This window comes from Pseudomonas sp. E1BtOHC1 (genome assembly GCF_058744285.1).
In genome coordinates this window covers 616,946-674,030 of sequence record NZ_CP196023.1, presented here as the reverse complement: position 1 = coordinate 674,030, position 57,085 = coordinate 616,946, and the positions used below count along the sequence as shown (strand labels likewise).

At 64.7% G+C, this 57,085-nt stretch carries 50 protein-coding genes (2 of these 50 cut by a window edge); 30 read left to right on the top strand and 20 right to left on the bottom strand.

Going from position 1 to position 57,085, the window contains the following annotated elements:
- The 7 genes from pstA to ACSSVC_RS03130 form a co-directional block, all read left to right on the top strand.
- A protein-coding gene (gene pstA / locus ACSSVC_RS03160) for a phosphate ABC transporter permease PstA (protein WP_346634780.1) crosses the window boundary here: on the top strand, positions 1-1,078 show its 3' portion. It extends 593 nt beyond the left edge of the window; 1,078 of the gene's 1,671 nt are visible here — the last part of the coding sequence; its start codon lies off the left edge, out of view; it ends in the stop codon at positions 1,076-1,078.
- A gap of 169 nt (positions 1,079-1,247) precedes the next feature.
- Positions 1,248-2,081: a phosphate ABC transporter ATP-binding protein PstB gene (pstB, locus tag ACSSVC_RS03155; RefSeq protein WP_092317750.1), complete on the top strand. Its 834-nt coding sequence runs from the start codon at positions 1,248-1,250 to the stop codon at positions 2,079-2,081.
- 107 nt (positions 2,082-2,188) lie between these two features.
- Complete coding sequence (gene phoU / locus ACSSVC_RS03150) at positions 2,189-2,950, top strand: phosphate signaling complex protein PhoU (RefSeq protein ID WP_025130765.1); 762 nt, start codon at positions 2,189-2,191, stop codon at positions 2,948-2,950.
- A gap of 166 nt (positions 2,951-3,116) precedes the next feature.
- On the top strand, positions 3,117-4,073 hold the full coding sequence (locus ACSSVC_RS03145) for a response regulator (protein WP_346634781.1): 957 nt from the start codon (positions 3,117-3,119) through the stop codon (positions 4,071-4,073).
- Between the two features lie 676 nt (positions 4,074-4,749).
- Complete coding sequence (locus ACSSVC_RS03140; RefSeq protein WP_404937919.1) at positions 4,750-5,085, top strand: type II toxin-antitoxin system RelE/ParE family toxin; 336 nt, start codon at positions 4,750-4,752, stop codon at positions 5,083-5,085.
- On the top strand, positions 5,078-5,392 hold the full coding sequence (locus ACSSVC_RS03135) for a helix-turn-helix domain-containing protein (protein WP_346634783.1): 315 nt from the start codon (positions 5,078-5,080) through the stop codon (positions 5,390-5,392). The genes ACSSVC_RS03140 and ACSSVC_RS03135 overlap by 8 nt, the downstream gene beginning before the upstream one ends.
- 61 nt (positions 5,393-5,453) lie before the next feature.
- Positions 5,454-6,350 carry a peptidoglycan DD-metalloendopeptidase family protein gene (locus tag ACSSVC_RS03130; protein ID WP_346634784.1) on the top strand — a complete coding sequence of 299 codons (897 nt, stop codon included), beginning with the start codon at positions 5,454-5,456 and terminating at the stop codon, positions 6,348-6,350.
- Between the two features lie 146 nt (positions 6,351-6,496).
- Here ACSSVC_RS03130 and ACSSVC_RS03125 read toward each other — a convergent pair whose 3' ends face one another.
- From ACSSVC_RS03125 to phoB, 3 genes are all read right to left on the bottom strand, one after another.
- Positions 6,497-7,837, bottom strand: a complete 1,341-nt coding sequence (locus tag ACSSVC_RS03125) for a hemolysin family protein (RefSeq protein WP_102862311.1) — start codon at positions 7,835-7,837, stop codon at positions 6,497-6,499.
- A 117-nt stretch (positions 7,838-7,954) separates the two neighbouring features.
- On the bottom strand, positions 7,955-9,283 hold the full coding sequence (gene phoR, locus ACSSVC_RS03120) for a phosphate regulon sensor histidine kinase PhoR (protein ID WP_346634785.1): 1,329 nt from the start codon (positions 9,281-9,283) through the stop codon (positions 7,955-7,957).
- Positions 9,284-9,374: 91 nt separating this feature from the next.
- Complete coding sequence (gene phoB, locus ACSSVC_RS03115; protein WP_003177195.1) at positions 9,375-10,064, bottom strand: phosphate regulon transcriptional regulator PhoB; 690 nt, start codon at positions 10,062-10,064, stop codon at positions 9,375-9,377.
- Between the two features lie 151 nt (positions 10,065-10,215).
- On the opposite strand from phoB, the gene ACSSVC_RS03110 reads away from it, so the two are divergent.
- The gene (locus ACSSVC_RS03110) at positions 10,216-10,599 is read left to right on the top strand and encodes a COG4315 family predicted lipoprotein (protein ID WP_123728036.1); all 384 of its coding nucleotides are present in this window, start codon (positions 10,216-10,218) and stop codon (positions 10,597-10,599) included.
- 55 nt (positions 10,600-10,654) lie between these two features.
- On the opposite strand, the gene ubiA is transcribed toward ACSSVC_RS03110, so the two are convergent.
- Both ubiA and ACSSVC_RS03100 read right to left on the bottom strand, forming a co-directional pair.
- Complete coding sequence (ubiA, locus tag ACSSVC_RS03105) at positions 10,655-11,545, bottom strand: 4-hydroxybenzoate octaprenyltransferase (protein WP_404937918.1); 891 nt, start codon at positions 11,543-11,545, stop codon at positions 10,655-10,657.
- Positions 11,545-12,108 (bottom strand): chorismate--pyruvate lyase family protein, encoded by a 564-nt coding sequence (locus ACSSVC_RS03100; RefSeq protein ID WP_492611979.1) that lies wholly within the window; start codon positions 12,106-12,108, stop codon positions 11,545-11,547. The genes ubiA and ACSSVC_RS03100 overlap by 1 nt, the downstream gene beginning before the upstream one ends.
- Before the next feature lie 202 nt (positions 12,109-12,310).
- On the opposite strand from ACSSVC_RS03100, the gene ACSSVC_RS03095 reads away from it, so the two are divergent.
- The 9 genes from ACSSVC_RS03095 (at position 12,311) to ACSSVC_RS03055 (ending at position 17,617) form a co-directional block, all read left to right on the top strand.
- The gene (locus ACSSVC_RS03095) at positions 12,311-12,478 is read left to right on the top strand and encodes a rubredoxin (protein WP_025130776.1); all 168 of its coding nucleotides are present in this window, start codon (positions 12,311-12,313) and stop codon (positions 12,476-12,478) included.
- A 42-nt stretch (positions 12,479-12,520) separates the two neighbouring features.
- Positions 12,521-13,669, top strand: a complete 1,149-nt coding sequence (locus ACSSVC_RS03090) for an NAD(P)/FAD-dependent oxidoreductase (protein ID WP_492611978.1) — start codon at positions 12,521-12,523, stop codon at positions 13,667-13,669.
- A gap of 189 nt (positions 13,670-13,858) precedes the next feature.
- Positions 13,859-14,134 carry an HU family DNA-binding protein gene (locus tag ACSSVC_RS03085; RefSeq protein WP_011064269.1) on the top strand — a complete coding sequence of 92 codons (276 nt, stop codon included), beginning with the start codon at positions 13,859-13,861 and terminating at the stop codon, positions 14,132-14,134.
- 166 nt (positions 14,135-14,300) lie between these two features.
- Positions 14,301-14,825 carry a hypothetical protein gene (locus tag ACSSVC_RS03080; protein WP_492611977.1) on the top strand — a complete coding sequence of 175 codons (525 nt, stop codon included), beginning with the start codon at positions 14,301-14,303 and terminating at the stop codon, positions 14,823-14,825.
- The gene (locus ACSSVC_RS03075) at positions 14,813-15,184 is read left to right on the top strand and encodes a hypothetical protein (RefSeq protein WP_346634790.1); all 372 of its coding nucleotides are present in this window, start codon (positions 14,813-14,815) and stop codon (positions 15,182-15,184) included. Before ACSSVC_RS03080 ends, ACSSVC_RS03075 begins: the two co-directional genes overlap by 13 nt.
- A 129-nt stretch (positions 15,185-15,313) precedes the next feature.
- Positions 15,314-15,748, top strand: coding sequence for a DcrB-related protein (locus tag ACSSVC_RS03070; RefSeq protein WP_123728030.1), 435 nt, complete (start codon positions 15,314-15,316; stop codon positions 15,746-15,748).
- Positions 15,749-15,771: 23 nt separating this feature from the next.
- Positions 15,772-17,064 (top strand): polymorphic toxin type 46 domain-containing protein, encoded by a 1,293-nt coding sequence (locus ACSSVC_RS03065; RefSeq protein ID WP_123728029.1) that lies wholly within the window; start codon positions 15,772-15,774, stop codon positions 17,062-17,064.
- Positions 17,061-17,345, top strand: coding sequence for an immunity protein Tsi6 family protein (locus ACSSVC_RS03060; protein WP_123728028.1), 285 nt, complete (start codon positions 17,061-17,063; stop codon positions 17,343-17,345). Before ACSSVC_RS03065 ends, ACSSVC_RS03060 begins: the two co-directional genes overlap by 4 nt.
- Positions 17,346-17,353: 8 nt before the next feature.
- Complete coding sequence (locus ACSSVC_RS03055) at positions 17,354-17,617, top strand: hypothetical protein (RefSeq protein ID WP_346634791.1); 264 nt, start codon at positions 17,354-17,356, stop codon at positions 17,615-17,617.
- 18 nt (positions 17,618-17,635) lie between these two features.
- Here the strand turns inward: ACSSVC_RS03055 and ACSSVC_RS03050 are convergent, their stop codons facing one another.
- The 12 genes from ACSSVC_RS03050 to tssA all read right to left on the bottom strand — a co-directional run bounded on the left by ACSSVC_RS03050 (position 17,636) and on the right by tssA (position 35,141).
- On the bottom strand, positions 17,636-18,241 hold the full coding sequence (locus ACSSVC_RS03050; RefSeq protein ID WP_148059794.1) for an imm11 family protein: 606 nt from the start codon (positions 18,239-18,241) through the stop codon (positions 17,636-17,638).
- Between the two features lie 15 nt (positions 18,242-18,256).
- The gene (locus ACSSVC_RS03045) at positions 18,257-22,696 is read right to left on the bottom strand and encodes an RHS repeat-associated core domain-containing protein (RefSeq protein WP_492611976.1); all 4,440 of its coding nucleotides are present in this window, start codon (positions 22,694-22,696) and stop codon (positions 18,257-18,259) included.
- A 9-nt stretch (positions 22,697-22,705) separates the two neighbouring features.
- Positions 22,706-23,131, bottom strand: coding sequence for a DcrB-related protein (locus tag ACSSVC_RS03040; RefSeq protein ID WP_123728024.1), 426 nt, complete (start codon positions 23,129-23,131; stop codon positions 22,706-22,708).
- Positions 23,132-23,146: 15 nt separating this feature from the next.
- A complete protein-coding gene (locus ACSSVC_RS03035) occupies positions 23,147-25,087 on the bottom strand; it encodes a type VI secretion system Vgr family protein (protein WP_346634793.1) in 1,941 nt (646 codons plus the stop codon).
- A gap of 135 nt (positions 25,088-25,222) precedes the next feature.
- Complete coding sequence (tssH, locus tag ACSSVC_RS03030) at positions 25,223-27,898, bottom strand: type VI secretion system ATPase TssH (protein WP_404937914.1); 2,676 nt, start codon at positions 27,896-27,898, stop codon at positions 25,223-25,225.
- On the bottom strand, positions 27,891-28,943 hold the full coding sequence (gene tssG, locus ACSSVC_RS03025) for a type VI secretion system baseplate subunit TssG (protein ID WP_404937913.1): 1,053 nt from the start codon (positions 28,941-28,943) through the stop codon (positions 27,891-27,893). The genes tssH and tssG overlap by 8 nt, the downstream gene beginning before the upstream one ends.
- Positions 28,907-30,766 (bottom strand): type VI secretion system baseplate subunit TssF, encoded by a 1,860-nt coding sequence (gene tssF / locus ACSSVC_RS03020; RefSeq protein ID WP_346634795.1) that lies wholly within the window; start codon positions 30,764-30,766, stop codon positions 28,907-28,909. The genes tssG and tssF overlap by 37 nt, the downstream gene beginning before the upstream one ends.
- Positions 30,763-31,278: a type VI secretion system baseplate subunit TssE gene (tssE, locus tag ACSSVC_RS03015; protein WP_011064258.1), complete on the bottom strand. Its 516-nt coding sequence runs from the start codon at positions 31,276-31,278 to the stop codon at positions 30,763-30,765. Before tssE ends, tssF begins: the two co-directional genes overlap by 4 nt.
- 160 nt (positions 31,279-31,438) lie before the next feature.
- Positions 31,439-31,927 carry an Hcp family type VI secretion system effector gene (locus ACSSVC_RS03010; protein ID WP_011064257.1) on the bottom strand — a complete coding sequence of 163 codons (489 nt, stop codon included), beginning with the start codon at positions 31,925-31,927 and terminating at the stop codon, positions 31,439-31,441.
- A gap of 88 nt (positions 31,928-32,015) precedes the next feature.
- A complete protein-coding gene (gene tssC, locus ACSSVC_RS03005) occupies positions 32,016-33,509 on the bottom strand; it encodes a type VI secretion system contractile sheath large subunit (RefSeq protein ID WP_123728018.1) in 1,494 nt (497 codons plus the stop codon).
- A gap of 15 nt (positions 33,510-33,524) precedes the next feature.
- Complete coding sequence (gene tssB / locus ACSSVC_RS03000) at positions 33,525-34,040, bottom strand: type VI secretion system contractile sheath small subunit (RefSeq protein ID WP_102881305.1); 516 nt, start codon at positions 34,038-34,040, stop codon at positions 33,525-33,527.
- Between the two features lie 81 nt (positions 34,041-34,121).
- Positions 34,122-35,141, bottom strand: coding sequence for a type VI secretion system protein TssA (tssA, locus tag ACSSVC_RS02995; protein WP_346634796.1), 1,020 nt, complete (start codon positions 35,139-35,141; stop codon positions 34,122-34,124).
- A 392-nt stretch (positions 35,142-35,533) separates the two neighbouring features.
- On the opposite strand from tssA, the gene tagH reads away from it, so the two are divergent.
- The 13 genes from tagH (at position 35,534) to ACSSVC_RS02930 (ending at position 53,408) form a co-directional block, all read left to right on the top strand.
- Positions 35,534-37,018: a type VI secretion system-associated FHA domain protein TagH gene (gene tagH / locus ACSSVC_RS02990; protein ID WP_492611975.1), complete on the top strand. Its 1,485-nt coding sequence runs from the start codon at positions 35,534-35,536 to the stop codon at positions 37,016-37,018.
- Positions 37,019-37,082: 64 nt separating this feature from the next.
- Positions 37,083-37,589 carry a type VI secretion system lipoprotein TssJ gene (gene tssJ / locus ACSSVC_RS02985; RefSeq protein ID WP_346634798.1) on the top strand — a complete coding sequence of 169 codons (507 nt, stop codon included), beginning with the start codon at positions 37,083-37,085 and terminating at the stop codon, positions 37,587-37,589.
- A 15-nt stretch (positions 37,590-37,604) separates the two neighbouring features.
- Complete coding sequence (gene tssK / locus ACSSVC_RS02980) at positions 37,605-38,939, top strand: type VI secretion system baseplate subunit TssK (protein ID WP_346634799.1); 1,335 nt, start codon at positions 37,605-37,607, stop codon at positions 38,937-38,939.
- Positions 38,940-38,945: 6 nt separating this feature from the next.
- Positions 38,946-40,271, top strand: coding sequence for a DotU family type VI secretion system protein (locus ACSSVC_RS02975; protein WP_346634800.1), 1,326 nt, complete (start codon positions 38,946-38,948; stop codon positions 40,269-40,271).
- Complete coding sequence (gene tssM, locus ACSSVC_RS02970; protein WP_446439396.1) at positions 40,268-43,774, top strand: type VI secretion system membrane subunit TssM; 3,507 nt, start codon at positions 40,268-40,270, stop codon at positions 43,772-43,774. The genes ACSSVC_RS02975 and tssM overlap by 4 nt, the downstream gene beginning before the upstream one ends.
- Positions 43,771-44,424: a type VI secretion system-associated protein TagF gene (gene tagF / locus ACSSVC_RS02965; protein WP_041120396.1), complete on the top strand. Its 654-nt coding sequence runs from the start codon at positions 43,771-43,773 to the stop codon at positions 44,422-44,424. The genes tssM and tagF overlap by 4 nt, the downstream gene beginning before the upstream one ends.
- Complete coding sequence (locus ACSSVC_RS02960; RefSeq protein WP_041120394.1) at positions 44,425-45,159, top strand: PP2C family protein-serine/threonine phosphatase; 735 nt, start codon at positions 44,425-44,427, stop codon at positions 45,157-45,159.
- A 2-nt stretch (positions 45,160-45,161) separates the two neighbouring features.
- The gene (locus ACSSVC_RS02955; RefSeq protein WP_492611974.1) at positions 45,162-48,239 is read left to right on the top strand and encodes a serine/threonine-protein kinase; all 3,078 of its coding nucleotides are present in this window, start codon (positions 45,162-45,164) and stop codon (positions 48,237-48,239) included.
- Positions 48,239-48,955: an ABC transporter ATP-binding protein gene (locus ACSSVC_RS02950; protein WP_492612550.1), complete on the top strand. Its 717-nt coding sequence runs from the start codon at positions 48,239-48,241 to the stop codon at positions 48,953-48,955. The genes ACSSVC_RS02955 and ACSSVC_RS02950 overlap by 1 nt, the downstream gene beginning before the upstream one ends.
- A complete protein-coding gene (locus tag ACSSVC_RS02945) occupies positions 48,955-50,157 on the top strand; it encodes an ABC transporter permease (protein WP_346634803.1) in 1,203 nt (400 codons plus the stop codon). Before ACSSVC_RS02950 ends, ACSSVC_RS02945 begins: the two co-directional genes overlap by 1 nt.
- Before the next feature lie 22 nt (positions 50,158-50,179).
- On the top strand, positions 50,180-51,862 hold the full coding sequence (locus ACSSVC_RS02940) for a formylglycine-generating enzyme family protein (RefSeq protein WP_404940120.1): 1,683 nt from the start codon (positions 50,180-50,182) through the stop codon (positions 51,860-51,862).
- A gap of 83 nt (positions 51,863-51,945) precedes the next feature.
- Positions 51,946-52,884 carry a type VI secretion system-associated lipoprotein TagQ gene (gene tagQ / locus ACSSVC_RS02935; RefSeq protein WP_346634804.1) on the top strand — a complete coding sequence of 313 codons (939 nt, stop codon included), beginning with the start codon at positions 51,946-51,948 and terminating at the stop codon, positions 52,882-52,884.
- A gap of 140 nt (positions 52,885-53,024) precedes the next feature.
- Positions 53,025-53,408 (top strand): helicase, encoded by a 384-nt coding sequence (locus tag ACSSVC_RS02930; protein ID WP_102862277.1) that lies wholly within the window; start codon positions 53,025-53,027, stop codon positions 53,406-53,408.
- A 69-nt stretch (positions 53,409-53,477) separates the two neighbouring features.
- Here ACSSVC_RS02930 and ACSSVC_RS02925 read toward each other — a convergent pair whose 3' ends face one another.
- The 3 genes from ACSSVC_RS02925 to ACSSVC_RS02915 all read right to left on the bottom strand — a co-directional run.
- Complete coding sequence (locus ACSSVC_RS02925) at positions 53,478-54,878, bottom strand: aminoacyl-tRNA deacylase and HDOD domain-containing protein (protein ID WP_346633427.1); 1,401 nt, start codon at positions 54,876-54,878, stop codon at positions 53,478-53,480.
- Between the two features lie 79 nt (positions 54,879-54,957).
- Positions 54,958-57,033 (bottom strand): ATP-dependent DNA helicase RecG, encoded by a 2,076-nt coding sequence (gene recG, locus ACSSVC_RS02920; RefSeq protein WP_346633426.1) that lies wholly within the window; start codon positions 57,031-57,033, stop codon positions 54,958-54,960.
- Between the two features lie 9 nt (positions 57,034-57,042).
- Positions 57,043-57,085 carry the end of a hydrogen peroxide-inducible genes activator gene (locus ACSSVC_RS02915; protein WP_102881293.1) on the bottom strand. It continues 878 nt past the right edge of the window, so the window shows 43 of its 921 coding nt (coding positions 879-921); its start codon lies beyond the right edge, outside the window — the gene reads right to left on this strand; it ends in the stop codon at positions 57,043-57,045.

Sequence of the window (57,085 nt, the reverse complement as noted above, 5' to 3'; positions counted from 1 at the left end):
CCTGCACGGTCGCAAGCTGGAGCTGGATGGCCAGATGAGCGCCGCGGCCCAGGCCGACATGGACGCCGAGCGTGCCGAACTCAATGCCCGTTACCAGGACATCGAGGCGCGCCTGAGTGACCTGCACGCCCAGTTCAACCGCGACAGCCTGACCGCTCGTGATGCCAACGGTAAGGAAGTCGAGATCGGCCTGGGCAAGGTGGTACACGCCTACCAGCCGAACGCCATGGGCACTTTCACCAAGATCGGCTTCTACTTCAGCAAGGTCTGGGAATTCCTCAGCGACGACCCGCGTGAAGCCAACACTGAAGGCGGCATCTTCCCGGCGATTTTCGGCACGGTGATGATGACCCTGATCATGGCCATGATCGTCACCCCGTTCGGCGTGCTGGCGGCGGTGTACCTGCGCGAATACGCCAAGCAGAACGCCCTGACCCGGGTGATCCGCATCGCGGTGAACAACCTGGCGGGGGTTCCGGCCATCGTCTACGGCGTGTTCGGCCTGGGGTTCTTCGTCTACGTGCTGGGCGGTTCGGTTGACCGTCTGTTCTTCCCGGAAGCCCTGCCGGCGCCGACCTTCGGCACCCCGGGCCTGCTCTGGGCCTCCCTGACCCTGGCGCTGCTGGCGGTGCCGGTGGTGATCGTGGCCACCGAGGAAGGCCTGGCGCGGATTCCCCGTACCGTGCGTGAAGGTTCTCTGGCCCTGGGCGCGACCAAGGCCGAGACCCTGTGGAAGATCGTGCTGCCCATGGCCAGCCCGGCGATGATGACCGGCATGATCCTCGCGGTGGCCCGCGCCGCCGGTGAAGTGGCGCCGCTGATGCTGGTGGGCGTGGTGAAACTGGCGCCGTCGCTGCCGCTGGACGGCAACTACCCGTACCTGCACCTGGACCAGAAGATCATGCACCTGGGCTTCCACATCTATGACGTCGGCTTCCAGAGCCCCAACGTCGAGGCGGCGCGGCCGCTGGTGTACGCCACCGCGCTGCTGCTGGTGCTGGTGATCGCCACGCTCAACCTGTCGGCCGTATGGATTCGTAACCACCTGCGGGAAAAATACAAGGCACTGGACAGCTGATCGGCTGGCTTGCGTAGGAGCTGGCTTGCCAGCGAAGGCGTCCGCAAGGACGACACAAGGCCTGCAGGCCTCTTCGCCGGCAAGCCGGCGCCTACAAACAGAATGATGTCACCGCAGGCCTGATGCCTGCGGTTCACGACAAACGAATTGGTAGCACAGGGAGCATCCCATGCAACACGAAGCACACACTCATGGCATCAACATGTCCGCCCTGGGCCGCGACAAGCAGAGCCTGAGCCTGGAACAGGAAACCGTGGCCATCGAAGTGCCCGGCCTGAGCCTGTTCTACGGCGAGAAACAAGCGCTGTTCGACGTCAGCATGAACATTCCCAAGCAGCGCGTGACCGCGTTCATCGGCCCGTCCGGTTGCGGCAAGTCGACCCTGCTGCGGACCTTCAACCGTATGAACGACCTGGTGGACGGCTGCCGTGTAGAGGGTGCGATCAACCTTTACGGCAACAACATCTATCGCAAGGGCGAGGACGTGGCCGAGCTGCGTCGTCGGGTCGGGATGGTGTTCCAGAAGCCCAACCCGTTCCCCAAGACCATCTACGAAAACGTGGTTTACGGTCTGCGCATCCAGGGCATCAACAAGAAGCGCGTGCTCGACGAAGCCGTGGAGTGGGCGCTCAAGGGCGCGGCGCTGTGGGATGAGGTCAAGGACCGCCTGCACGACTCGGCCCTGGGCCTGTCCGGCGGTCAGCAACAGCGTCTGGTGATTGCCCGGACCATTGCCGTGGAACCGGAAGTGCTGCTGCTGGACGAACCCTGCTCGGCCCTGGACCCGATCTCGACCCTGAAAGTCGAAGAGCTGATCTACGAGCTGAAATCCAAGTTCACCATCGTCATCGTGACCCACAACATGCAGCAGGCGGCGCGGGTTTCCGATTACACCGCGTTCATGTACATGGGCAAACTGGTGGAATTCGGCGATACCGATACCCTGTTCACCAACCCGGCGAAGAAGCAGACCGAAGACTACATCACCGGGCGTTACGGCTAGCCGTCAAGCCGCATGCTTCAAGCGGCAGGTAACAGCAGTTCAACGCGACGAAACCTATCAACTGGCAGCTTGTAGCTTGCGGCTTACAGCTTTTGTGGAGCAGAACCATGATTTCGAAGGAAGGCCTCACCCACCACATCTCCGCGCAGTTCAATGCCGAGCTGGAAGAGGTGCGCAGCCACCTGCTGGCCATGGGCGGGCTGGTGGAGAAGCAAGTCAATGACGCGGTCACCGCGCTGATCGAAGCCGACTCCGGGTTGGCCCAGCAGGTGCGCGAGATTGACGATCAGATCAATCAGATGGAGCGCAATATCGACGAGGAATGCCTGCGCATCCTCGCCCGTCGCCAGCCGGCGGCTTCCGACTTGCGGTTGATCATCAGCATCTCCAAGTCGGTGATCGACCTGGAACGCATCGGCGACGAAGCCACCAAGATCGCCCGTCGGGCCATCCAGCTGTGCGAAGAGGGCGAAGCCCCGCGTGGCTACGTGGAAGTACGGCATATCGGCGATCAGGTGCGCAACATGGTCCGCGACGCCTTGGACGCTTTTGCCCGCTTCGATGCCGATCTGGCACTTTCCGTGGCTCAGTACGACAAGATCATCGACCGCGAATACAAGACCGCGCTGCGCGAGCTGGCCACCTACATGATGGAAGACCCGCGCTCTATCTCGCGGGTTCTGAGCATTATCTGGGTGCTGCGTTCGCTGGAGCGGATCGGCGATCACGCGCGCAACATTTCCGAGCTGGTGATTTATCTTGTGCGTGGCACCGACGTGCGCCATCTGGGGCTCAAGCGCATGAAGGAAGAAGTTGAAGGCACAAGTGGCGAATCCGCTAATGTTCCGGATCAAGCTGACGATAAGTAAGAGTGCCCGAGAAGAGCGCCCGGCCCTTTGGCCGGGCGTTTTTGTTTGTGCTCCTCGAATTTGAAAAGCAGCACCCGCGAACGAAAAGTCCCGGCGTGACTGAAGAGTTTTGGCAAAGTGCCATCAGCCAGCGTTATGCTTGCCGGGATTTTTAAAGGGGTGGTCGATGAGTAAGGTAAGTGTGTTGGTGGTGGATGACGCTTCGTTCATTCGTGACCTGGTGAAGAAGTGCCTGCGCAACTACTTCCCTGGCATCAAGATCGAAGACGCGATCAACGGCAAGAAGGCCCAGGCGATGCTCGCCCGCGAAGCCTTCGACCTGGTCCTGTGCGATTGGGAAATGCCGGAAATGTCCGGCCTTGAGCTGCTGACCTGGTGCCGTGAGCAAGAGGCACTGAAAACCATGCCGTTCGTCATGGTCACCAGCCGTGGCGACAAGGAAAACGTGGTGCAGGCGATCCAGGCCGGGGTATCCGGCTATGTGAGCAAACCTTTCACCAACGAACAGCTGCTGACCAAGGTCAAGCAGGCGCTGAACAAGGTCGGCAAGCTCGACACCTTGATGAACAGCGCGCCGACCAAGATGAACTCGGCCTTCGGCAATGATTCCCTGAGCGCCCTGACCGGCGGCAAGCCGGCGGTGGTGGGGGCAGCTTCGGCCCCGGTCAATCCGTTTGCCAAACCGGCAGCGGCTCCTGCACCGGCCCCTGGCGCAGCGGCTCCGGCTCGTGGCCTGCTCAACAGCCCACCGGTCAAGGCGCCGACTCCTGCTGCCGCGGCCAGTGCCGGGCGTGGCCAGGGCCAACTGCGCTTGTCCAGCGGCAACCAGCAGTGCGTGATCAAGGCCTTGAGCATCAAGGAAGCGTTGCTGGTGGTGAAGCGCGGCGAGAACCTGCCCCAGGTGCTGGAAAGCGCGGTGCTGGACCTGGAGCAAGGTGACAACGCCGAAGTGGCGCGGCTCAATGGCTACCTGCATGCGGTCGTGGCCTTTGAACCCAAGCCGGACAGCGAGTGGCTGCAACTGACCTTCCGGTTCGTGGATCAGGATGCCCAGAAGCTCGACTACATCTCCCGTCTGATCGCCCGCGGCACTGCGCAGAAGCATTTCGTTCCCGGCGCCTGATCCGCGCAGTCCGCTTTGTAGGAGCTGGCTTGCCAGCGAAAGCGTCCACAAGGGCAACACAAGGCTTGCGGGCCTCTTCGCCGGCAAGCCGGCTCCTACGGTGGAAGGTGCTGAGTCCCCGACAATCCGTCTTGCTGTGTAGGAGCTGGCTTGCCAGCGAAAGCGCCCGCAAGGGCAACACAAGGCTTGCGGGCCTCTTCGCCGGCAAGCTGGCTCCTACGGTGGAAGGTGCTGAGTCCCCGACAAGCCGTCTTGCTGTGTAGGAGCTGGCTTGCCAGCGAAAGCGTCCGCAAGGGCGATGCACGGCTTGCAGGCCTCTTCGCCGGCAAGCCGGCTCCTACGGTGATGGGGGCCGCGGAAATCTGCTGAAAACACTTTTGCGCTGCTGTTTTTTGCCTGCCGCCGAGGCGGGCTGCAATGTGCCCCCTCGATCCTGGCAATAACCCGTCACACAGGCCGTAACCCCCAAGCCACAAGGCCTTCGCCGTACCCCTCGGTATTTTCTGCCGTACGTCCGATTGATATTTTTGCCCTTGATTTATATCTGTTTGGATATAGATTGCAGGAAGCGCTCCACGTCATTCGATGCTTGTGGCCATGCCTTGCAACAACCCGGCACGGCCGGCCTCGGCAGTCTTGATTAGCCTTGCTCCTGGTCAGAAACAGGAGAAGTTCGATGCCCAGGCACAAGGATGTGGTGTTTGTCGGGAGTGCGCTCAGGGAGCTCAGGGCTTTCCCTGAAGATGCCCGTCGGGCCGCCGGTTACCAGCTGGATCTGCTGCAGCAGGGGGAACAGCCCTACGATTGCAGGTCAGTGAAAACCATCGGTCCGGGCGTTTTCGAAATCAGGATCCATGAGGATTCAGGGGCGTTTCGGGTGTTCTATGTGGTCAGGCGGCCCGCAGCCATCTATGTGCTGCACGCGGTGCGCAAGACCACCCGCAAGACCCAAGCGCGGGATATCGAGCTGGCTCGTGCCAGATATCAAGAAGCAGGTTCACGCCATGACTGACCAACCGATCAACCAGCGCTTTGCCAGCGTCTGGGACGCCCTGGAAGCCACGCCCCAGGAGGCCGCCAACATGCGCCTGCGGGCCAAGCTGATGCTTGAACTGGGCAAGACCGTGCAAGCCTGGGGGGTATCGCAGAAGGAGGCGGCCAAGCGCCTCAACATCTCCCAGCCACGCCTCAATGACGTGCTCAGCGGCAAGATCAACAAGTTCTCCCTCGATGCCCTGGTCAACCTGTCCGAGGCCGCGCAACTGGGTGTGGATATCCATTTCGACGCGTCGGGCACGCACCCTTTGGCCCCGGCCTGATTCACACAAGCTCCATATCCGGCTGTTAGCGTGGCTGCATAACCTGCCAAGAAGCTGCCCAATGTTTGTGCGCCTGCTGTTGTTGTGCGGATTGTCCATGCTTGCCACGTCGCTGGCAGCGATGACGGTCTACAAGTCCATCGATGCCGATGGCGTGGTGTCCTACAGCGACCGGCCTTCGCCGGGAGCCCAGGCGTTCGTGTTTCGCGACCGCATGGAAGAACACCTGGAGCGCCAGGTGCGCCTGGATATCCAGAAGCACAAGGGCGGGGACGCGGTGTATGTGCGCAACGACCTCTACGCGCCGGTGGAGATCGAGTTGGGCTTTGCCGGCTTGCACAACGTCAGCGGAGCGCCCGGGCGGCCGATCCGCCAGGTGCTGCCGGCCCGCAGCAGGCAGCGCCTGGCGCTGCTCACGGCGACTCGCGCCGACCAGCCCCTGAGCTATGTCCCCAGGTTCCGTTATTCCCTGGGGGACCCGGCAGGGGCCGCCCAGGCCTATCGTTACCCGCTGCCCTGGCGTGGCGGACCGTTTCGCCTGACTCAGGGGGCCAATGGTCAATACAGCCATTTCGGTCCCAGGAGCCGTTATGCCATGGATATCGCCATGCCCGTGGGCACACCGATCATCGCTGCCAGGGGCGGGGTGGTGGTGAAGACCGAGAATGCCCAGAACGGCCGGGGCAACAACCCGGCGGGCAACTTTGTCCGGGTGCTGCACGACGACGGCACCATGGGCGTGTACCTGCACCTCAAGCAAGGTTCGGTGAGTGTGCGGGAAGGGCAGCGGGTGGCGGTGGGCAGCCCGTTGGGGTTGTCGGGCAATACCGGCAACAGCAGCGGGCCACACCTGCATTTCGTGGTGCAGCGCAATACCGGGCTGGGGCTGGTGTCGATTCCCTATCAGTTCAACCAGCCCCTGGGGGATCTGCCGAACTTTGCCCTGGGCAACCCCTAAAGGAGGCCAGGGCCGAGGGTGCTTGTCGTGGCGAGGGCGCTTGCTCCCGCTGGGCCGCGAAGCGGCCCTACCCCAGAACCCGGCTTCCCGATTGCCCGGTAGTGCCTCAAGGCCGGACGGACACGGGCCAGGCCCTATCGGTCCGCTCAGTCGAGCATCAGCACCTTGGCCAGGATGATCTTCGGTCCCTTCATCTTCTTGATGATGATGCGCAGGCCTTCGACTTCCAGCACTTCTTCCTCTTCCGGCACCCGTTTCAGGGTTTCGTACACCAGGCCGGCGAGGGTTTCGGCTTCGATATGGTCCAGGTCGATGCCCAGCAGGCGCTCGACCTTGAACAGCGGCGTGTCACCACGCACCAGCAGCTTGCCTGGCTGATAGGCGAGGATGCCGCGCTCGGTCTTGCGGTGTTCGTCCTGGATGTCGCCCACCAGCACTTCCAGCACGTCTTCCATGGTCAAGTAGCCAATGACCTTGCCATCGGCTTCTTCCACCAGGGCGAAGTGCGAACCGCCCTTGCGGAACTGCTCCAGCAGCTGCGACAGCGGCATGTGCCGCGACACGCGCTCCAGCGGGCGGGTCAGCTCGGCCAGGTTGAACGACTCGGGGATATGGTCCAGGGCCGCCAGTTCCAGCAGCAGGTCCTTGATGTGCAGCAGACCGACGAATTCGTTGCGCTCGCTGTCGTAGACCGGGTAGCGGCTGAACTTGTGACGGCGGAACAGGGCGAGGATTTCCTTGAGCGGCGCATTGAATTCGACGCTGACCAGATCTTCCCGGGAGTTGGCCCAGTCCACCACTTCCAGTTCGCCCATTTCCACGGCCGAGGCCAGTACGCGCATGCCCTGGTCGCTAGGGTCCTGGCCGCGGCTGGAGTGCAGGATCAGCTTGAGCTCTTCACGGCTGTAGTGGTGCTCGTGGTGCGGGCCGGGCTCACCCTGGCCGGCGATGCGCAGGATGGTGTTGGCGCTGGCGTTGAGCAGGTAGATGGCCGGGTACATCAGCCAGTAGAACAGGTACAGCGGCACGGCGGTCCACAGCGACAGCAGCTCGGGCTTGCGGATCGCCCAGGATTTGGGTGCCAGCTCGCCAACCACGATGTGCAGGTAGGAAATGATGAAGAACGCGGTGAAGAACGACACGCCGCGGATCACTTCCGGGGAGTTCACGCCTACGGCGCCCAACAGCGGCTCCAGCAGGTGGGCGAACGCCGGCTCGCCGACCCAGCCCAGGCCCAGGGAGGCCAGGGTGATGCCCAGCTGGCAGGCCGAGAGGTAGGCGTCCAGCTGGCTGTGCACGGTGCGCAGGATCTGCCCGCGCCAGCCGTTCTTATGGGCGATGGCTTCGACTCGGGTCGAGCGCAGTTTGACCATGGCGAACTCTGCGGCAACGAAAAAACCGTTGAGCAGGACCAGGATCAGAGCAAAAAGAATCATGCCGAAGTCGGCGAACAGAGACGCGAGGGTAAAACCAGGGGAAGGGTCCATGATGGAGTTTTGCGGGTTCCGTGTATTCGAAAAAGAAGGAAAGGCGGTGCCTGAAAGGCAGGCACAAGCTACGCAATGTAGCGGCTGACAGGGCGATTGCCTAGGGGCAAGCCACGGTCAGCGCTGTTCGGTAAGGCTGCCTGCTGCGGTTTTTTTAACCTGGGCCGGGGCGAAATGGCAGGTAAAGGTACTGCCGTGGCCCAGTACGCTGCTGATTTCCAGGCGTGCGCGGTGGCGCAGCAGCACGTGCTTGACGATGGCCAGGCCCAGGCCAGTGCCGCCGGTATTGGAGTTGCGGCTCGAATCCACGCGGTAGAAGCGTTCGGTGAGGCGCGGCAGGTGCTTGTTGTCGATGCCGATCCCGGAGTCTTGCACGCTCAGGTGCGCGCCCTGTTCGTCGCCCCACCAGCGGATGCGGATATTGCCTTCGGCCGGGGTGTATTTCACCGCATTGAACACCAGGTTGGAGAAGGCGCTGCGCAGTTCCGCCTCGCTGCCCTTGAGCTGTATCGAGGCGTCGGCTTCCAGGGTGATGCGCTGGTTGCGCTCCCCGGACAGGGCCTGGGCATCGCTCTTGATCGACTGCAGCAGCCCATCGATGGGCACCGGCTGATTGTCCGAGGGGTAGTCGGTGGCTTCCAGCTTGGCCAGCAAGAGCAGGTCGTTGAGCAGGGTCTGCATGCGTCCGCCTTGCTGCTGCATCTGCTGCAGGGCACGGCTCCAGCGCGGATTCACTTCCTCGACGTTGTCCAGCAGGGTCTCCAGGTAGCCGCAGATCACGGTCAGCGGGGTGCGCAGCTCGTGGGACACGTTGGCGATGAAGTCCTTGCGCATCTGTTCCAGCTGGTGGATGCGGGTTACGTCGCGCACCAGCATCAGGTGCTCATTGTTGCCGTAGCGGGTGATGTACAGCTGGATGCGTACCCGGTCGTTGGCCGGGGAGGGGATCTCCAGCGGTTCGGCGTAGCTGTCTTGCTCGAAGTATTCCTTGAAGCGCGGATGGCGCACCAGGTTGGTCACCGGCTGGCCGCTGTCCTGGGGCGTCTTGAGGCCCAGCAGGGTCTCGGCGGCGCGGTTCCACCATTCCAGGTTGCCGTCGCTGTCGAGCATGATCACCGCGTCTTTCAGGGCCGCGGTGGACTCCTGGACCCGGTCGATCACCGCTTGCAGGCGGCCGCGCACCCGTTGGTCGCGGCGTTGCAGGTGATAGATGCTGTCGAACACCTCGCCCCACAGGCCGTAGCCATCGGGCGGTGCTTCGTCGGGTTGATGCAGGCGCAGCCATTCGTGCAGACGCAGCAGCTGCTTGAGGGTCCAGGCCAGGTAGAGCCCTAAGCCGGCGGCCAGGCTCCAGCCGTAGTAACCACTGATCAGGCCCACCAGCAGGCAGCCGGTGATCAACAGCAGCAGGTGGCGAATCAGGGTGCCATGCCAGTTTTGATTCACTTGAAACACGTCCGTGGGGGTGAAGCAGCTCCGAGCTGCAAGTGTTGAAGCGGTCGCCTGTCAGCTGCCCGCTTGTCGCTTGCCTTCGGCATCAGGCCTTGGTGGAAAAACGATAGCCGGTGCCGCGCACGGTTTGTACCAGATTCTCGTAGGCGTCACCCAGGGCTTTGCGCAACCGGCGGATGTGCACGTCCACGGTGCGTTCCTCGACGTACACATTGCCGCCCCAGACCTGATCCAGCAGCTGGCCGCGGGTGTAGGCACGCTCCTGGTGGGTCATGAAGAACTGCAGCAGGCGGTATTCGGTGGGGCCCATTTCCGCCGGCTTGCCGTCGATGGTCACTCGGTGGCTGATGGGGTCCAGCAGCAGGCCGCCGACTTCGATCGGTGCTTCGCCGTCGGTAGGGCCGGCGCGGCGCAGCACGGCCTTGAGGCGGGCGACCAGCTCACGGGGCGAAAACGGCTTGGTGATGTAGTCGTCGGCGCCGACTTCCAGGCCCTGGATCTTGTTGTCCTCTTCACCCTTGGCGGTGAGCATGATGATCGGGATGTCCCCGGTCAGCTCGTCGCGCTTGAGGCGTCGGGCCAGCTCGATGCCGGAGGTGCCGGGGAGCATCCAGTCCAGCAGGATCAGGTCCGGCTTGCGGTCGACGATGATGGCATGGGCCTGCTGAGAGTTCTCTGCCTCCATGCAGTCATAGCCGGCCATTTCCAACGCAACGGCGATCATTTCGCGAATAGGCGCTTCGTCGTCAACGATCAGAATGCTTCTGCCAACCATGCTTGAACCTCTTGTCATTTAACTGTCTTGCGCCGCATTAGATAACGGAATTATTGCAGTCGTGTGACAGTATTTCAGGTCGCGGGGCGTGGTGCAGCTTCGTCGACTAAGCTTTGGGTCCGATTCCTGACAACCACAAAAGAAGGTTTCCATGACTCTGTTCAAGCAATCGTTGAAAGTCCTGCTGGTAGGCGCTGTCCTGGCCCTGCCGACATTCGCCATGGCCGCCGACCCGGCGACGAGCAAGGATGGCGTGCTGGTCAATCTCCAGGGCATGACCCTCTACACCTTTGCCAAGGATGCAGGCGGAAAATCCATGTGCAACGACAAATGCGCCGCCAACTGGCCGCCGCTGATGGCCGAGGGCAGCGACAAGGACATGGGCAAGTGGACGGTGGTCAAGCGTGATGACGGCAAGGCGCAGTGGGCCTATGACGGCAAGCCGTTGTACAGCTTCGTGATGGACAAGAAGCCCGGCGACATGACCGGTGAAGGCAAGATGGACGGCGCCTGGAAGGTCGCCAAGTCCGATTAGCCAGCAGCGCGTAGCCGCTACATGGGTAGCGGCTACGGCTTTATAGATAGGGGTTTCAGCGCAACGCGTAATCCAGGACCACGCCGATAAAGATCGCCATGCCCGCCCAGTGGTTGTGCAGGAAGGCCTTGAAGCATTTCATCCGGTCGCGATCCCGGGTGTACCAGAACTCCCAGGCAAAACACGCCGCCGCCACCACCAGCCCCAGGTGGAACCAGCCCCCCAGATGGAAGCGCGCGCCTGCCAGCAGCAGGCAGCCCAATGACAAGCCCTGCAGGGTGAGAATGATCACCCGGTCGGCATCGCCGAACAGGATCGCCGTGGACTTGACCCCGATCTTCAGGTCATCGTCGCGGTCGGTCATGGCGTAGTAGGTGTCGTAGCCCACGGTCCACAGCAGATTGGCGATGTACAGCAGCCACGCGCTGGCCGGCAGTTCGCCGTTCTGCGCGGTGAAGGTCATCAGAATGCCCCAGGAATAGGCCGCTCCCAGTACCACTTGCGGGTAATAGGTGTAGCGCTTCATGAAGGGGTAGCAGGCCGCCAGGGCCAGGGCGCCGAACGACAGCCAGACCGTGGTGGCGTTGGTGCACAGCACCAGCAGGAAGGCTGCGCCCATGAGGATCGCGAACAGTGCCAGGGCTTCCTTGGCGCTGACCTTGCCGGTGGCCAGGGGCCGCTGGTCGGTGCGCTTGACCTGACCGTCGACCTTGCGGTCGGCGAAGTCGTTGATGGCGCAGCCGCCGGCCCGGGTCAGGACCACGCCGAAGGTGAAAATCAGCACATGGCTGAGGGACGGCGTGCCCTCGGCGGCGATCCACAGGGCAACCAGGGTCGGCCACAGCAGCAGGTAGATGCCGATAGGCTTGTCCATGCGGGTCAGTTGCAGGAAGTCCCAGGCCCGTGGATGCAGGCGGTTGAGGGATTTGAGCAGGCTCAGGTACATCAGCAGGCCTCCGGTCGGGCTTCGATGGCGCGCCACAGACTGGGCAGGAAGACCTCGGCGACCAGCAGGCTCAGGGGCCCGCGATCGAAGCGCGAACGGCGGCCCCAGAGCCCCTCGGTGGCCACCGCAGTGGGCAGCCAGGCCTGAGGATAGCGGCAGACTTCAATGGGCCGACGGGTAAAGGCTTCGTCGCAGAACAGCAGTTCTCCGAGGGAGCGGCTGCCCAGTTCGTCGATGTTCAACCCGCCCTCCTGCAAGGCGCTGCGGGCGGCCACACTGCGGGCGAACACCCAGGCTTCGCCGTGGCCCCGCAGGTACACCTCGCGAACCCAGCCCTGGCTGTGTTCGGGCAGGTCCAGGGCGGCGCATTCGTCGTTGCGCAGGGTTTGCCATTCTTCCACCAGCGGCGTGACGCTGAAGCCGTTGTGGGAGAGTCGGGTCAGGCGTCGGGTCAGCGACCCTTCATCGAACAGCCAGTTGGCAACGGCTGCGCCGGGGAAGGGGGACAGACGGCTTTGCACCACCCAGGTCGGGGTCGGTGCGGGGGACATTGAGTGCGGCACAGTGGGTCAGTATTGGCAGCAAATGAGGCGGCGAGCTTAGCATGGCAACCGCCGGTTTTGATTGATCCAGGACGCCTGGCAGCACGAACGTGCTTGCATCTGCCGGTAGTGATCAGTAAAAACCCCCAGTGCCGGACGCTGATCAGCGTGGCCTTTAGAGTCGATCCATCGACCGAGCCTGAACTCCCGAGGAAATGCATCAATGAAAAAGTGGCAATGTGTGGTCTGCGGCCTGATTTATAACGAAGCGGAAGGCTGGCCGGACGACGGTATTTTGCCGGGTACCCGTTGGGAAGATGTGCCCGAAGACTGGCTCTGCCCAGACTGCGGCGTGGGCAAGATGGATTTCGAAATGATCGAGATCGCTTGATCGAATTCTGTGGATTGAACGACCAATAACAAGGAGCAGGGAATGAGCGCACCGGTGGTGATCGTGGGAACAGGTCTGGCGGGTTATAACCTGGCCCGGGAATTTCGCAAGCTCGATGGCCAAACGCCGTTGTTGCTGATCACTGCCGATGACGGCCGTTCCTACTCCAAGCCGATGCTGTCCACCGGCTTTGGCAAGAACAAGGACGCCGACGGCCTGAGCATGGCCGAGCCTGGCGCCATGGCCGAGCAGCTCAAGGCCGAGGTTCGCACCCACACCCGTATCAGCGGTATCGATCCTGGCCACAAGCGCCTGTGGATCGGTGAAGAGGCGGTGGCCTATCGCGACCTGATCCTGGCCTGGGGCGCGGAAACCGTGCGGGTGCCGGTGCAGGGCGATGCATCCGAACTGATTTTCCCCATCAACGACCTGGAAGACTACGCACGCTTTCGTAGCGCCGCGGCAGGCAAGCGTCGGGTGCTGTTGCTGGGGGCCGGGCTGATTGGCTGCGAGTTTGCCAACGACCTGATCCTCGGCGGCTACAGCGTGGACCTGGTGGCCCCGTGCGAACAGGTGATGCCGACCCTGCTGCACCCGGCTGCTGCGGCGGCGGTCCAGGCCGGACTGGAAAGCCTGGGCGCGCGTTTCCACCTGGGGCCGGTGCTCAACCGCCTGCAACGCAGCGCCGACGGCCTGGAAGCCCATCTGTCCGATGGCCAGGTGATCGCCTGCGATCTGGTGGTCTCGGCCATTGGCCTGCGTCCGCGTATCGACCTGGCCGCCGCCGCCGGGCTGGTGGTCAATCGCGGCGTGGTGGTGGACCGTGAACTGAAAACCTCCCACGCCAATATCTACGCCCTGGGCGATTGCGCCGAGGTCGATGGCCTTAACCTGCTGTACGTGATGCCGTTGATGAGCTGCGCCCGGGCCCTGGCGCAAACCCTGGCCGGCAAGCCCACCGCGGTCAGCTATGGGCCGATGCCGATCACGGTGAAGACGCCGGTCTGCCCCCTGGTGGTGTCGCCACCGCCACGGGGTGCCGAAGGTGTCTGGACCGCCGAAGGGCAGGGCGCCGACATCAAGGTGCTGTGCCGTGACGCCAGCGGCCAGTTGCTGGGTTACGCCCTGACCGGGGCGGTGGTGATGGAAAAACTGGCCCTGAACAAGGAACTCCCGGCCCTGCTGGCTTAAATACCGGTCGTTCTGTCGGAATAACCGGGTTTTTGCCCTCACAAAGGTCGTGGCAAGACTGGCGCCACTCTCAAGCGCGTGCCATCCTCACACCCGTCTGCCGCAGCGTAGAGCCTGCGGCGCCTTGGGCGCTGTTCCCGTGAACAGCACGGACATAACAACAAAAAACCGTCAAAGAGGCTTCACACTATGCGTAAACCAGAACTCGCCGCAGCCATTGCTGAAAAAGCGGACCTGACCAAAGAGCAGGCCAATCGCGTGCTCAACGCCATTCTTGAAGAAATCACCGGGGCTCTGCACCGCAAAGACAGCGTCACCCTGGTCGGTTTTGGTACTTTCCTGCAACGTCACCGTGGCGCCCGCACCGGCAAGAACCCGCAAACCGGCGAGCCGGTGAAGATCAAGGCCAGCAACACCGTGGCATTCAAACCGGGCAAGTCGCTGAAAGACAGCGTCAACCCATAAGCATTGAGCGAGCTCCCGGCAGCGGGAGCTTGCAGGGGAAAATAGGCACGCCGAACGCATCGGGTGCCTATTTTTTTTGCCCGCAGATTGCTCGCCGATCAGCTTGCGAAGCCGCAGTGGCGTGGCTAGGATGCGCGATTGTCCGATTCGTGATCTAAGGCCAAGGATGACCCGCACCACTGACAACCGCCCGGCATGGGTGTCCACGTTGCGCTACCTGGGGCGCCCCGATGTTGCCGCCATGCTACTGGGCTGCATCCTCTCCCTTGGCCTGTCATCGGCCTCGGCCGGCAGCGATTCGCGACTGGGCCAGATCGGCTATCGCGAGGCCCTCAGCTGGTTCCACAGTCAGAAATACGACAGCACCGGCTCCTGGCTCTGCGGCTACTCCCTGGCCCGCGAGGACTACAGCGTGGCACCCAAGGCGCCGCGCTTGCTGGTGGAAGTGGATGAGCGCTTTCTCTACCTCAAGACTGGCGGGCAACTGGTGGAACTCACCGGCGCCGCTCAGGGCCCCGAGCGCAGCGAGTACCAGAATGCCGGCGCCCATATCCGCGTCACCCTGAACATCCTCAAGCGCAACAACTTCAGCGAGTACCAGGAATCCCACGACCGCCAGGTGCTGGCGCAGATCGAGATGAACGATCAGGTCGAAACCCTGACCCTCAAGGGGCAATCATGCGGTACTTGATCCGGGCGGGCCTGAGCCTGCTGATCACTGCCTTCACCCTGCCGGCCCTGGCCGATGAGGCCAACCCGGGTCAAGGCTGCTACGGCTACCTCACCGAAATGGTCAGGAGCAGTGACTTTCCCTACCGCGACTTCACCACCCCGCAGCGGCTCAAGCTGCTGATCGACCGCGATGATGGCGATGAACTGAGCCTGCAGCTGTTCTACGAAACCTCCGGCAGCGGGATCATCGGCTGGGTTCGCTATGACGTGCCGCAACAAGCGCTGTGGAATGTCAGCATCGATCCCGAGGAGCCCCAGGCCCTCAAGTTCGACCGACGTTTTGCCCAGGCTTACGCCGCCTGTCTGGAAGCACGCTGAGCCTGATCCAGGTGCTTTTGCCGGGCAGGATTGGTTTGTTCAAAGTTGCCGACGGGTTCCTTGATTGTTGCCGTTCATTGCTTGAAAATCCGCCGCTGTCCGACCCCCTCAGCATGGAACGCGAACCTCTTGTCCTCTTACCGCATTCAAGAAGCCGACCTCGACATCCCCGATGCCTGGCAGGACCAGAGCATCAATATCTTCAAGCTGCCGGCAGTGGGCGGCGCCCAGGAAGCCAGCTTCGTCATCAGCCGCGACCCGAGCCAGGGCGACGCTTCATTCGCCGATTACGTGGCCCGCCAACTGAGCGGCGCCGAGCAGCAACTGCCGGGCTTCACCCTGATCAAGCGCTGGGACTTCGACATGCACGGCCACGCCTCGGTCCTGCTGGACTACAGCTGGAAACGCGAAGGTCGCGAGCTGATGCTGCGCCAGGTGTTCATCGAGCGTAAGCCGGCGGTGCTGATCACCACCCTGACCACCACGGTCAATGATCTGGTGCACCACGAACCCGCCTGGAAACAGGCCATGCAAAGCCTCAAGCCCCAGCCAGCGGTGGTCTGATCCTCCAGGCCGAGTAACGAACCATGGATATGTTGGCAGCAGCGCGCCTGGGGGATGAGATCGCCCACGGTTTTGGCGTGGCGGCGATGGTCGCAGGGGCCGTTGTCGGTGCCCTGATTGGCGCCGCAGTAGTGGCGGCGACGGTGGCCACCGGTGGGGTGGCGATCGCCATCATCGCGGGCTCGGTCGCGGCGGGCGGCTTGTCGATGTTCCAGATCGCCAAGGGCTTGAGCACCATTTTCAACCTGCCTGAACCCAGCACGGGGGTGCTGGTGGAGGGCAGCTTCAATGTCCGCATCAACCTGCGCAACGCCATGCGCGCGGGCCAGGATCACTCGTCCTCGTGCAGCGGCTTGCCGCTGAACCACCCGATCTGGCCGTTCCCGGTACTGATCGCCGAGGGCAGCGCCAAGGTCACCATCAACGGCAAGCCGGCGGCGCGCCTGCAAAGCAAGATGGTCTGCGGCGCCCATATCAAGACCGGCAGTGAAAACACCTTCATCGGCGGGCCCACGGTGCAGGTGGCGTTCGTCCTGGATATCGAAGGCTGGATGCACACCGGGCTGGAAGCACTGGGGCTGGCGGCGCTCGGCGCCGGGCTGGTGGTGGCGGCCATGGCGGGAGTGGCGGCATTGGCCGGCGCCCTGGCAGTGGGCGCCGCGGTGTATGGCGGCATGGCCCTGCTGGGGGACCTGGGCGACCGCCTGGGGCCGGGCTATCGCGATCTGCTGCAAGGGGTGGCCGGCATGGCCCTGCTGGGCTTGGGGCCGAAACTGGCGGCGCGCAAACCGGCGACCGCGGTACCCGAGTTGACCTCGCGGCGTGCCTACCTGAATCAGAAGTTCGGCCGCTCCGGTGACCTGCATGGCGACATCAATTACCGTGGCAACCGTGAAGTGGCGGCGAACTTCTTCGAGTCCCAGGGCTATTCCAAGGTCGACGCACAGTCCTACATGAACGGCCTGGATTTCAATCATCCGGTGCGCGTCGAGACCTTGGCCCCCGGCAAGAACCTGTGGCAATACCAGTCCCCCGGGGCGCCCCAAGGCAACTGGTATACTCTCAGCCCGCGAGTGCAGCCGACCGAGCTGGGGATCAACCCCATGGGCACCAACCGCGCCGCCAACACCATTGAACCCAAGGTTCTCAATTCCTATGGAACAACCCGCAAGGTGCAAGTCCTGCGCAGCACGGCTGCGCCGACCAACGACTTCTGGTCGGTCAAGGGGCAGTCCTATCCCGCCAAGGGCGGGGCGCAGCAGTTGTTCTCAAATGATAAAGGCGCCTTCGGCGCGCTCTCTCCTGGTGGACCATGAAACCAATCGACTACATTGATCGCGCACTGGCGCTGGTGGCCAAGCGGGCCCTGGTCCTGCCGGGTTACGAGGTCTTCGACGTCCTGCAAAAACAGCTGCAGTACGTTCGCGCGGTTCTGCTGGACCGCAGCCTGGACCGCTCCGCGCTGCACCAGATCAGCATTGGCGCCATTGCCGTGAAGGAGTTCGACGAAACCGACCCGGAGCTGGCTCGAGCGCTGAAAGACGCGCACTACGTGGCGGTGCAGACCGGGCGTGGCTTGAAGGTCGATCTGCCCTGAGGCGCGCCATGCTGTTCAAGGATCTGTTGGTCAACCGCGAGGAAATGTTCTCGATGGGCATCGAGGAGTCCACCGCACAGTACTACGTCTCCTTTCCGGTCAGCCTCGGCGTGGTGGACTACGAGGAGTACTACGCCATCGATCGCGCGACCTTTGAGCGGTTCGAACAGGACCTGCAAGCCGCGCTGGCGTTCGTCACCCGCGCCAGGCGGCGCGAGCTGGATCGGTTGCTGATCATCAAGCCGGGCAGCAATCGCGGCTCGGCGATCTGACCCGGGCTCTTTCAGGCCTCAGGCATTGTTGCGATAAGGCACGAAACGCCGTTCGGCGCTGTACAGCCCCAGCCCCTTGTCACCCTTGAAGCCGGCGTCGATCAAGCGATCGGCCAGCGTCGCGGTGATCAACAGATCCCCGGATTCCGGCTCCCGGGCGATCTGGCCCATGCCCGGGGCGCTCTCAAGAAACCAGGTCTTGTTGAAGTAGAGCAGGGTGCCGTCATCGTCGCGCTCCGCTTCGGAACGCGCGTGGTCGATGGCCTTGACGGCCTGGATGGCGTTGACGATGTAGTACGGCTGGCTGACGTCCTGGTGGTCGGCCACCAGGCGCAAGGGCTGGATCAGCTCGACGTCGGCCGGCGCCTGCTGGCGGAGAAAGTCCGCCAGGCGCGCCGAGACCAGGGGAATGCCCCCCAGCAGCCACAGGCAATCGTGCTCCAGCAGCTTCTTCGCCTTGCACGGGAAGAACACCGGCGGCGTGTCCATCGCCTTTGGATACGGCTGCCCGGCGAGCAGGGCCAGGTAGTCGAAACTGGAGCCCGGGGTTTCATAGGCACCGCTCTCGACGTCGTAGGAACCGATCAGCTTCGGGTTGTATTGGATCGGGGGTTTCCAGCTCAAGATCATCATCTGTTCCTAATCGTAATAGGCTCCCGGCCGAGCATTCTTGTTCAGTTGCCGCTGGCCTGAGCGCAGCAACTGGCGCTCATCGGAGACAATTTTGTCCAGGGCCTTGCGGTATTGGGCCTGGTTCCAGTTATTGCGTTTGCCGACCTGCTCCACCTGGGTCATCTTCGCCGCCAGGTTGTCGCTGACCCGGCCGGCGTGGCGGCCTTCGTGGATCGAACGGCGCGGGTCCTTCATCGCGGTCTTCTTGTTGGGCAGGAAGATTTTATTCCTTCGGCTTTGCAGATCGTAGCCGGCCAGCTTGAGCAACGGATGATTCTTGGTCGCCGGGTGCTTGTCGCTGAGGATGTGGTGGTCCTGATAGCCCTGTTTCTTCAGGCTCTTGATCCGGCGGTTGATCGACGAGGCACAGCTCCAGCCCAGGGGGTCGATCCAGCCAAACGGGTTGGGGGCGTAGAGGTAGAGGTTCAGGCCCCCGGCCAGGCTGATCGGGTCCGGCGTGGTGAAGCGTCCCACATCCGGGTCATAGAAGCGGAAGGTGTTGTAGTGCAGGCCGGTTTCCCGATCCAGGTACTGGCCCTGGAACCGCAGGTTCTGCTCTTCGATGTAATAGGGTTCACGCACCTCTTCCAGGGTGTTGCCCCAGACCCGATAGCGCGCCTGCCAGACGCAGTGGCCGTCGGCCTCGGTCAATTGCTCCGGCAGCCCGCTCAAGTCGTTGTGGTAGTAGCGCACCTTCTGCCGGGCCCCCAGGCCATCGACCCGCGCCAGGGGCTCGTCGCTGTCCGGGGCATAGAGGTACAGGCTGTCCTGGTGGCGGTTGTGCTCCTGCAGCAGTTGCATGCCATCCCAGGTGAAGCGGGTCTCATCCAGGGGCTGGCCCTGGCTGTCGCAGAGGCTCTTGGCGATCCGCCGGCCGAACGGGTCGTAGCGCATGCGCACCAGGGTGTCGCCCGCGGCGCTCAGGTTGCGCACCTCGATCAGGCGATGCTCGGCGTCATAGCTGAAATGCTGTACGCCGCGGCTAGCGCTGCGTTTCTCGATCAGCCGGCCGAAGCCATCGTAGCGGTAGCGTTTGTCCTGGAGGCTCAGCAGCTGGTTGTGCCGGACCTGCCCGCCTGCCACCTGGGCCCCGTCCAGCAGGTTGGCTGCGGCATCGTAGCTGAAGGTTTCGTTGTGCCCCGCCAGGCGCCCCTGGCTGGCGATGATGCGACCGCTGGCGTCGTAGTGCAGCAGTTGCTGGTCCTGCCCCTGAGGCTGTCGGGTCATGCGCCCGATCAGGTTATCGCCGGGATCGAATTCGAAGTGCTTCTGCCGCTCCAGCGTCGGGTTGCCCGGCATCGCTGTCGAGCGCCGCAGACGGGCACGCAGGCGGCCACCGCGGTCGTATTCGCTGTGGCAGCTGATCTGGCCCTGGGTGCGCAGCACTTCGCGGTGCAGCCGGTCGCGCTCGAAGTCGCTGATGAGCTGGCCGTCGAGGTTGATCTGGTGCAGGTGGCCACTGCCGTAATACAGGCGGTTGAGCCAGCGGCCATCCGGCAGGCGGGTGCGGGTCGGATTGCCCAGCTCGTCGTACTCGTACTGCAGGCTGGCGTCGGGGGTCTGCTCCGAGAGCAACTGGCCGAGGGCATCGTAGGTGAAGCTCAGGTCCTGCTGCTGGCCGGCGTGGTCGGTAAAGTGCACCGCCGTCAGTTGATCCAGCGGGTCGTAGTCGTACCGGGTGTGCCCGTCGTCGGTGGTCTTACCGATCAGGCGGCCCACGGCGTCGCGCTGCAACTGGTGGACGATGGGCGCTACGGCCGGCGCTCCCGGGGCCGGGGGCGCGGGGACGTACTCCAGGCGGGTGACCTGGTCCAGACCGTCGTAGGCAAAGCGCCGGGCGCTGCCGTCGAGGTCCTGCTGCTGCACCAGGCGATCGCCCACGTCCCAGGTGAAACGGTAGCTTTCGCCGTTTTCATTGGTCAGCGTCTGCAGACGGCCAAAGGCGTCGTAGCCGAACTGCACTTGCCGGCCATGGGGATCGGTGCGCAGGCGCACCTGGCCCCGGCGATCGTATTGATAGCCGGTGCTGTGGCCCGCCGGGTCGATGTAGCCGGTCAGCAGGCCGCTGGCGTCGCGCTGGTAGTGTTCGCTGCGGCCATCGGGCAAGTGGCTCTGCAGCAAGCGCCCCTGGGCGTTGTAGTGAAAGGTCTGACGCTCGCCCAGGGCGTTGGTAATGGTCTGCAGGTAGCCCTGGCGGTCATAGCTGAAACGGGTGGGGTAGCCCGAGCAGTCGACCTGCTGCACCAACTGCCCCTGGTCGTTCCATTCCAGGGTCTGGCGCTTGCCGCTGGCGTCGATGACTTCCCGCACCAGGCCGCGGGCGTCATAGCGGTAGCGGGTGCTGTGGCCCAGCGGATCGGTTTCGCGGATGCAGTTGCCCCGGGCGTCGTACTGGTAGGTCCAGCTATTGCCGGCGGCGTCGATTTGCGTCAGTGGCAGCGACCAGTGTTCCAGCCACAGGGTCGACTCGCAGCGTCCCAGGGGGTCGACGCTGCGGCACAGGTTGCCGGTGTCGTCGTAATGGAACTGGTACTGGCCGCCCAGAGGGTCGATGGCCCCGAGCAGTTGGCGCTCTTCGTTCCATTGGAACTGCCAGGTCTGCCCCAGGTTGTCGGTGTATTCGGTGATCTGCCGTTGGCTGTTCCAACGCCGCAGGCTCTGGCGCTGCAGGCTGTCGGTGATGCGGGTGGTGCCCTCCTGCAGGTCGTAGTCGTAGCGGTATTCGTCGCCTTCATCGGTGTAATGACGAACCACCCGCCATTCGCGCTCGTCGATCCAGGCCCATTCATAGAAGCAGCGCAACCCGGTGGGTAGCCAGTGCTCGACCATGCGCCGGGCACTGTCGTAGGCAAAGTGGCGTTGCAATTGCTGGCTGGCGTCGCGCACTTCGGCCAGGTCGCCCTGGTTGTCATAGGCGTAGCTGGCCAGCACTTCACGCTGCTGGTCGGGGTACAGGCGCTCGATCTGCGCCACCCGGCCGGGCCATTGCGGGCTGTAGATCAGTTCGACCTGGACCTGATCGAAGGTATCGCGCAGGCGGCCGAGGCGCCCGCCGCTGTCGTAGTCCAGGTGAATGCGGTTGTCGTTGCGGTCCCCCAGCTGGCTCAGGCGCAGATGGGCCGGACGCTCCGGGCTGGGCTCGAACAGCCGGTACAGGCCGTCCTCGCTCTCGATCAGCAGCCGGCCGTCGTGATTGCGCCGCACGCTCAGGCCTTCGCCGTCACTGAACACCGCGCCACCGAGGGGAATCGACCCCATGTCGATGCGCCGCCCCTGTTCATCGGTGTAGATCAGGCGTTCACCACCCTCGGGGTGGGCGTCGAGCGCCACAAAGCTCTCGTAGAGCACGCTCCAGCCGGCGCCGAACAGCCCGTCCCGGCGCTCGTCGAGGCTGTTGTAGACCCGCTGCCAATCGATGGGCAACACCCCGGGCAAGGCGAAATCCAGGTCCTCGTCGTACCCCAGCACCTTGGCCCCGGTGGCGGCGTGCACCGGATTGGGCGAGCCGGCGATAGCCTGGGTCAGGGCATTGGTCGCCTGGCTGACGACAAAGGAGTTGACTCCGGCCATCAGCATGCACGGCAGGTTGCTGAGGAACTTGCCCTTGCCGCCCTTGAGCATCATCAGCACAGTCACCGCCAGGCCTACCCCCGGGGTCTTGCCGCTGCGGATCTCGCGCACCACCACCGAGCCGCCACCGATGGTCACGTCGGGAGAAATCGGCCCGGCCGCCACCACCTTGGCGTCGCAGGTGCTGCGGTCGCCGCTGCGCACCGCCGGCTGGCCGTCGATGCTGACCTTCTCCGAGCCTTCGGCCAGGTACTGCACGGGCATCGGCGGGTGCTTGGTGCAGGTCACCAGGTCCAGTTCCTTGGTCTGGGAGCCGGGGGCCGGGGAGGCCACGGTGGGCCGCCACATCTGCGAGAAGAATTCCTTGGCCATGTCGAGGAAGCCCGGGCCTTCCTCCGGGGTGGCCGAAGGGGTGTCGGTGGCTTCGCCTTCCTCGGCGCCGTCGCCGCTGATATGCGACGGCGGGGCGATGCCCGCCGCGCGGGCCGCCGGTTTGTTGTTGGTCAACACCTTTTGCGAACCGCTGGCGATGGTGGCCTGGATCGAGGGGGGGAACAGGGCGTTGGCGAAGCCCTCGCATAAATTGCTCAGGCCCTTGTCGGCTCCGGTCTTGCTCATGACCACGCCCACCACCACGCCGACCACCAGCCCCAGCACGCAAGCGCCGAGGCCGCCGGTGGCCACGGTGATGCCCGCCGCCGCGGCCACCGCCATGGTTGCCAGGGCGCCGATGGCGACGTTGGCCGCCACCTCCAGCACGCCGCCGAGGATGTCGGCCATCATCGAAGTGTGTTCCAGCCCGTCGCCCAGTCGGGCGGCCCACAGCGCGTCAGACATGGGCCCGCCTCAGCTCAGCACCAAGGTGTTCTTGATCTGCGCCCAATGGGCGGCTTCCCCATCCCCGAGTTTCTGTGCCTTGACGTAGCTCATGGCGAGCATCTGCCGGGTGCCGGGCAGCACCAGGGCCAGCTGGAACTGGAACACCTGCTCGCTGCCCTTGCTGAACTGGCTGCGCAGCTCCAGGCCCGGAATGTCCTGGGCCGGACCCAGCAGCACCGGTTGCGGGGTCTGGTAGCGCAGTTCCTGGACCTGTTGCTCCAGCCGTTGCAGCTGGCTTGTCAGGTTGCTTTCCAGGGTTTCACCGTCGCCCAGCAAGCTGCGGCTGACAATCAGCGACGTACCCAGCTGCGGGAACTTGAGGATGTTGATCGAGGCGTCCTGCAGCTCGCCGGCGGGCGCTTGGAATTGCAGTTCATTGAGGCGATAGGTCATGGTGCAAGCATCCGTTTACTGGCCCTTGGGCGTGGGGAAGGCGGCTTTCACCAGGGCGCTGATGGCGCCGTGGACTCCCTGGCCCTCGGTGGTGGTGTCCGGGCCGCCGCCGTTGTTCAGGTGCAGCACGCCGCCGGTGTTGATCTGCGCGTCACTGCTGGCGTGGACACTGATGTTGACCCCGCACAGGTTGATCTGGCCGCTGGCGTTGAGCTCCAGGATGCTGGCCCCGCACACCAGGCGCAGACGCTCGCCGACCTCGATCACGTAGCTCTGGCCGACGCTGTCGATTTTTTTCTCGCCGACCCGCAGCTCGTCCACGTGCTGGACGATGCGCGTGCGCTTGTTGCCAACGGTCACGTACTCATCGTGGCCAATGCTCTTGTTGCGGTCATTGCCCACCGAGTGGCTTTCGTTGACCTCGACCACGATGTCCTGGTTGCGCTCGGCATGGATGTACAGCTGCTCCGCGCCCTTTTTGTCTTCCATGCGGATTTCGTTGAAGTTGGCCGGGCTGCCGCCCTTGCTCGAACGACTCTTCATCCCGCTCTGGGTGGCGTTGGCCGGCAGGTCGTAGGGCACGGTCTGCTCGGCGTTGTACACCCGGCCGGTGATGATCGGGCGGTCGGGGTCGCCTTCGAGGAAGCTGACGATCACCTCCTGGCCGATCCGCGGGATCTGCATCGAACCCCAGTTCTTGCCGGCCCAGGCCTGGGACACGCGGATCCAGCAGGAGCTGTTCTCGTTGGACTGGTCGTGGCGGTCCCAATGGAAGTGCACCTTGACCCGGCCATATTGGTCGGTCCAGATCTCTTCCCCGGCCGGGCCCACCACCCGCGCGGTCTGCGGGCCCTGGACGATAGGCCGCTGGGTCTTGGCCAGGGGGCGGAAACTCTGCTGGGCGTCGATGCAGGTCAGGTGGCTTTCGAACTGTGCCGAGCCGCCGCTGCCGCCGGTCTCCAGACTCTCCTGGACCACGTAGTAGTGGATGCCGACGATCAGGTATTCGCGGTTCTGGTCCTGGCGGCTGAAGCCGGTGAGGTTGAACAGGTTGCCCACCCCCAGGCCACGGGCATTGCCGCTGAGTTCGATGCGCTCGTGCAGGCTTTGCAGGGCTTCGATGCGGGTCTGCGCGTAGTGCTCGCCGTCGCTGCTCTGCACGTAGGTGCCGGGGTAGTCGTAGAGCGGGTAGTCGCCGGCACTGTGGGGACGCGGCATGGCCGAGCGCACGTCGATCCGTGCGCTGGGGCGCTGGAAGTCGTAGTCGTTGAGTTCGAGGGACCCGGGCTGGACTTCCTGGGCCAGGTGCCAGTCGAAGATATGGTCGCGTTCGCGCTGTTGCTCGTCTCGCGGGTAGTAGGGCACCGAGGCGTAGCCGGGCACGCTGCTGTGGGCACCGTAGGCGTCGGCCAGCACCAGTACGTGGCGGTCCTTCTCGTGACGGAAGAAATAGTAGATGCCTTCCTGTTCCATCAGCCGGCTGACGAAGTCGAAGCTGTTTTCCCGGTACTGCACGCAGTATTCCCACTCCCGATAGGGACGGCTCAGGGCGTCTTCGAAATCGGAAAAGCCCAGGTCGCGGAACACCTGCTTGATGATCTGCGGGATGCTCAGGTTCTGGAAAATCCGGCAGTCGGAGGTGCGGCTCAGCAGCCACAGCCAGGGGCGCAGGGTCACCTGATAACTGGCGAACTGGCCGCTGTCGACGTTCTGGCTGCAGCGGGCCACGATGCCGTGGAAATAGCGCTGGCTACCGTCGTCCAACTGCACGCTGAGGCCCATGGGCTTGCCCAGCAGCTGGTTGAGGTCGATGTTGGCGTCGCTGGAGGTCAGCTGCATCTGGTAGTCGAACAAGCGCCCCAGCTCTTCGCCGCCGCCCATGCTGTTGAGCAGCAGGACGTCCGGTCCCAGAGGGCAATTGACCTGAGCCAGTCGTGTGGATTGCTGAAATTGCATCGTCAGTCTCGTTGAATGCGTGGTGTGCCTGGCGTCACCCCCGCAGGAGCGAGCTTGTTCGCGAAGGCGCCAGGTTCATCACCGTGGCGCGCGCTTCGCTGGCAAGCCAGCTCCTACGGAAGCAGGGGCGCGGGGTCAGGCCGGCTCGCTGAAGTCGTAGTGCAGTTCGTTGTCCCGCTGGCGGATGCGCACTCCGGCCAGGGCGCGGCCTTCGAGCATGCGGGTGAGGAACTCGCGGCTCATGTCCGGCAGCAGGCTGTTGGTCAGGATGGCGTCGATCATGCGGCCGCCACTCTCGGTCTCGGTGCAGCGGGAAACGATCAGGTCGATGACGTCGTCGTCGAAATCGAAATCCACCTTGTGGGTGCTTTCCACGCGTTTCTTGATCCGTCCCAGTTGCAGGCGGGTGATCGCTTTGAGCATGTCGTCGCTCAGCGGGTAGTAAGGGATGGTCACCAGGCGGCCCAGCAGCGCCGGCGGGAAGATCTCCAGCAATGGCTGACGCAGGGCCTTGGCGATCTCTTCCGGCTCGGGCATGGTCTGCGGGTTCTTGCAGACGTTGGCGATCAGCTCGGTGCCGGCGTTGGTGGTGAGCAGGATCAGGGTGTTCTTGAAGTCGATCATGCGGCCTTCGCCGTCTTCCATGACGCCCTTGTCGAACACCTGGAAGAAGATCTCGTGCACGTCCGGGTGGGCCTTTTCCACTTCGTCCAGCAGCACCACGCTGTAGGGCTTGCGCCGCACCGCTTCGGTGAGCACGCCGCCTTCGCCATAGCCGACGTAGCCTGGCGGGGCACCCTTGAGGGTGGACACGGTGTGGGCTTCCTGGAACTCGCTCATGTTGATGGTGATGACGTTCTGCTCACCGCCATACATGGCTTCGGCCAGGGCCAGGGCGGTCTCGGTCTTGCCCACCCCGGAGGTGCCCGCCAGCATGAACACGCCAATCGGCTTGTTCGGGTTGTCGAGGCCGGCGCGCGAGGTCTGGATGCGCTTGGCGATCATCTGCAGGGCGTGGTCCTGGCCGATGATGCGTTTCTTCAGGTGCTGGTCGAGGTTGAGCACGGTTTCCAGCTCGTTGCGGGCCATGCGGCCCACGGGAATCCCGGTCCAGTCGGCCACCACCGAGGCTACCGCCTGGTAATCCACGGTCGGCAGGATCAAAGGGGTTTCACCTTGCAGGGTCGTCAGACGCTGTTGCAGGTCCAGCAGTTTTTCCCGCAGGCCGTGGTTTTCGTCGCCGACGTCACTGTCCACCAGGCCGACGTTTTCCCGCAGTTGGGCGCGGGTCGCCAGCAGCTCGTCCACCAGGGTCTTCTCTTGCGCCCAGCGGCTTTCCAGCTCGGCCAGGCGCTCGCGCTCGGCGGCCAGGAGGTTCTCGCTGTTGACCTGGCGGTTGCCGATGGCCACGCCGATCGCCTGTTCCCGGGCGATGATCTGCAGCTCGGTTTCCAGGGCTTCGATCCGGCGGCGGCTGTCATCCACTTCCGCCGGCACCGCGTGCAGGCTGATGGCTACACGGGCGCAGGCAGTGTCCAGCAGGCTGACGGATTTATCGGGCAACTGGCGCGCCGGGATGTAGCGGTGCGAGAGCTTGACCGAGGCTTCCAGGGCTTCGTCGAGGATCTGCACCTGATGGTGCTGTTCCATGGTCGAGGCCACGCCGCGCATCATCAGCAGCGCCTTGTCTTCCGAAGGCTCGGCCACTTGCACCACCTGGAAGCGGCGGGTCAGGGCCGGGTCTTTCTCGATGTGCTTCTTGTACTCGGCCCAGGTAGTGGCGGCCACGGTACGCAAGGTGCCGCGGGCCAGGGCCGGCTTGAGCAGGTTGGCCGCATCGCCGGTGCCGGCGGCGCCACCGGCACCCACCAGGGTGTGGGCTTCGTCGATGAACAGAATGATCGGCTTGGGCGAGGCCTGGACGTCTTCGATGACTTGGCGCAGGCGTTGTTCGAACTCGCCCTTCATGCTGGCGCCGGCCTGCAGCAGACCGACATCGAGGCTGCGCAGCTCGACGTCCTTGAGCGCCGGCGGCACGTCGCCGGCGACGATGCGCAGGGCGAAACCTTCCACCACCGCGGTCTTGCCGACCCCGGCTTCGCCGGTGAGGATCGGGTTGTTCTGCCGGCGACGCATGAGGATGTCCACCAGTTGGCGGATCTCTTCGTCACGGCCGACGATGGGGTCGAGCTTGCCGCTGCGGGCCTGCTCGGTGAGGTCGACGGTGAAGCGCTTGAGGGCTTCCTGCTTGCCCAGGGCGCTGGGGGCCATGGCGCCGCTGGCTTCGCCCGGGACCGCACCGGCATTGAAACCGTCGCTGGCGTTCAGGGCGTTTTCCGGCGAGTCGCCGATGTACTCGTCAAAGCGCTCGCACAGGGCCTCGATCTTGATCTTGTCGAACTCCCGGGACAGCCCCAGCAGTGCATGGCGCAGGCTCGGCGTCTTGAGGATGCCGATCACCAGATAGCCGGTGCGCACCTGGCTTTCGCCGAACATCAGGCTGCCGTAGACCCAACCGCGTTCCACCGCTTCCTCGACGTGGGACGACAGGTCGGTGATCGAGGTCGAGCCCCGGGGCAGGCGGTCCAGGGCCTCGGTCAGGTCCTTGGCCAGGCGCGCCGGTTCCAGGTTGAACTGGCGGATGATGCGGTGCAGGTCCGAGTCCTGCAGTTGCAGCAACTGGTGCAGCCAGTGGGCCAGTTCCACATAGGGATTGCCCCGCAGTTTGCAGAAGACCGTGGCGGCTTCGATGGCTTTGTAGGCAACGCTGTTGAGTTTGCCGAACAGCGCCGCGCGACTGATTTCACCCATGCTCTGTGCTCCTTGGTGTACGTGAGGTAGTGGCCAGGTCGGCGTAGTGCCGGGCCAGTATTAGATCCTTGGCATCACTGCCGGGTTGACCGAGCCAGGTGTTGAAACCCAGGCGCTGGCGGCCGTTGAGTTGCAGCTTGGGCACTTCGTCCTTGAGCAGGACCAGGTTCAGGTCCCAGTCCAGCTCGAAGCCCAGGTATTCGGCGACCCAGGCCACCAGTTCCTTGAACTGCTGGCCGTCGGGCAGCATCCCCTGGTAGTCGTCCAGTTTCAGCGGACCCAGGCGAATGCGGAATTTGTGCTGGCGATCCCAGACGTGGCTGCCCAGGCAGAAGTCCACCCCCAGTTGATGGGACTGCACCCCGACCCGGCTGCGCTCCGGCAGCTCCAGCCACTGGCCGACGTACTCTTCGATCGCCACCGGCAGGCCGAAATATTCGCCGATGATGGCGCGCAGACCGTCCGGGTAGCGGGTCTGGGCCGCTAGGTGGCCGCTGTAGTGCAGCTTGGCGGTGTCGGGAATCAACCCCTGCTTGAGCAGGCTGGGCATGCCCCGGCCACTCAGGGCCGCCAGGCGCGCGGACCAGTAGTCGTCGTCCGGGCGGTCGTGGCTCACCGTGGGCCGGGCTTCGGCCCAGGCCCGGTAGAACAGGCTCAGCAGACGATGGTGGAACACATCGAGAAAGCGCTTGCTGGTGCTGTCGGCGTTGTTGCGCTGGCGTTCGCGCACGTACTCGGTGATGTGCAGCGGCAGGGGGCCGTTGGGGCCGCCGAGGCCGAAGAAGAACTGCTCCAGGCGGGTGGCCGCGCCCTCGCTGCCGGGGGTGACCGAAGCCAGGGTCGAGGGGGCGAAAGTGCAGTCGGCCTGCTGGCCCAGGCGCAGCGGATCGTCCGCCAGGCGCAGGGAGTGACCGAAGCGCGGCAGTTGCGGCGACAGGCATTCGATACGCCGCAGGGCCTGGAAGAAGTCGTACTCCCAGGGCTCGGCGTGCATCGCCGTCAGCGTATTCAAAGAGTCGGACGACGTCCGGGCTTGGCTTTCCATCGCATGATCTCGCCGCGTTCGGTGGTACGGATCACCGTCTCGGTAAAACTGTTGATCGACACGTAACGTGCCAGGAAGCGCTCGAAGACTGCACCGAGCAGGAACACCCCGGTGCCGCGAAACGCGTTTTCGTCGAATTGCAGGGTGATCTCCAGGCCCCGGCCGAAGACGATCGGCCCAGGCATCGGCAGGCGCCGGGTCACCGCCTTGCTGCTGACTTCCCGCAGGCCTTCGATCTGCAGTTGCAGGGCCGCGTCGTTGCTGTCGCCATACAGCCGCAGCAGCTCGCGCAGGGCCGCCGCGCCCTGACCCTGTTCGCTCAGGGACAGGTAATTCAGCGACAGCTGGCTGATCAGGCGCCAGGCCTTGCCGTCATGGGCGTGGCTGGGCCGAGGGCGGCTGGGGCCTGCCAGGCAGCGGATGGCCTGCACCGGGGCACTGTCGGCCAGGGTGAAATCGGTCTTGCCGTTGCCGGTGTTCATGAACAGCGGCAGGTCGCGGTTGGTGCACAGGGCGCTGACCCCGAGCTGGCGCAGGTCATGGCGATAGGGCGCCTGCTGGCTGTCCACCAGGCTGACGAAGGACTCGCTGCCGATGTAGGTCGAGCGCGGGCCGTTGCGGCGCTGGTCGCTGGACAGCACCCGTGGCTCGCGGCGGACGATGTAGTAAGCCTGGTCACGGCCGTAGCGTGACGGGTCGCGTACCGCGTAGAACGGCAGGAACGGCTGCTCCGGCCCGGTGCCGTGGCCACTGAGGGTGCTCAGCGAGTGCACTTCGAAATCCATGGGTCGGGTACGGTCGGCGATCACATGGTGCTCGTTGACCCGGTCGGACAGGTGGATACGGTCCAGGCGCTTGGGAAACAGGTTGATCGCCGGGGTGCAGAAGGGCACGAACTGGGCACTGCCGACGCTGCCTTCCAGGCTCTGGTCGAAGCGCTCGAAGAGTACGATCAGCTCCAGCTCCTGGCCGGTGCAGCGTTGTACCGCAGGGCCCAGTTTGGCGAATTCGACGAACAGGAAGCGGTTGGGCAGGGCGAAGTATTCCTGCAACAGGCGATAGCCCTGAAAGGCCTGGGGCACCACCGGCAGGGCCGCATCGCGGTCGTCGAAGCCCCGGGAACGCAGGGCGTCCTGGGGCAGGCGCTCGACCCAGTCGCTGCCGGGGGCCCGGGCGAACACTGCGCAGGCGTTGCCCAGCAACTGTTCGTAGAGGCGGAACGGCAGCTCGTCGTTGCCGTTCAGGTACAGCGGCAACTGGTCCAGGGCCAGGCTGTTGAACGGCAGCTCGGCGCCGGTGCGCAGGGTCAGGCGCAGCCCGGCCTTGGCTTTGGGCTCGCTGGCGGCCAGGCGTCCGAGTACCGCTGCCGGGTTGCCGAAGTACTCGGCCTGGCTGACTTGCAGCGGCCACAGCGTCACCGCGTGGGCGGTGCGGTACTCGCAGCAGGTCTGGGTATCGCGACCCAGGGCGGCGCGCAGGCTGGTGTCGCGTTCCAGGGTGAAGCCGCTGCTCAGGGAGCCTTCATCGGGATCGGCCTGCAACTGCACCACGGTCATCGACGGGGTCGGTGCCAGGTAGTGCGGGTAGGCGATCTCCAGCAGGTTGTGGGTGAAGGTCGGGTACTCGGCATCGAGCTTCAACTGCACCCGGGCCGTCAGATAGGCGAAGCCTTCCAGCAGGCGCTCGACATAGGGATCGGCGCAGTCCATGCCCGACAGGGTCAGGCGGCTGGCGATCTTCGGGTATTCCTTGGCGAACTCCGCAGCGCTTTCGCGCACGTGTTGCAATTCCTGGTTGTACAGCTCCAAGAGGCGCGGGTTCATGAGCGCCTCCGGGAATCGGCATGCACCACCCGGACGTGGCCGGATTCCAGGTCCATGTCGGTTTGCAGCAGCAGGCGCAGGGGCATGGGCTGGGCCCACAGGTCGCCCTCGATCTCGAAGCTCAGGGCGTTGTGGTTCATCTCGCCGGGGGCGGTGCGCGCGCGAACCCGCAAGGTGCTGCGCAGAATCCGTGGTTCAAAGGTGGCGATGGCCTGGTGGATCAGCGCCTCCAGGGCCGGAATATCGATGCTCGACGCGCTGTACCCGGCCAGGGCCGGCAGGCCGTAGTTGACCACCGAAGTACCGGCGGGGGTGTGCAGGGTGGCATCGGCTTCCAGCAGCGAAGTGGTGTTGAGCAGCCATGCCAGGTCGCGCAGTACCGAGGCCTTGAGCTGGCTCAGGGACAGCACGCGTTTGTCCGGGCTTTCTTTCAGGTTGCCGGGTTCATCGTCGGTCAGACGATCCAGCAAAGAGGGTTGCAAGCGATCGCGGGCGGCGATGTCGGTTACCAAAGGGTTCGCTCCAGGATCGGATTGCGCAGGCATGACGTCACGAAAAGGGGCATAACCAAAGACTCACGAGGACGCGGTCTTGGCCAACCGTCCCCGCGTTGTGCCAGGCACAACGCGAGGGCCGGGTCAGTCGCCGCCTTGGGGCGGCGACCGCAGCGGATCAGCGCTTGGTGTTGGAGCGGATGTTCCAGCCGTACTTGATCGGGCCGCCGTCCTTGGTGCCGTCGGCTTTCTGCGGCTGGTACTCGACCATCACCTGAGCGAAGTTCAGGGTGATGTTTTCGGTCAGGCGGTCATCGCTGCCCGAGCCGCCGGTGCTCAGGGAAGTGATCAGCACTTCTTCCAGGTCGATGATCATGTACTCGACCTGGCTTTCGCCGCCGGCCTTGCGCACGGTCAGGCGCACCTTGTCGATGTGCTTGCCGCTGGAGCAATGCATCATCAGGTTCGGCGATGCCTTGTCGACGTACTTGGTCAGCGACAGGTCCTGGATGTTCACCTTGCCCGCACCGCCGCCGCCACCTACATGCATGTTGCCGGACTGGGACATGCCCCAGCTCCAGTTCAGCACGTCGATTTCGTCCTTGTGGGCTTTGTCCATGGACTCGCCCTTGATGTCACCGATCTTGATGAAAATATCAACAGCCATGTTTTCTCCCTGTGTGGCACTTGCCACGATGTTGATTCAGCGTCTGTAGCCGCTGCGCCAGCGGCTACAGGTTTGAGTCGGTTATGGGTCAGGCGCCCTTGGCGGACGGCAGTTTGGATACCAGGCGCAGCGACACGGTCAGCCCTTCGAGCTGGTAGTGCGGGCGCAGGAAGAACTTCGAGTTGTAGTAGCCCGGGTTGCCTTCGACTTCCTCGACCACCACTTCCGCCGCGGCCAGTGGGTGCTGGGCCTTGGTGGTTTCGGTGGAGTGCGCCGGATCACCGTCGACGTAGTTGAGGATCCAGTCCTGCAACCAGCGCTGCATCTCGTCCTTCTCTTTGAAGGAGCCGATCTTGTCGCGCACGATGCACTTCAGGTAATGGGCGAAGCGGCAGGTGGCGAACAGGTACGGCAGGCGCGCGGCCAGGTTGGCGTTGGCGGTGGCGTCCGGATCGTCGTACTCGGCAGGCTTCTGCAGCGACTGGGCGCCGATGAAGGCAGCGAAGTCGGTGTTCTTCTTGTGCAGCAGCGGCATGAAACCGTTCTTCGCCAGTTCCGCTTCACGGCGGTCGGAGATGGCGATCTCGGTCGGGCACTTCATGTCCACGCCACCGTCGTCGGTGGGGAAGGTGTGGGCCGGGAGGTTTTCCACCTCGCCACCGGACTCCACGCCGCGAATCCGCGAGCACCAGCCGAAATGCTTGAACGAACGGTTGATGTTCACCGCCATCGCGTAGGCCGCGTTGGCCCAGGTGTACTTGGTGCTGTCGGCGCCGTCGGTGTTTTCTTCGAAGGCGAAGGCCTCCACCGGATCGGTCTTGGCACCGTACGGCAGACGCGCCAGGAAGCGCGGCATGGTCAGGCCGATATAGCGCGAGTCTTCCGATTCACGCAGGGAGCGCCAGCCGGCGTATTCCGGGGTGGTGAAGATCTTGGTCAGGTCGCGCGGGTTGGACAGTTCCTGCCACGAACCCATGCCCATCACGGTCGGCGACGCCGCAGCGATGAATGGCGAGTGCATGGCCGCACAGACCTTGGACAGCTCGCCCAGCAACTCCACGTCCGGTGGCGACTGATCGAAGTAGTAGTCGCCCACCAGGCAGCCGTAAGGCTCGCCGCCGAACTGGCCGTATTCCTCTTCGTACATCTTCTTGAACAGCGGGCTCTGGTCCCAGGCCGTGCCCTTGAATTTCTTCAGGGTCTTGTGCAGTTCCGGCTTGGAGATGTTGAGCACGCGAATCTTCAACTGCTCGTCGCTTTCGGTGTTGTTGACCAGGTAGTGCAGGCCACGCCAGGCGCTTTCCAGTTTCTGGAATTCCGGGTGATGGATCACCTGGTTGACCTGGGCGGTGAGCTTGGCGTCGATGGCGGCGATGATCGATTCGATCGACTTGATGGCGTCGTTGGACACCAGGTCGGTCTGCGCCAGAGCCTGTTCGGCCAGAGTCCGCACCGCGGTTTCCACGGCTTCGCGAGCGCGCTCGGTCTTGGGTTTGAATTCCTGTAGCAGCAGCGAAGCGAATTCGCTGGCCTGCTCGGTGGCGCCGGGTTGGGCCTGATTGTCACGCAGCAATTCGGTCATGATCGTTGGTCCTGATTAAGCGTTCGGCTCGGAGTCCACAGGCTTTGGCGCACTCGCCAGGGCCTGGAGCAACGCCGGATCCTTGATGGCTTTCATGATGATTTCTTCAGCGCCGGTCTTGCCGTCCATGTAGGTCAGCAGGTTGGCCAGTTGTGTACGGGCCTCCAGCAGCTGGTTCAGGGAGTCGACCTTGCGCGCGACGGCGGCAGGGCTGAAGTCGTCCATGCTCTCGAAGGTGATGTCCAGGCTCAGGTTGCCTTCGCCGGTCAGCTCGTTGGGTACGTGGAACGCGACCCGTGGCTGCATGGCCTTGAGGCGCGAGTCGAAGTTGTCGACGTCGATTTCCAGGAACTTGCGATCGGCCACCGCGGCCAGGGGCTCGACAGGCTTGCCGGCCAGGTCAGCCATCACGCCCATGACGAAGGGCAGCTGGACCTTTTTCTCGGCGCCGTAGAGTTCGACGTCGTACTCGATCTGCACCCGGGGCGCGCGGTTGCGCGCGATGAACTTTTGAGAACTTTGCTTCGCCACGTTGTGCTCCTGGTCGCTGCTGCGACGGTGTTGGCGTCGGTCGGTGATTGCCGCTGACGATACTGTTCGGCCGTACCGGGGTTAGTCGGATTCGGGGCCGCGCAGGTTTTCAAATTGGGACATGCCATCGGGGATCAGATTGCGCACGATGGCCGCGAAATCGGCGTTGACCAGGTTCTTGGCCCGGTTGAGCAGCACCGGCAGCGGGCTCGAAGGCTCGTGACGGCTGTAGTAGGCCAACAGCCGGTCGAGGCTGCGCAGCACGTCTTCGCGGCTGTTGATCTCACCGCCAACCCGTGCCGGCGCCGGCGCCAAAGGCGCACTGGAACCTTCGCTCGCGGGTGCATCGGCGTGCTGTTCGACGGGGCTGTCGACGCTTTGCGGGGCCTGCTGGCCAAGCACCTGCAGTGCCAGGCGCAGGGGCTGCTTGAGGGCGCTGAGGTCCACGCCGGCGGCGGAACCTACCTGTTCGCTGACCTGCTTCTCGATGGCTTCGGCCGCCGAGCGAGCGCTGCTCAAGGCGTGGCGAATGGCTTCAAGGTGCTGGGGATCGCTGTCTTGCAGGGCCCCGGCCAAGTGATCGGAGCCCAGGCTCTCGCCCGAGAAATGCTGCAGGCCGGCGGCGTTCAGTGCCGCACGCACGCTCACCGGGCCAAAGGTCCGGGAGCGGGTGAGGATGGCTTCGCGCAGCAGGCCGATGGTGGAATCGGCTGCCAGGCCGGCCAGGGCATTGATCCGCACCGTGGGATCGTTGTCGTCGTCGGCGTCCAGGCGCGGGTGCAGCTCGGCCCAGTAATCACGGAGCAAACCGTTGATCAGGTCGAGGCTGGTGGCCAGGCCCGGCAGGCCTTCAAGGGCCAGGGTGCTTTGCAGGAGGAAATGGGTGATGCGCAGGTCTTTGCTGCGGGCCAGCAAGTCCAGGCTCTGTTGCTGGACGCTGCGCCAGTCCGGCGGCTCGGCCGGCAGGATCGAGTCGCCCATGCTGCGCTCGGGCTGGCCTTGTGCGGCCCGCTCCAAGTGCAAGAAATCCGCGTCATACTCCAGATCTTCGCCACAAGGCGAAGTTGCTGAAATGGCGGCGAGCAACATCGGTACATCCACCTGGTTCGATCTCCCTATCAGCCTGCAGGACAGTCAGGCAATTAATGCACTAGTTGTTTGTGAACTCGCGCACATTTCTTGGTAAACATGGACTCATTGATACTAGTGAGCCATCATCCGTGTTCAAGAAGTTGTGCATTTTTGGTGTAGTAGTTGTGGCTTGTCAAGGTAAGCTATTCGCCCCGCATGACAGTGTTATGTCGACTTATTAGTTCCTTGACCGGCGAGTCAGATTGAGGCGGGACGAAAGGCTTTTGTCATCTGTGTAGTTTAAGTTGAGCGATCATGCTGTGAACGGCGCTGTTTAAAGGATTTTTTGCGGGCTTTTCATTTTTTTACGGAACTTTTTTCCCGACGCCGGTTCGCACGCGGAAGTACAGCAAGGAGGCGCAATGTCGCTGTGTTTGACTATCACTAGTTATCACAAGATTACCCCTGGCCAATGCCCTGAGAAACTAATGGATCAGGGGATGATGGCAATTGGCCGTAGTTCCGATAATGACTGGGTACTTCCTGATCCCGAGCGCTTAGTTTCCGCGCGACATTGTGTCATCCAATACAAGGATGGCCGTTATTATTTGACCGATAACAGTACTAATGGTGTGGAGTTAGTCCGCGCCGGTATTCGCATGCGCCGGGGTAGCAGTGAGCCATTGGAAGATGGCGAGGTTATTCGTATTGGCGATTATGAAATCAGTGCGCGTATCGATTTCAGTCTGAATCGTGTCCAGGCTGAGGCCTTTTCCGGGGACAGCTCCAACAGTTTCGAAGCACTGATGGGCCGCCAGTCGTCGCCGCCCACGCCCATCGAGCCGATTGCCATGGCGCCGGTGGCGCATTTTCAGGGCGCTTCGGCCCAGGATACTTTTCCCGACCTGTTCGATTTCCTCGCTCCGAGCGCGACTCCGCCGGCGACCCAGCCTGATCACGTGCCCGCCGAACAGCACGATTTTCGCCCGCCGACCCCCACCGCGGTGCCTCAGCCCGTCGCTCAGCCCCAACCGGCGGCGCCCCAGAGCGGGGCGTTGATTCCGGATGACTGGGACCTGTTCGGTGAAACCCCGGCCCGCCCGGCTCCAGTGTTGAGCGTGGCACCGATGGCAGCTCCACCTGTCGTCGCGGAACCCTTTGCCAGCGTCGCTGAATTTGGTGCAGTACCGCCGCAGCCGCAGCCGCAGCCGCAGCCGGTCGAGGTCGAGGTCGCCGCCGTTGTCCCTATTGTCCCTGTCGCTCCTGCGACTCCCGTCGCTCCCGTCGTGCCAGCGCCGGCGGTCGAGTCGGGGCCACAAACCGACCTGTTGCAAGCCTTCCTGCGGGGCGCCGGGCTGGAGCAGTTGCGCATCGACCCGCAGCAGGCCCAGGCGCAGATGGAAAGCCTGGGGCGCAGCTACCGCTTGATGGTGGAAGGCCTGATCGATGTGTTGCGTGCCCGCAGCAGTCTCAAGGGCGAGTTCCGCATGCAGCAGACGATGATCCGCCCGGTGGAAAACAACCCGCTGAAATTCGCCCCCAATGTCGACGAAGCCATGCTCCTGCTGCTGCGCCACAGCAACCAGGCTTTCATGGCTCCGGATCAGGCGGTGCAGGACAGCTTCGACGACCTGCGGGCTCACCAACTGGCCGTCATGGCCGGCGTGGAAGCCGCGATCAAGCACCTCCTGGGGCGCTTCGAGCCCGGTGAGCTGGAAGCCCGCATGGCCCGCCCCGGTGGCCTGAGCAACCTGTTCAGCGGTTCGCGGCAGGCGCAGAACTGGCAGCAGTTCACAGCGCTCTACAAGCAGATTTCCCAAGAGGCCCAGGACGATTTCCAGGACCTTTTCGGGCGCGAATTCAGTCGCGCCTACGAAGAACATACCCACCGGCTGCGCCGTTCCTGAGCGCGCCTGGAACCCCCTAAACACACGGATACACGGACAGCTGACACGTCATTGAGGACGCAGGATGATTCAACGATTGCTGACATTGGTCGCCATGCTGGTACTGGCGGCCTGTGCCAAGGACGCACCAACCCCCGCCGAGCCGGTCAAGGAAGAACCTGGCGCCACCACCGTGGAGCTGCGTTTCCAGGCCGTGGCCGGGCTCAACCCGGGTCCTGATGGCCTGAGCACCCCGGTACGGGTACGGATCTTCGAGCTGAAGAACCCGGCCACCTTCATGCGCGCCGACTACTTCGCCCTGGCAGAGCGGGCCCCGGCCACCCTGGGCCCGGACCTCATCGACCAGGATGAAGTGCTGGTCAAGCCCGGCGATCAGTTCACCCTCAAGCGCACCCTGGACCCGGCCACCCGTCAGGTCGGCCTGCTGGTGGGGTATCGCGAAGTGGACCAGGCCCTGTGGCGAGTCGGGGTCAACACGGCGCAGCGCCTGAACAATCAGTATCAGATCGTCCTCGATGTCCGCGCGATCAGCGCCGAGCTCGTGGCCCCCCCATCCAGCCCTGCCCAATAGGCAATCGGAGCAACCATGTCCTGGAACAATCGCGTGGTCTGGTCGGAAGGCATGTTCATTGGAACCCAGCACTTCCAGCAGCATGACCGTTACCTGGAAAACCTCATCGACGCCCGCAGCCGTCCGCTGTCGGCGGGGGCCTGGGGATTCTCCGAGCTGCGTGTCGATCAGGGCCTGCTGGCCCAGGGCAAGCTGGCCATTGTCAGCGCCCGCGGCCTGTTGCCCGACGGCACCCCGTTCAACATTCCCCACGACGACCTGGCGCCGACCCCGCTGAGCATTGACGACAGCCTGCGCGATGGCCTGGTGTACCTGGCGCTGCCCCTCAAGCGCGCCGGCGCCCGGGACACCGTGGACGAAGGCGAGGCGCTGGGTGGCGCCCGCTACCTGAGCCAGGTGCGTGAGGTGCGTGACGATAACGCGCCTTTTGAGAACCGTGCGCCGGTGGCGGTGGGCTCCCGGGCCTTGCGCCTGCTCACCGCTGCGGACGGCCTCAGCGACTACGCCGCCATCGGCGTGGTGCGGGTCAAGGAGAAGCGCGCCGACCGCGCCTTGGTGCTCGATGACAGCTACATCCCGCCGCTGCTGGATGTGGCCGCGTCCAAGCCCTTGAGTGCCTTTCGCAGCGAACTGCTGGGTCTGCTGCATCAGCGCGGCGAAGCCCTGGCCGGACGGGTGGTGGCTTCGGGGGCCGGTGGCGCTTCGGAAATTGCCGACTTCATGCTCCTGCAACTGGTGAACCGCGCCCAGCCGCTGGTGAACCACCTGAACCAGATCAGCCCGCTGCACCCCGAGCGCTTGTACAGCGAGCTGGTGAGCCTGGCCGGCGAATTCTCGACCTTCTCCAACAGCGCTCGACGCCCGGTGGAGTACCCGCAGTACCAGCACGATGAACTGGCCCTGAGCTTCGCTCCGGTGATGCAGGCCCTGCGCGAGGCCCTGTCGATGCTGATCGACAGCAAGGCGACGCCGATTCCGATCGTCGAGAAAGCCTACGGCGTGCACGTGGCAATGCTGGCGGACCGCACCCTGTTGGAGAACGCCAGCTTCATTCTGGTGGTGCGCGCCGACGTGCCCGGCGAGACCCTGCGCGGGCGTTTTGCCCAGCAGAGCAAGGTGGGCTCGGTGGAGCACATCCGCGATCTGGTCAACCTGCAGTTGCCGGGCATCGGCCTGCTGCCGCTGCCGGTGGCGCCACGGCAGTTGCCGTATCACGCCGGTTCCACCTACTACGAGCTCGACCGTGGCAGCGAGCACTGGAAACAGCTGGTTCACTCCGGAGGCTTCGCGTTCCACGTCGCGGGGGAATTCCCGGGCTTGAACCTGGCCTTCTGGGCCATTCGAGGATAAGTCGCGATGCATCCTTTCGACGATTCGGCAGGGCAGCCGTCCCCGGCCAATGACCGCACCCAATTCATGCCGCGCCCCGGTGGCCGTGCGCCCGAGCCTGGGCGCCCGAGCCCGGGGCCGGCACCGTCCCTGGCCGTGCCGGCGGCGCCACTGCCGGCCGGTCAGGCCCGGGGCCTGAACCCCCTGGAGAGTGCTGCCGGCCCACTGCTGGCCTTGCTCACCCGGCTGCGCAGCACCTTGGCCCACCCGGCGCCGGCCAGCCTGCGAGCGCAGCTGCTGGCTTACCTGCGCCAGTTCGAGGAGCGTGCCGAGGCCGCCGGAGTGCCGCGCAACGACGTGCTGCTGGCCCGCTATGCGCTGTGCACCGCCCTGGATGAAGCGGTGCTCAGCACCCCTTGGGGCAGCACCAGCGACTGGGGCAAGCAAAGCCTGCTGATCACCGTGCACAACGAAGCCTGGGGCGGCGAGAAGGTCTTCCAGTTGCTGGAGCACTGCCTGCAAAGCCCCCGCGAGCGCCTGTACCTGCTGGAGCTGCTGTACCTGTGCATGTGCCTGGGTTTCGAAGGCCGCTACCGAGTGATGATCGACGGTCGCAGCCAGCTTGAAGCCCTGCGCGAGCGCACGGCGGCGACCATCCGCAGTGCCCGTGGCGAGCATGAGCGCGAGCTCTCGCCCCATTGGCGCGGGGTCACCGTGGCCCGTGATCGCCTGGCCCAGTTCATGCCGCCCTGGGTCGGCATCGCTATTGGTGTGGCCTTGCTGCTGGCACTGCTGTTCGGCCTGCGCCTGAAGCTGGCAGCGGACGCCGAGCCGGTGTTCAAGAACATCCATGCCCTGGGCGAGATCCCGGTGCAGACCCTGGACCGCCCGGTGATCCAGCCGAAGATTGTCGAGCGTCCGCGCCTGGCCGGCTTCCTCGCCGAGGACATCAAGGCCGGGCGAGTGGCTGTTGAAGATGCCGTCGACCGTTCGGTGGTGACCATCCGTGGCGATGAACTGTTCGCCTCGGCCAGCGCCAGCATCCTCGACGACTATCAGCCGCTGATGCTGCGCATCGCCGACGCGGTGCGCAAGGTCAAGGGCCAGGTGCGGATTACCGGCCACAGCGACAACCGACCGATCGCCACCTTGCGCTTCCCGTCCAACTGGAAGCTGTCCCAGGCCCGCGCCGAATCGGTGTTGCAGATTCTCGCGGCGAAGACCGGGCAGCCGGAGCGCTTCAGCGCCGAAGGCCGCAGCGACACTGAGCCGTTGGCAACCAATGCCACCGCCGAAGGGCGGGCGCGCAATCGTCGGGTAGAAATCAGCGTATTGGCGGAGGGGGTCGAGTGAAGGCGTTTTTCAGTTTTGTGACGCGCTGGGTGATTCCGCTGCTGGGGCTGATCGCCCTGAGCCTGATCATCTGGTTCATTGGCCCGCTGCTGGAGTTCCTGGTACCGGAAGGACGGCGTTGGGCGCTGATCATTCTCATCTTCGCGGTGTGGATCGGCTACCGGGTGTTTAGCATCATCCAGGCCCGCCGGCATGCGGCCAAGGTCCTGCAGAGCCTGGCCGCCGATACCCCGCCGGACCCGGACAGCGTGGCCACCGCCGAGGAGCTGGCGGCCCTGCGCCAGCGCATGGACGAAGCCCTGGCGCTGTTGAAGAAGGCCAAGCTCGGCGGTGACGAGCGACGCAACCTCTACGAGCTGCCGTGGTACGTGATCATCGGGCCGCCGGGCTCGGGCAAGACCACGGCGCTGGTCAATTCCGGCCTGCATTTTCCCCTGGCCGCTCAGTTGGGCGCCGGTGCGGTGCGTGGTGTCGGTGGCACCCGCAACTGCGACTGGTGGTTCACCGACCAGGCCGTGCTGCTGGACACGGCCGGGCGCTACACCACCCAGGACAGCCATGCCGCGGTGGACAAGGCAGCCTGGCTGGGCTTTCTCGACCTGCTGAAAACCCAGCGCTCGCGGCGGCCCATCGACGGTGCCTTCGTCGCCATCAGCCTCTCCGACCTGCTGCTAAGCAGCGAGGCGGAGCGGGCGGCTCACGCCGCGGCGATTCGCCTGCGCATCCAGGAGCTGTACACCCAGCTGGGCGTACGCTTCCCCATCTACCTGATGCTCACCAAGCTCGATCTGGTGCCGGGCTTCATGGAGTTCTTCGACTCCCTGAGCAAGGAAGAGCGGGCCCAGGTCTGGGGCATGACCTTCGCCCTGGATGACGGCAAGAGTGGCGATAGCCCCCTGGCCCAGTTGCCGGCGGAGCTGGCGGCCCTGGAGCAGCGCCTCAACGAGCGTCTGGTGGAGCGCCTGCAACAGGAGCGCGACCCGGCGCGGCGTGACCTGATCTACGGCTTCCCGCAGCAATTCGCCGCGCTCAAGGAATCCTTGCAGGGCTTCCTTGAAGGCGTGTTCAAACCCAACGCTTTCGAAGAGCGCGTGCTGCTGCGCGGGGTGTATTTCACCAGCGGCACCCAGGAAGGCAGCCCCATCGACCGCCTGATCGGCGCCATGGCCCAGAGCATGAACCTGGACCGCCAGCACCTGGCACGGCAGACCGGCACCGGGCGCAGCTACTTCATCGAGAAACTGTTCAGCGCCGTGGCCTTTGCCGAGCGCGGGCTGGTGGGGGTCAACCCCAAGGTCGAGCGGCGGCGCAAATGGATCGCTCGGGGCGCCCTGGCTGCCACCGTGGCCCTGGTGCTGGTAGTCGGTACCTTGTGGATCGTCAGCTACCGGGCCAACCAGGCCTATATCGCCCAGGTCGACCAGCGGGTCGGCCCGGTGCGCCAGGACGTGCAGAGCCTGAGCCCGGCCCAGCGCGATGTGCTGGCGGTGCTGCCGCTGCTCAACGCCACGCGCAATCTGGCCGGCGATGCGCCGGGCTGGGCCGAAGGCCTGGGCCTGTATCAGGGCGACATGCTCGAAGCCGAGTCCGCCAGTGTCTATCGCAAGCTGCTGGTGGCGGTGTTCGCCCCGCGTTTGATGACCCGCATCGAAGAGCAACTGCACAGCGGCGGCAACTCGGACTACCTCTACGAGGGGCTCAAGGCCTACCTGATGTTGGCGGACAGCGAGCACTACGATCCGGACTTCATCAAGGCCTGGATCACCCTGGACTGGGAGCGGACCCTGGCCCGCGACCTGCCTCCCGAGCAACGCCAGGCCCTGACCGGCCACTTGCAAGCGCTGTTCGAAAAGCATCCGCCCAATGCGCGCCTGGACCAGCGCCTGATCGACGATCTGCGGCGCCAGTTGCAGCAGTTGCCGGTGGCCCAGCGGGTCTATGACCGGGTCAAGCGCGCCAAGCTGCCGGACGGTGTCCCGGACTTCCGCCTCAGCGAAGCCGGTGGCCGCGACGCGGCGCTGGTGTTCACCCGCAAGAGCGGCAAGCCCCTGAGCGAACCCTTGAGCGGGCTGTTCACCGTCAAGGGCTACCGCGAAGGCTTCCTCCTGGCCAGCCTCAACCAGGCCGGCACCCTGGCGGAAGAACAGTGGGTGCTGGGCCGCGACCAGGCCGATCAGCAGAACGTCGCCAGCCTTGCCGCCGATGTGCGCCGCCTGTACTTCCAGGACTACCTGCGCCAGTGGGACGCCTTGCTGGCGGACATCGATTTTGTGCCGATCACCAGCGTGGCCCAGGCCGCGGACGTGCTGCGGATTCTCTCCGGGCCTACGTCGCCGCTGAAGAAGCTGCTGGTGGCCGTGGCCAAGGAAACCGATCTGCAACAGGAAGAACGCCTGTTGGCGGCCCAGGGCCAGAAGGTCGAGGGCGGTGTGGATCAGCTCAAGCAGCGCCTGGGTTCTCTGCTGGGTCAGGAGCAGGCGGGCAACCCGGCGGCCGTGGCCAGCAGCGAAGATCCGGTGAGCGCGCATTTTGCCGATCTCAACAGCCTGGTGAGCAAGGGTGAGGGCGAGCCGGCGGCCATCGACGGCCTGCTGGCGGACATGAATGCCCTGTACGTGCAGGTCAGTGCCATGGTCGGAGCCAGCGGCGATGCCCTGCTGGGCGAGGCCAAGAACCAGGCCAGTGCCGCGGCGGCGCGGGTCAGCCTGACCGCCGAGCGTCAGCCGCCGGTGGTCCAGGGGCTGGTGAAATCGGTGGTGGGCTCCACCACCAACACCATGATGGGCGGGGTGCGCAACCAATTGAACGCGGCCTGGGTCAGCGAGGTGGTGAACGTTTATCGCCAGTCCCTGAGCGGGCGTTATCCGATGTCTCCGGGCAGCTCCCGGGACGCGACCCTGGAGGATTTCGGCCAGTTCTTCGGCACCGGCGGGGTGATGGACAACTACTTCCGCAAGTACTTGCAGCCTTACGTCAACACCTCGACCCCGACCTGGAGCTGGCAGCCGGGCGCGGCGCAGAAGCTGGGCATTTCCCCCGGCGTGCTGCAGACCTTCCAGCGCGCTTCGAACATCCGTGATGCCTTCTTCCGCTCCAGTGGCGGTACCCAGCCGGCGGTGCGTTTCGAACTCAAGCCGGTGGCCATGGACGCCAATATCAGCCAGTTCCTCCTCGACCTGGATGGCCAGCAACTGAGCTACGACCACGGTCCGAGCCGCCCGGTGGCCATGCAGTGGCCGAATCCGGGGAGCATCGGCGTGGTGCGCCTGTCGATCATGCCGCCGTCGGCCACTGGGCGCTCCGGGATCACCCTGGACGGCCCATGGGCCTGGTTCCGCCTGCTGGAGCAGTCGGACCTGACGGCCACCAACTCGCCGGACCGCTTCAACCTGCGGCTGCGGGTGGATGGCGCGAGCATTTCCTACGAGCTGCGGGCCAGCAGTGCCTTCAACCCGTTCAAGAGCCGGGTGCTCAGCGGCTTCAGCCTGCCGGAGCGGCTATGACGGTGGTCGGTCTGTACGGCAAGTTGGCCAGTCGCGGCGATTTTGTCAGCCGTGGCTTGCCGCAGAGTTTCATCGGCCCCTGGGACAGCTGGCTGGCGGCGGGTTTGCTGGCCAGCCAGAACGCTCTGGGCGAGCAGTGGCTGAACGCCTATCTGGTCAGCCCGCTGTGGCGGTTCGCCCTGGCCCCCGGAGTCTGCGGGCCCCAGGCGGCGGTGGGCGTGGTGATGCCGAGCATCGATCGGGTCGGGCGTTATTTCCCTCTGACCGTGGCGGCCTTGCTGGAGCCTGAAAGCGATGTGGCTTCCCTGGTGAGTGGCCCGGATCTGTGGTTTGAACAGGTGGAAGAGCTGCTGCTGGCGACCCTGGATCAGGACGCCAGTTTCGAAGCCCTGGAAGAGGGGATGCAGGCCCTGGGAGCGCCGAGCCCGGCGACTCGCGCTGAAGGTAGCCATTTCGCCGGATTGCAGCGGTTTTATGTCAGTGATCCACAGGCCCGTGGCGCGATCCTCGCGACCCAGGGCAGTGAAGGATCGAGTGCCTGGTGGGGCCGGGGTTCGCCGTACATCAGCCCGATGTTGCTGCGTTGCCAGGGCCTGCCGCCGGCCAGCGATTTTGCGCAATTTTTGCTCGGACAAGAAGGTGCCGTCTAAATGGGTTCAGCGCCACAACTGTCCTACCAGTCCGCCAGCTACAGCCATGTCGGCATGGTGCGGAAAATCAATGAAGACGCCTGGCTCGAAGCCCCGGAAGCCGGCCTCTGGCTGGTGGCCGACGGCATGGGCGGACACGCCGCCGGGGATTACGTCAGCAGCCTGATCGTCGATAGCCTGCGCGCGATTGCGGCGGTGGACAGCCTCGATCAATACGTCGCCGCGCTGCGCAATGGCCTGGCGGCGGTGAATGCCGCCGTGCGCGAGGAAACCGCCAATCGCGGGGTGACCATGATGGGCAGCACCGTGGTCCTGCTGGCCGTGCGCGGCGCCCGGGCGGTGTGCCTGTGGGCCGGTGACAGCCGCCTGTACCGGCTGCGGGACGAGCAACTGGAAAGCATTTCCAGGGATCACAGCTACGTCCAGGACCTGCAGGACAGCGGCCTGCTCAGCGAGGCCGAGGCGCGGGTGCACCCACGGGCCAATATTGTCACCCGGGCCATTGGCGTTGAAGCCCAGCTGGAGTTGTCCCAGGTCGATCTGCAGGTGGAGGACGGTGACACCTTCCTGCTGTGCAGCGACGGTTTGAACAAGACCGCCGAAGACTTCGAACTGCGCGACGTGCTCAGCCACAGCGAGCCTAACGACGTGGTGCGCAGCTTGATTCACCTGGGCCTGACCCGGGGCGCGCCGGACAACATCACCGCCATCGTGATCAAGGCCGCAGGACACTGACCATGGACATTCTGATTCCCGGCTTTGACATCCAGGGCGAGATTGGCGAAGGCGCCATGGCCTCCGTGTACCTGGCGACCCAGCGCTCCCTGGAGCGCAAGGTGGCGCTCAAGGTCATGGCCGCGGCGCTGGCCGCCGACCCGAGCTTCTGCGAGCGCTTTTTGCGCGAGGGCAAGACCCTGGCGCGGCTGTCGCACCCGCACACCGTGACCATCCACGACATCGGCAATGTCGGCGAGCTGTACTACATGGCCATGGAGTACCTGCCCAACGGCACCCTGAAAGAGCGCATCGCCGCCGGGCTGACCCCGGAGCAGGGCCTGACCTATATCCGCCAGATCGCCTCGGCCCTGGGTTATGCCCACGCCCAGGGGCTGGTGCACCGTGATGTGAAACCGGCCAACATTCTGTTCCGCGCCGACGGCACGGCGGTGCTTTCGGACTTCGGCATCGCCAAGTCCCTGGATGACCGCACCCAGTTCACCCAGGCCGGTTTTGCCGTGGGCACGCCGAGCTACATGAGTCCGGAGCAGGCCCGGGGCCAGGACATCGACGGTCGCGCCGACCTGTATGCCCTGGGCGTGGTGCTGTACGAGATTCTCGTCGGCGAGTTGCCGTACAACGGCACCGACGCGCTGTCCACGGCCCTGGCCCACCTCACCGAGCCCTTGCCTGAATTGCCGCTGCACCACGGGCGCTACCAGCACATCCTGCGCAAGCTGCTGGCCAAGGACCCGGCGGAACGCTATCCGGATGCCGCGGCCTTGCTGACGGCCCTGGACAACCTGCCGCCGGAGACTTCCGAGGTCGAGGCGACGCTGATCCAGCCGTTGCCATTGCCGCTGCCGCCTCAGGCCGCGCCCCCGGGCAACGACCTGGCCGGGCTGACTCCGGTGTCCATCGAGATTCCCCGGCAGGCGCCAGCGCCTGCACCGCGCCAGGAGCCGCGTCAGGAGACACCGCCGCCACCGCGTTCATCCCATCTGCCGCCCGCCGGCAGCCCGGCCTCCGAGCAGCGTCGTGGCCCGGTACTGGCCCTGGCCGGCGTCGCCGTGGCCGTCGCCCTGGCCGTGGCCGGCGCCGGTTACTGGTGGCTGTCCGGTGACAGCCCGGCGCCTGCGCCCAAGACCGCTTCGACTGTCAGCACCACGCCTGCCGTGGTGGCGCCGCCGGTGAATCAGCCGGTGGCCGCCGATGTTGACGGCGGCCAGCGGCCGTTGCTGATGCCGGGCAAGAAGACCCTGTTCCAGCGGGTACTGAGCAAGCCGGGGGCGAGCTTTTCCAGCGAGCCTGGCGCTGCGCCGGGCCAGGCGGTGCCGGCGTTCTCGGTGCTCTATGTGTATCAGCGCAAGAACCTCGACGGCCGCTCCTGGCTGCGCCTGGGCGCCGCCAGTGACGGCCGCAGCGCCGGCTGGTTGCCGGCGGAGCAGGTCAGCGACTGGAAGCAGAGCCTGGTGCTGAAGTTCACCGAGCGCTCCGGTCGTGCACCGGTGATGTTCGTGCGTCAGGCCAGTGAGTTGGAGCGTTTGCTGGCGGACCCTGCGGCGGCCAAGAACCTGCTGCTCAGGGCGCAGAAGAATCCCCAGGACGAGCAGCAGGTGCTGGCCCTGGAACCCAATGCCAGCGCAGTGCCACAGGAGCAGTTCTACCTGCTGCCGATCTTTGACTCCAAGGAGAGCTTCGACGAGAACGGCCAGTCGGTGCAGTTGCTCAATGTCGCCTCGATCGATCCGGGCAACAGCCCGCAGAGCATCAGCGACAGCAGTGGCAAGCGCCTGCCAGCGAGCACCGCGCCGGCAGCCGGCGACGCGTTCCGCACGGCGGTGGTGCTGGTGGTGGACACCTCGGTGTCAATGCAGCCCTACATCGATCAGGTGCGCGATGTGGTCCACGAACTGCAGGGCAAGATTGCCGCGCGCGGCGAGTTGGACAGTGTCAGCTTCGGTCTGGTGGGTTTTCGCAACAACACCAGCAAGACCCCGGGCCTGGAGTACGTGACCAAGACCCTGGTGACCCTGGACCAGGGCCGCGATCCCCAGCGCTTCCAGGAGTTGGTGAGTCAGGTCAAGGCCACCAGCGTCTCCAGCCACTCGTTCAACGAAGACGCTTTCGCCGGGGTCATGCAGGCGGTGGAAGGCATGGACTGGAAGGGCTACGGCGGACGCCTGATCCTGCTGGTCAGTGATGCCGGCGCCCTGCGCAAGAACGATCCCTACAGCCGCACCCAGATGAACGAGGCGGAAGTGCGCCAGGCGGCTTTGGGCAAGCAGATCAAGATCTACGCCCTGCACCTGCGCACCGACGCCGGCAAGAAGAACCATGCCCAGGCGGAAACCCAGTACCGGGTGCTGACCGCCGACGCCAACCCGAAGATCGGCGACCTGTACATTCCGGTGCCTGGCGGCGATGTGGGCAAGTTCGGCGCGCGGGTCGACGAGATCGGCACGGTGTTCGCCGACCTGGTGCATCAGGTACGCAGCAACCAGAGCCAGGCAGTGCCGTCATTGGTGGCAGCGCCGAGCATCGCCGAGAAATCCGCGGCCATCGGTTATGCCATGCACATGGATTTCCTCGGTCGCAAATCCGCCAGTCAGGCGCCGCAACTGGTCAGCGCCTGGACCGCCGACCGCGACCTGACCAACCCGGCGCTGCCGGCGTTCCAGGTCTGCGTGATGCTCACCAAACTGCAGCTCAACGACCTGCAGCAGTCGCTGAAGCTGATTGTCGATGCGGCGCGCAAGACCCAGACCTCGCCCAAGGATTTCTTCCAGGAAATCGCCAGTGCCAGCGCCTACATGAGCCGCGACCCCTCGGCCCTGCGCAAGGGCGGCAACCTGGCCGACGGCGGCGTGCTGGGGGAATACCTGGAAGGGCTGCCGTACCGCAGCAAGTCGCTGAACATGACCCAGGACCTGTGGCTGTCCCTGAGCGTGGCCGAGCAGGAAGACTTCATCGACGAGCTGGATTCGAAGATCCGTCTGTATGAAACCTTCCACAACGACCTGGCCAACTGGGTGCGCTTCGGCGATGCCGAGCCGGGTGATGCCCTGTACCGCGTTCCGTTGTCGACCCTGCCGTGATGCTCAATCTGGCGGAGGTGCGCAAGAGCCGCGGCGAGGGTCGCCAACGCTACAGCCTGGTGATCCCCAGGCTGCAACTGCGCGCGGGCGATCAGCTGGCGGTGGTCGGCCCCAGCGGCTGCGGCAAGAGCACGCTGCTCGATCTGCTGGCGCTGGTGCTGGCTCCGGATTCGGCGGCGCGCTTTGAGTTCGTTCCGGCCAACGCCCCCATCGACATTGCCGGTATCTGGCGCGGCACGGGGCACAGCGCCCTGGCGCAGCTGCGCAGCCGGCACCTGGGGTATGTGCTGCAGACCGGCGGGCTGCTGGGGTTTCTTGATGTGCGCGGTAATATCAGCCTGCCCCGGCAGTTGCTGGGGCTGGCGGACGAGGGCATTCCCCGGCGCCTGGCCGAACGCCTGGAAATCGCCGATCAACTGCACAAGAAGCCCGCCGCCCTGTCGGTGGGCCAGCGTCAGCGGGTCAGTTGTGCTCGGGCCTTGGCCCATGGTCCGCAGGTGCTGCTGGCGGATGAACCGACCGCGGCCCTGGACCCCTTGAACGCTCAGCGAGTGATGCAGCTGCTGGTGCAGCAGGCGCGGGATCAGCGGCTGTGCTGCGTGATCGCCACCCACGATGAGGTGCTGGCCCGGGCCAACGGCTTGCAGGTGCGGCGCATTGCCTGCCAGCGCGATGCCGACGGCGGGGTCACCGCGACGCTGGGGGAGGCTTGCTGATGCGTGCGTCCCTGACCGCGGCGCTGGCCTGGCAGGACTACCGGGCCGATACCTGGTTGTCGGCCTGTTCGGTGCTGGCCCTGGTGGCGGTGATCGCGCCGCTGCTGGTGCTGTTCGGGCTCAAGTTCGGGCTGGTGAGCAGCCTCACCGAGCGCCTGGAAAAGGACCCGGCGGTGCGCGAGATCATTCCTCTGGGCGGCGGCCGGTTCAGCGCCGAGTTCATTGCCGAGCTGGGGCGGCGACCGGAGGTGGCCTTTGCCTTGCCCAGAACCCGGCAGATCGCGGCTACGGCAGATCTGTCCCGGGGCGCGGGGGATATCGGCCTGACCGTGGAAATGCTGCCTACCGCTGTCTCGGACCCGTTGCTCGGGCGTTTGCCGGTGCCTCGGAGCATGAGTGGCGTGCTCCTGAGTCGGACCGCCGCCGAAAAGCTTGGCGTACAGCCTGGAGATTGGCTGCAGGCGGCCTTCGGCCGGCAAGTGGCGGGACGTAGCGAAGTGCAGCGGACCCGAGTCCAGGTGGAGGGCGTATTGCCCCTGGAAGCCTTTGCCCGGGATGCCCTGTTCGCGCCCCTGGCCTTGCTGGAGGCCGCCGAGGATTACCGCGACGGCCGTGCCGTGGCGGCCCTGGGCTGGCTCGGCGAGGCGCAGGCCGCGTCCGGGCAGCGGGTCTATCCAGCCTTTCGCCTGTATGCCCGCAGCCTCGATGACGTCGAATCGTTGCGCCGCTATTTCGCCGAGCGTGGCCTGTTGGTGGCGACACAGGCCCAGACCATCGCCCAGGTGCAGTCCTTGAGCCGCAACCTGTCCATTGTTTTCTGGGTGATTGCCGGGCTGGCCCTGGCGGGCGCCTTTGCGGCGATCTTTGCCGGTGCCCTGGCGGCGGTGGAGCGTAAGCGCCGGGAGTTGTCGGTGCTGCGCCTGCTGGGATTTTCCACCGGGGCCCTGCTGTTGTTCGTGGTGGCCCAGGCACTGTACAGCGCCGGTTTCGCTGCGCTGTTGAGTGGCGCTCTGTATGGCCTGGCCCAGGCCGGGCTGAATCATTTGTTCATGCAGGTGCCCGGCGAGTACGCCAGTCATTTGCTGCCGGCCCATTACGGGCTGGCCCTGTTGGCGACGCTGGGCGTCAGCACCCTGGCCGCCGCGCTGGGCGGCTGGCGGGTGTCGCGCATTGAAGCCTGTGAAGGAATTCGCGATGTATAAGTTGATCGGCACCGTGTTGGCCATGACCCTGGCTGGCGCCGTGTGGGCGCAAGAGCCCGGCAACAAGATGGACAACCCCAAGCCCTTGCCGGACGACGTCAGTCTGCCGCTGCCCTGTGAAGGCGAGATGGTGTTCCGCTATGTCTACGTGCTGGCCCAGGGCACCCTGGACGACCGCGAGGTGAACCTCGGCTATCCCTTCAGCGAAGGTGAGAGCGGCTACCAGCAATCGTTCATCTCCGGTTATCGCCGGGACTACATCAACGGCCAGTTCACCCTCAAGGACCTGCCTGGCGCCTGGAGCAAGACCATTGGCCCGGCCTTGCCGAAAACCGGTGCCGGGGTGCCCCTCAAGCCGATGCTGTATTTCATCGGCAAGTACGAAGTCACCGCTCGCCAGTACGCCCAGGTAATGGCGCAGGCCCAGTCCCTGGCCAGTGGCGAGCCGGCCCCGGCCTGTGAGGCCTCGGAGGGCATGCCGGGGCGCTTGCCCAAGGTCAAGCTGTCGCGCTTCGAGGCCGAGCGTTTTGCCGCAGTCTACAGCGCCTGGCTGATGAAGAATCACCGTGACCTGCTGCCGGTCAGCGGTCGCGGCGGTTCCTCCGAAGACGGCGGCCTGGGTTTCGTGCGCCTGCCCACCGAGGTGGAGTGGGAATACGCTGCCCGTGGCGGTCAGGCGGTGAGTCGCCAGGAGCTGGAAGGGCGGCTGTTTCCACGGCGCCTGGAGGGCAGCGAGAGCGATGGTCCGCTGGCGGACTGGGCCGTGTTCAATCAGGTGGCCGGTGGCACTGGCCAGGCGGCGCGGCTGATGCCGATCGGCACCAAGCTGCCCAACCCCATCGGCATGTTCGACGTGATCGGCAATGCCGCCGAGATGGTCCAGGAGTCGTTCCAGCTGGTGCGCGCCGGACGGCGCCAGGGCACTTACGGCGGCTTCGTGGTCAAGGGCGGCAATTACCTGGAAGGCGAGGGCACGCTGTTTACCGGCATGCGCCGCGAGTACCCGCTGTTTGGCGCCGACGGCACCGAGCAAAGCAACGAAACCACCGGTTTCCGGGTGGCCATCGGCGCCTTGTCGGCCCCGCGTTCGCGCTACAAGGAGCTGTTTGCCCAGTGGCAGAAGGAAGGCCGTCTGGCGTCCCTGACCGACGCCATCGACGACGCCCAGGACCCCACCAAGCGCCTGGATGCCATCATCGCCGCCAGTGTCGACCCGCGTCTGCAGGCGGAGCTGGGGCTGGTCAACGAAGAGCTCAAGCGCAACGTCTCGCTGATCGCCCAGCAGCGCGAGGAGGCGGCGGGCAACCTGATCCAGTCCTCCGCTCTGGTGGCTGAAACCATCAACAACTACAACATTCGCCTGACCAATCTGAAGAAGAGCCAGCAGCAGGCCATCGATGCCAAGGACGAACCCAGCGCCAAGCTGTTCGCCGAAGCCATCGACAACGGCCGCAGCGCACTGGACGGGGCGGTGGCGATCTACATCGACAACCTGGCCACGGGCACCCGTTACACCGACGCGGTGATCCAGGCGCAATTTCAACGGATCAAGGAAGAACTCAATCGCAAGCCGGTGCTCGGCAAGAGCCTGGTGACGCGCGCTACGTTATTCGTCCGCCATGTCGGGAATTATCGCCAGCAACGGCGAGCCGACCCGGCGACGATTTTGAAGGAACTGCTCGCATCGACCGGTCAGAAGTCATGACTGGCCGCTGTCTGTCGAGCCTGGAGGAGCTCGGACGATTTCGTGTCGTACCGAGTTGGTCAAACTTAATCGAGATCACCAACATGCTTTTTTCCCGCAACCCATTTGCTTCAACATCCAAGCGTCACCTGCTGTTGGTTGCCGCCGGGTTCAGCACCGTATTGACCGGTTGCGCGACCTCTCCGGTGTCCAAGGTCGCCTCCACCACCAAGGTCGAGTACTACCCGAGCTGCTATGAGCCGGTGCAGCACTTGCGCGCCACTGATTCGGACATGACCAAGTCGGTGGTCACCGGTGCTGCCCTGGGCGCTGCCGGCGGTGCCTTGCTCGGCGCCCTGACCGGCGACGGCGATCACCGTGGTCGCAATGCGGCCATCGGTGCTGCCGGTGGTGCTCTGGCCGGTGGTGCCGCCGGTTACTACACCGAGCGCCAGAAGCAGATCGCCGATGACAATCAGCGCATCGCTTCCTACGCCGCCGACTTTAACAAGAGCGCTGCCGACATCGACCGCAGCACCGCTTACGCCCGTGCTTCGCAGACCTGCTACCAGCGTGCCTTCGACAGCCTGATCAGTGCCCGCAAGGCCAACAGCATCAATGATGTGGAAGGGCGCAAGCGCCTGGCGGAAATCGTCAGCGGCCTGAAAGAGTCCAATGACCTGATCGCCGCGGTGAACGGTCGTGCCAGCGAAGACCTGAGCAAGTACAACCAGGCCTACGAGCAGGACCTGCAGCAAGTGGGCGTGCAGCGTACCGACGTAGTGAAAGTCGCCACCGCCGATACCACCCAGGTGACCACCACCAGCGGTGGCAAGCGCAAGCAGCCGGTGCAGAAGGTCAAGCAGCCGAAGCTTCCGACCGTGCCTCAGGAAGCGGTGAGCACCGAGAGGTCGATCCAGGAGGCCAAGATCAAGCAGGCCGAGAGCAACAAGGTCGCGACCACCGGCCAGACTCAGGTCAACAGCATGTGCAAGAGCCCGGACCTGGGTGACTGGGCACCGGTGCCTTGCCCTAACGTCTGAGTCAGTGATTGTCTGACAAGATGTAGCGATAAGCGTTGAACGCCAGTCGATCTCCGAGTAATCGAACAGATCGGCTGGCGCTCTTCGAGTTACAGGTTAAACTGCGGCGGCCATCCAATAACTCCACTGAGGCGCCGTGCATGAAATTCCGCTTTCTTCTCTGGGTGCTTGGCCTGTTGATGGGCAAAGCCAGCCGCAACAATCCTGCTTTTCAGCAACAGTTGGGTGACAAGGAGCTGGTGTTCCAGCTGCAGACGCTCGACGGCAAGGTTGCTCGACATTTCTTCGTCAAAGACCAGCGCGTGACCAGTCGTTCGGGTTTCTATCCCGAGCCTGCGTTCGCCATTGCCTTCAAGGATGCCGCCTACGGCTTCGCCACGATGCAGGCGAAGAACAAGCAGTTGGCGTTCATGACCGGTATTCAGGACAAGTCGATCCAGATCAAGGGCAATCCGGCGCTGGTGATCTGGTTCCAGGGGCTGACCAAGTATCTGAAACCGAAGAAGGCCAAGCCCAAGGCTTGATGGTGGGGCTTCGCCGGCGAGCCGGCTCCTACACGCGCCCGGTAGGAGCCGGCTCGCCGGCGAGAGGGGTCAGGCCTGGCTGAACTGCGAAGCCAGTTCCCGCAGCAGCACTTCCGCTTCCAGCACCTTGCTCACCACGTCTTCAGCCTTGTCGCGGCTCAGGCCCAGGCGCTCGAACAGTGCATCGGGAATTTCCTCGTGGGGACCGGAACCGATGCCACGGCTGCGCAGCAGGCGCACGGCCAGGCACACCAGATTCGGGTACTCGGCGTAGGCGCCGTCGTAGCTCGGGTCGTGCTGGAAGCGCAGGGCGGTGGACAGCTCGTCCGGCATGTCCCAGTAACGCATCAGCCAGGAACCGATCTGTTCGCGGCTGATCCCCAGCAGATGCTGCTCGACATAGCTGTGGCACAGGTGCGGGTTGACCTCCAGGTGCCGGCAGATCAGCGAGAAGTGCGGCGGGAACACGTGGGCCAGCAACAGGTAGCCGAAGTTGTGCAACAGACCGGCGAGGTAGGTCAGGCCGGCTTCCGGGCGCTGGGCGCGGGGCATGGCGCGGGTCAGGCCTTCGATCACCGCCGCGGTGTAGATCGATTGTTGCCAGTAGGGCGTGGCGTGCTGCGGCTGGTCCTTGGGCAGGCTCAGGGTCTTGCCCAGGGCCAGGCCCAGGGCGAGGTTGATCACCAGGTCGAAGCCCAGCACGCGGACGATGGCGTCCTCCACCGAGCGGATCTTGCCCGGCGACGCGTAGTAAGGCGACGCGGCCCAGCTGACCACTTGCGCGGCCAGGGCCGGGTCGGTCTCCACCACGCCGGTGATGTCGTCGATGGTGGCGTTGGGGTCGACCCGCAGCTTGATGATTTTCTGCGCGGTTTCCGCCAGCGGCGGGATCTCGATGGTGGCTTCCAGGCGTTGCTGGATGCGCCGCGCGGTGAAGGCCTGCATGGCCTGGGAGATTTCCTCGCGGTCATCGTCCGGGCGATCGAGGTTGGGGCGGATGCTGCTCAGGGGCTCGCCGAAATGACCGGCGCTGGCCTTGCTGAGCATGCTCTTGAAGGCTTCGCTGGTGATTTCCAGAAGCACGCCCGGCTCGCCCGAATAGATCAGCAGGCTGGGTTCGCGCAGCAGGCTTTCTTCGTACAGGCAGGGGGAACTGGTAAGCGCCGGCAGGCCGGGCAGCAGGCTCAGGCTGTGTTTGCCGAGCATGCGCTCCAGGCGTTCGGTGGACACCGCGGTGAGCCGGCGGCCGGTGAGTTCGGCGAGGCGATTGAGGTCCAGTAGCTGGCTCTGCGGAAACAGCACCATCAGCGCGCCGACGGCGTCGTCCAGGAGCACGGCCTGGACCTTGCGCGCAGCCGGCAGGCCCGGCTGGTCGAGCACTTCGTTGTAGCTGATGGCCAGCTTGCCGAGCAGCAACCGGATAACAGACGGAGCGTGTGGGGTTGCAGTGGCGAGGGCAACTTCTGTCATGGTCTGGTATCCGTTTTTCTACAATTTGACGAGTATAACCAGCTTGGTTATGCCGATGGTCCATTAACTGAGCGTTGGTTCACACTTGGCCGTATTGCTGGCCGTGGCGCAGCCAGCGTTCCAGCAGCGGGCTCACATGGTCCGGCCAACGCTCCAGTAAGGCCTGCGCGGCGTCACGCACGGCCGGTAGCAGGTCAGCGTCACGCATCAGGTCGGCGACCTTGAATTGCAGCAGGCCGGTCTGGCGGGTGCCGAGCATTTCTCCGGGGCCGCGCAGTTCCAGGTCCTTTTCGGCGATGACGAAACCGTCGTTGGTCTCGCGCATGATGCCCAGACGCTGACGACCGATTTGTGAAAGCGGCGGATGGTAGAGCAGCACGCAGTGGCTGGCGGCGCTGCCACGCCCGACCCGGCCGCGCAGCTGGTGCAGTTGCGCCAGGCCCAGGCGTTCCGGGTTCTCGATGATCATCAGGCTGGCATTGGGTACATCGACCCCGACCTCGATCACCGTGGTGGCCACCAGCAGTTGCAGCTGGCCGGCCTTGAACTCGGCCATGACTGCGGCTTTCTCCGCCGGTTTCATGCGGCCGTGGATCAACCCCACGCGCAGTTCGCCCAGGGCGCTGGAGAGGTCTTCGAAGGTGGTTTCGGCAGCCTGGCAGGTGAGCTCTTCGGACTCTTCGATCAGAGTGCAGACCCAATAGGCCTGGCGCCCTTCGGCGCAGGCCGCACGCACCCGCTCGATCACTTCGACGCGGCGGCTGTCGGTCACCAGCACGGTGTTCACCGGGGTGCGGCCGGGCGGCAGTTCATCGAGGATCGAGGTGTCCAGATCGGCGTAGGCGCTCATGGCCAGGGTTCGCGGAATGGGCGTGGCGGTCATGATCAACTGGTGCGGACAGAGGCGGCCGCCCACGCCTTTCTGGCGCAGGGCCAGACGCTGCTGGACGCCGAAGCGGTGCTGTTCGTCGATGATCACTAGAGCCAGGTTCTTGAACTGCACTTCGTCCTGGAACAGGGCGTGGGTGCCCACCACCATCGGCGCGCCGCCGGCAATCTGTTCCAGGGCCGCCGCGCGGTTCTTGCCCTTGAGCTTGCCCGCCAGCCAGGCGACTTCCAGGCCCAGGGGCTCGAGCCAGCGCTTGAAGGTGATGAAGTGCTGCTCGGCGAGGATCTCCGTGGGCGCCATCAGCGCCACCTGATAACCGGCTTCCAGGGCCTGCAGGGCGGCGAGGGCGGCGACCACGGTCTTGCCCGCCCCTACGTCGCCTTGAATCAGGCGCAGCATGGGCTCCGGCTGGCTCAGGTCGTAGGCGATTTCGTTGCCCACACGCTGTTGCGCGCCGGTGGGGGCAAAGCCGAGGTTCTTCAGGTACTTGGCCGGCAGTTTCTTGGCCAATGGCAGCACCGGGGCGCGCTGGGAGCGCAGGCTGTCCCGCAGGCGTTGTTGGGACAGCTGGTGGGTCAGCAGTTCCTCGAACGCCAGTCGATGCTGGGCCCAGTGGTGACCCAGGGCCAGTTCGTCGACATCGGCGTCCGCGGGAGGGTGATGCAGGTAGCGGATCGCATCGTCCAGGGGCGCCAGTTGATAGTCGCGGGCCAGTTCATGGGGCAGCCAGTCGGGCAGGCTGCGGGGGCCAAGCAGGGCCAGGCTCTGCTGGCAGAGCAGGCGCAGGCGCTGTTGGGTCAGGCCTTCAGTCAGGGGGTAGATCGGCGTCAGGGTCTGATCCACCGGCGGCGGCTCGTCACCACTGATGGCGCGGTATTCGGGATGGTAGATCTCCAGGCCCGAGGCGCCGGGTCGGGCTTCGCCGTAGCAGCGCACGCGGGTGCCGCGCTTGAGGCCGTCTTTCTGTGCATTGCTGAAATGGTAGAAGCGCAGGCTCAGGCCGCCGGTGCCGTCTTGCAGGCGTACCAGCAGGCTGCGGCGCTTGCCCATGACCACATCGGCGCCGCTGACGGTACCTTCGATCACCGCATCCTGGCCGGGGCGCAGAGCGCCGATCGGCACCACGCGGGTGCGATCCTGATAGCGCAGGGGCAGGTGGAACAGCACGTCCTGAAGGTTCTCCAGGCCGACCTTGGCCAGCTTCTCGGCCATGGCTTCGCCGACACCCTTGAGTGCCGTGACCGGCACTTTCGACAGCTCAGTCATTGCGATTGCTTAGCTTGCGGCGGGCGGCTTGGCCACCGAGCACAGGCGGATC

Bases quoted from the DNA above. Each gene is read 5' to 3' on its own strand.
- phoB (WP_003177195.1), bottom strand. From the start codon at position 10,064: ATGGTTGGCAGAAGCATTCTGATCGTTGACGACGAAGCGCCTATTCGC.
- tagH (WP_492611975.1), top strand. From the start codon at position 35,534: ATGTCGCTGTGTTTGACTATCACTAGTTATCACAAGATTACCCCTGGC.
- tssG (WP_404937913.1), bottom strand. From the start codon at position 28,943: ATGGAAAGCCAAGCCCGGACGTCGTCCGACTCTTTGAATACGCTGACG.
- ACSSVC_RS03095 (WP_025130776.1), top strand. From the start codon at position 12,311: ATGAAAAAGTGGCAATGTGTGGTCTGCGGCCTGATTTATAACGAAGCG.
- ACSSVC_RS02925 (WP_346633427.1), bottom strand. From the start codon at position 54,878: ATGACAGAAGTTGCCCTCGCCACTGCAACCCCACACGCTCCGTCTGTT.
- tssC (WP_123728018.1), bottom strand. From the start codon at position 33,509: ATGACCGAATTGCTGCGTGACAATCAGGCCCAACCCGGCGCCACCGAG.
- ubiA (WP_404937918.1), bottom strand. From the start codon at position 11,545: ATGTACCTGAGCCTGCTCAAATCCCTCAACCGCCTGCATCCACGGGCC.
- ACSSVC_RS02975 (WP_346634800.1), top strand. From the start codon at position 38,946: ATGCATCCTTTCGACGATTCGGCAGGGCAGCCGTCCCCGGCCAATGAC.
- ACSSVC_RS03060 (WP_123728028.1), top strand. From the start codon at position 17,061: ATGAAACCAATCGACTACATTGATCGCGCACTGGCGCTGGTGGCCAAG.
- tagQ (WP_346634804.1), top strand. From the start codon at position 51,946: ATGCTTTTTTCCCGCAACCCATTTGCTTCAACATCCAAGCGTCACCTG.
- tagF (WP_041120396.1), top strand. From the start codon at position 43,771: ATGACGGTGGTCGGTCTGTACGGCAAGTTGGCCAGTCGCGGCGATTTT.
- tssF (WP_346634795.1), bottom strand. From the start codon at position 30,766: ATGAACCCGCGCCTCTTGGAGCTGTACAACCAGGAATTGCAACACGTG.
- ACSSVC_RS03090 (WP_492611978.1), top strand. From the start codon at position 12,521: ATGAGCGCACCGGTGGTGATCGTGGGAACAGGTCTGGCGGGTTATAAC.
- ACSSVC_RS03080 (WP_492611977.1), top strand. From the start codon at position 14,301: ATGACCCGCACCACTGACAACCGCCCGGCATGGGTGTCCACGTTGCGC.
- ACSSVC_RS03125 (WP_102862311.1), bottom strand. From the start codon at position 7,837: ATGGACCCTTCCCCTGGTTTTACCCTCGCGTCTCTGTTCGCCGACTTC.
- ACSSVC_RS03045 (WP_492611976.1), bottom strand. From the start codon at position 22,696: ATGTCTGACGCGCTGTGGGCCGCCCGACTGGGCGACGGGCTGGAACAC.
- ACSSVC_RS03040 (WP_123728024.1), bottom strand. From the start codon at position 23,131: ATGACCTATCGCCTCAATGAACTGCAATTCCAAGCGCCCGCCGGCGAG.
- ACSSVC_RS02930 (WP_102862277.1), top strand. From the start codon at position 53,025: ATGAAATTCCGCTTTCTTCTCTGGGTGCTTGGCCTGTTGATGGGCAAA.
- ACSSVC_RS03075 (WP_346634790.1), top strand. From the start codon at position 14,813: ATGCGGTACTTGATCCGGGCGGGCCTGAGCCTGCTGATCACTGCCTTC.
- ACSSVC_RS02950 (WP_492612550.1), top strand. From the start codon at position 48,239: ATGCTCAATCTGGCGGAGGTGCGCAAGAGCCGCGGCGAGGGTCGCCAA.
- ACSSVC_RS03035 (WP_346634793.1), bottom strand. From the start codon at position 25,087: ATGCAATTTCAGCAATCCACACGACTGGCTCAGGTCAATTGCCCTCTG.
- ACSSVC_RS02960 (WP_041120394.1), top strand. From the start codon at position 44,425: ATGGGTTCAGCGCCACAACTGTCCTACCAGTCCGCCAGCTACAGCCAT.
- ACSSVC_RS03135 (WP_346634783.1), top strand. From the start codon at position 5,078: ATGACTGACCAACCGATCAACCAGCGCTTTGCCAGCGTCTGGGACGCC.
- pstB (WP_092317750.1), top strand. From the start codon at position 1,248: ATGCAACACGAAGCACACACTCATGGCATCAACATGTCCGCCCTGGGC.
- tssJ (WP_346634798.1), top strand. From the start codon at position 37,083: ATGATTCAACGATTGCTGACATTGGTCGCCATGCTGGTACTGGCGGCC.
- phoU (WP_025130765.1), top strand. From the start codon at position 2,189: ATGATTTCGAAGGAAGGCCTCACCCACCACATCTCCGCGCAGTTCAAT.
- tssH (WP_404937914.1), bottom strand. From the start codon at position 27,898: ATGGGTGAAATCAGTCGCGCGGCGCTGTTCGGCAAACTCAACAGCGTT.
- ACSSVC_RS03010 (WP_011064257.1), bottom strand. From the start codon at position 31,927: ATGGCTGTTGATATTTTCATCAAGATCGGTGACATCAAGGGCGAGTCC.
- ACSSVC_RS02945 (WP_346634803.1), top strand. From the start codon at position 48,955: ATGCGTGCGTCCCTGACCGCGGCGCTGGCCTGGCAGGACTACCGGGCC.
- ACSSVC_RS02940 (WP_404940120.1), top strand. From the start codon at position 50,180: ATGACCCTGGCTGGCGCCGTGTGGGCGCAAGAGCCCGGCAACAAGATG.
- ACSSVC_RS02955 (WP_492611974.1), top strand. From the start codon at position 45,162: ATGGACATTCTGATTCCCGGCTTTGACATCCAGGGCGAGATTGGCGAA.
- ACSSVC_RS03085 (WP_011064269.1), top strand. From the start codon at position 13,859: ATGCGTAAACCAGAACTCGCCGCAGCCATTGCTGAAAAAGCGGACCTG.
- ACSSVC_RS03110 (WP_123728036.1), top strand. From the start codon at position 10,216: ATGACTCTGTTCAAGCAATCGTTGAAAGTCCTGCTGGTAGGCGCTGTC.
- ACSSVC_RS03055 (WP_346634791.1), top strand. From the start codon at position 17,354: ATGCTGTTCAAGGATCTGTTGGTCAACCGCGAGGAAATGTTCTCGATG.
- tssK (WP_346634799.1), top strand. From the start codon at position 37,605: ATGTCCTGGAACAATCGCGTGGTCTGGTCGGAAGGCATGTTCATTGGA.
- ACSSVC_RS03145 (WP_346634781.1), top strand. From the start codon at position 3,117: ATGAGTAAGGTAAGTGTGTTGGTGGTGGATGACGCTTCGTTCATTCGT.
- recG (WP_346633426.1), bottom strand. From the start codon at position 57,033: ATGACTGAGCTGTCGAAAGTGCCGGTCACGGCACTCAAGGGTGTCGGC.
- ACSSVC_RS03130 (WP_346634784.1), top strand. From the start codon at position 5,454: ATGTTTGTGCGCCTGCTGTTGTTGTGCGGATTGTCCATGCTTGCCACG.
- ACSSVC_RS03065 (WP_123728029.1), top strand. From the start codon at position 15,772: ATGGATATGTTGGCAGCAGCGCGCCTGGGGGATGAGATCGCCCACGGT.
- ACSSVC_RS03140 (WP_404937919.1), top strand. From the start codon at position 4,750: ATGCCCAGGCACAAGGATGTGGTGTTTGTCGGGAGTGCGCTCAGGGAG.